This is a genomic window from Sphingobium sp. TA15, assembly GCF_037101235.1.
GTDB lineage: Bacteria > Pseudomonadota > Alphaproteobacteria > Sphingomonadales > Sphingomonadaceae > Sphingobium > Sphingobium indicum.
Map to the genome: position 1 here is coordinate 3,209,692 of NZ_AP025355.1, position 56,833 is coordinate 3,266,524.

Sequence of the window (56,833 nt, forward strand, 5' to 3'; positions counted from 1 at the left end):
CCTCCGCGCCATAGGCGTCCTGATAGGCATTCAACGACACCTTGGCGTCAATCACCAGCGCCCGCCCGCCCGGCACGCGCAGGATCGCGTCGGGGCGCAGCCGGCCGTCCTCGCCCTCCACGCTCACCTCGGTCTGGAAATCCACATGTTCGGAAAGGCCGCATGTCTCCAGCACGTTTCGCAACTGCTGCTCGCCCCAGCGGCCGCGCGCCTTGGGCGCATGGCGCAGCGAATCGACCAGCCGCTGCGCCTCGGCGCGCACGGCTTCCTGCCCGGTCTTCATCGATTCGATCTCGCCGCGCAGGATGCCGTAGGCCTCCGTCCGCTGCTGCTCTATCTGGGTGATCTTCTGGTCGTAACGCTGGATCGTCTCGTTGACGGGATGCAGCAATTGCCTGAGCTGCGCCTCGCTTTTCTCATGCGCCTGCATCATGCGCTGGTCGGCGCGTTCCAGGAAATGGCTCTGCGCCTGGTGCAGCAGCTTGCCGCCGATCTCGCTGAACTGGGCCGAAAGCTGCTCCTTGGCGTCCTTGAGCGCGGCGATCTGCGCTTCGAAGGCTTCCGCCCGCGCCTGCGCGTCGGACCGCAAAGCCGCCAGTTCCCGCGCCGCCGCTTCCCGCCCGGCGCGCTCCGCCTCCAGCTTCCGCGCCAGGTCCGCCGCCTGCGCCGCGCGCTCCTGCGCCACCACCAGTTCCTGGATCGCCGCGTTGCGCTGCGTCGCCGCCATGTCGAGCTTGCCCGCCAGATCGGCCTTTTCCGCCAGCAGCGGCGCCATGGACCGGCCCTTCGCCAGCCAGCCGATCCCCAACCCCGCGACCAGGGCGACAATGACGAGAATGGCGGCCAGGCTGTCCATATATGCCCCTTTACAGAACGAAAGGTGAACCTAGCCGCATGACGTCACCGCCGCAAGCCGCATCAGTCGGTCGCTAGCCGCGCTTCAGATCAGGGAAGCGCGGAAAGCCGCCAGCCGCGCCGCCGCCTCGTCCAATATCCCGTCCGCCTTGGAAAAGCAGAGGCGGACCAGGTGCGTCACGGGTTCAGCGGGATAGAAGGCGGAAATCGGGATCGCCGCCACGCCCGCTTCCTCGATGATCCGCTCGCAAAAGGCGACATCGTCCATGTCGATGCCGGAAGCGGGCAGGTCGACGGTCACGAACCATGTCGCCGCGCAGGCATTGACGACATAGCCCGCTCCCCGCAGCCCCGCGACGAGACGGTCGCGGGAAGCCTGATAGGCGCCCCGCATGGCGTCGAACCAGCTTTCCGGCCTGGCCAGCCCCTCGGCCACAGCCCATTGCAGGTGGGGCGGGGTGGTGAAGGTGATGAACTGGTGAGCGCGGGCAAGCAGCGTCGCAAGGGCCGGGGCTGCGCACATCCAGCCGACCTTCCAGCCGGTGAGGGAAAATATCTTGCCCGCCGAACCGATCTTCACCGTCCGATCCCGCATGCCGGGAAAGCCGATCAGCGGCCTGTGCGCGACGCCGTCATAGATGACATGCTCCCACACCTCGTCGCAAATGGCGATCAGGTCGTTTTCCACGCACAATTCCGCCAACAGCGCCAGTTCCTGTTCGCGCAGGGCGATGCCGGTCGGGTTCACCGGATTGTTCATCAGCAGCAGGCGCGTGTTTGGCGTGACCGCCGCCGCCAGCGCCTCTCGCCCGATCCGCCAGTCGGGCGGGGTGAGCCGCAGCACCCGCGCCACGCCGCCCGCCCGCTCGATCAGCGGCAGATAGGCGTCATAGAGCGGCGCCAGCACCAGCACTTCATCGCCGGGCCGGACCAGCGCCAGCAGGCTGGCCGCGATCGCCTCCGTCGCGCCGGATGTGACGATCACCTCCTGCGGCGACAGGTCGATCCCCTGATGCCGCGCATAATGCGCCGCCACCGCCCCGCGCAGTTCGGCAAGGCCGGCCATGGGCGGATATTGATTGGACCGGGTCATCAGCGCGTCGGCGGCGGCGCGCAATATCTCCTCCGGCCCCTGCGCGTCGGGAAAGCCCTGCCCCAGGTTGATCGCGCCCGTCTCCCGCGCCCGGCCGGACATTTTTTCGAAGATGGTGGTCGGCATGTCCCGATAGACGGGATGGCCCAGGGGGTCGCGTTCGCTCATGCCGGCCGACATGCCGGTTTTCGGGGCGAGGGGTCAAGTTCCGCGCAATCGGCCCTCTGCCGCCGCCCGCTTATGCCTTAGGGTGCGGCTTTGCCACGATCACGATTTGAGCAGACATGATCGACCGCCTGTTCCTGAAACATCCCAGAGACGTCCATGAAAGCTATGGCGAGCATTTCGAGGTGGCGACGCGCTTCGGCTTCCTGATGGTGCGCGCGGGGCTGGCCTGCATGGTCCACGGGTTGGTCCCGGCTTTCTTCACCCGCACCGGCAGCGCGACGGTGAAGCGGCTGTACGCCGAGTAAATCGGATGACCGTCCCCCGGACGGTCATTTAATCCTGCCCGCGGCCGTTTACCCGGCCGAGTAAAGCCGGCGAATGTCCCCGGACATTCGCTATTTCGGCTTTACTCCCACTCGATTATTTCCTACCCGCATAACGCCCTGAAATTGCAGCACAAAATATTTTTCATGACTCGCCATACCGTCAGCCAACCCGTCAAAAACTCGCGCTGCTGAAATCACTGGCTTTTTCGGCCGTCCTTGCGAAACCCACCTTCCACCATCTATCGCCGGACACGGTTTAGAAGCCTCACCGAACGACCCTCAGACCAGCTCCACCGTCTGTACGCTACGCTACGAAGTGCGAGCGACGGCTCGTCTGTGGTTATACCGTCATGGCGGCTCGATCATCCCCCAAGATTCAGGTCCCGCACAGCGACGAACGCCCGGTTCGTCTCGGCCGCACGCCGCTCCTTGGCTTCCAAAACGGTGATGAGTGAAACCTTGCGCGAGAGCACCTCATAGAGGTCGAGCCCGTCAGCGCATATGAGGTTGGTCTGGCGTCCGCGCGAGAACGCCTCCAGCCCCTCGGCCGTGAAGCCGGAATTGCTGACGAACAGCCCGCGCGACCAAGATGCCTTTCCACCGACCTTGCCCGAAAAGGTCATCAGGTCGGCAAAGCCGATCTGAGGCCCATGCCATTTTGCTTCAACCAGGTAGGTCTGACCGTGCAGCTTGAAGCTCCCGTCGATCTGCTCGCCGACGAGCCGAAAAGAGCCGCGCGGCGCCAGCCCGAACCCGGCGAACAGCTCGTTCAGAAAGCCCTCGAAACGCAGACCACGCGCCTGGGGATCGAGCTTGGTGATCTCGATGAGGAGCGCAGCGAGCTCCTGCTCCTTCTCCGCGCCCAGCGTCGACGACGCCTGCGGCGCTCGCTCTGCGGCCTTTGGCGAGCCGAAGCTGCTTAGGAAGCTCGGATCGAGCAGCTCAGGGATCTTGAATTGCACCCCGGGAAGAAGGCTGTTGAGTCGATCAATCTCTTCACGACTGAGCGGATTTCCCTTCCCCCGCCGGTAGGTCATCGCTTGGCGAACGATCGCCACGATCAATTTCGTAAAGCACGACCTGCGCTGTTCCAGCGTCGCGGTCAGGAGTTGAACCATGGCAGGTCGCTTGCTGCCCGGGACCCATAGATCGCCGACGCCAGCCTGTGCGGCGGCAAGCGGAAATGCGGTCCTGTTGTTTCCGCTCCCGGGAAGGAAATCGTAGAGGAGGTCTGCGAGGTCCTCGATCGCCTGAGCTTCACGAAATGACATCATAGGTTACTCGTCCTCCGCCTCCTCCATGCGCGCTTCGAGCTCGTCGAGGAATGGAGAGCGCCCCCAACGCATCCTCCCGCGGGCCGTATCGACGTAGCCTGAATAAAGCATATGGATCTCGTCGCGAGCGCGCGTGAGACCGACGTAGAAGAGCCGGCGGCTCTCGCGGCGAGCAGCGGGCAATTCATTGCGCCACGGCAGACTGCCAAGGTCGAGACCGACCATAATCACGACGTCATATTCGCACCCCTTCGCGGAGTGAAGCGTCAGGAGATTCAGGTGCAATGGAGAGCCGTCCCGCCCACCGAGACTTGCCAAATCGAGGTCGGCAAGCGCGCCTCCAACAGCCAGAGCTGCCGTCATCCGATTCACCTGCTCGCCCTGGTCGGCGAGGCTGGGCTCGCCAGCCATAAGTGCGTCAAGCATCCCGGCTCGTAGCGCCGCCACAAAATCCCGAGCGATCCCCTCCTCGACGCGAAGCGACCAGAGAAGCTGGGTTAGACGTTGCGCTTCATCGCGCGCCTCGGCTTCGGGGATGCGCGCGCGATGAAATCCCAACCAACGATCTAGCAGCCCGCGCAACTGCGGCCGGGCCTCGCGCCAGCCGCCCGCGCACCATGCGGCGCAATCTTCGATCCAACTCGTGAGCGCGACCTTCCGGTAAGGAGCGGCGGTGTCGACACGAACGAAGTCGAGGCCCGCGGCGGCCACCGCTTCCGCCACCACGTCGCCAGCCCGGTAGTCGCGATAGAGGATGGCGATATCGCCGAGCGCTCGCCCTGGCTTTCCCGCAAGCGCCGCGGGGATGATCTCTTCGATTGCATGGGCGGCCTGCCCTTCGAGACCGTCAGCGCACTGCGTGAACTCGATGACGGCCTGCCGGTCCGGGTCGTTGGACCGATAGCCGCGCGCTTCGCCTAGCGCCATCTCGGAGGCGCTGACGATCCGGGCCGCCGAACGATAGTTGAGCCGGAGCTGCACCCGCTCGACGTCGTCCCGCTCCGCAAGGTCCTGCAGGAGCGCTCCATCGGCGCCGGTGAAGCCGTAGATCGACTGGTCGGGATCGCCCACTGCAAACAGCCGAACGCCGCCGTCAAAGGCCACGCGCTTCACGATGCGATGCAAGGCCACACCGAGGTCCTGATATTCGTCAACGGCGAGGACGGGGAACTTCGCCTGCAGCAGCGGGAGCACCCAATCGTGCTCCGAGACGAGCCGCTGCCCGAAAACGACAAGGTCATCGAAGTCGATAAGACCCGTCCTCCGCAGCTCGGCCTCGTATCCTTCCGCCCACGCGGCGAGCTCTGCCTCGCTGGTCCAAAAAATCGAGGTTCGGTCGAGAACCGATCGCCTGTGCCTTCCAAGGTCCATTGTCTTGTTCGGATGACCGACACCGAACAGCCTGTCGCCCACGCGCTTCATTGCCTGGTCGCTCTGCCGAGTCGTGGCGACGGTAAGCGGGAAAGGCACCGGCAAATCGGCAAGCCGGCCATACGGCATGAGGAGATGCCGCAAGCAGAAACCGTGAACGGTGCCGATGAAGAGATTGGAGGCCTCACGCAGGCCTAATCGCTCGAGCCGGCGGGTCAGCTCGCGAGCGCATTCCTGACTATAGGTAATGCACGCCGCACCACGCGGCGCGCGCACGTCCTCGGCCATGATCCTTGCCAGCTTGAGCACCAGCGTCTTGGTCTTGCCGCTGCCAGGACCGGCCAGCACGACACAGTTGCCGGTCGAGTCATAGGCCGCCTGCTGGCCCGGGTTGCCAGCAAGATCGGCCGCTTGGGCGAGATAGGCAGCACTGACGCTACGCAACGGCATCGCGGATGTGCTCCAGCGCCTGCCGGATGTAGTCCGGACATGTATCCACGTCGACGTGGCGGGCGAGCGCCTGGGCAAAACGACCCTTGCCGACCCGTTCGATGAGCGCAATCAGCGCATCCTCGTCGAGCGTATCGGGGTCATCCACCCACCCTTGCAGCTCCTCGCGGGTGCCGTCGCCGATGCTCAATTCTTCTTCGATCACCTCCTGCATGCCCTCGGCAAGGCCGCCGGTAAACAGCTCCGGTTCCAGCGTGTTGCTGTTGACGAAGTAACCGAACGGCTCGGCGCGGGCGATTACAGCGTCCGCGTCGAGACGCCTGTAGCTGACGCCTTCTTCCCGCAATTGCAGCACACTGATCAGGCGACGCCGAACCCGCGGATGGCTGGCGCCATTGGGGTCGCGGTCCGTCAGGATCACGTGCGGAATGTTCAGGCCGTGCGGGCCTAGCAGCTTCACGTAGGGCGTGAAATTCGTGCCGCTGACCGAACAGACCGTGATGCCGAGCATGTCGAGCGGGATATCTAGCGCGTCGGCAAAGGCCGGCACCAGGAACCGCTCCGCGTCGCCCTCGACCAGGATGACACCGCGGGCGAAGAAGATCTCGCCGCGGCTCACATCAATGTAGCGCTGAAGGTCCGCCTCATCGCGCTCGGTAAACGGCGCAGTGGCCGTCGAGACGGCGATCGTCGCATTCGTCTCCGCGTCATGGCGGAGCAAGACGATCGAGCGGATCGGCGTGACGCTGGCGATGTGAGGTGAATGCGTCGTGAGGATCGTCGTCAGCGGCGGCGTATCCTCCTCTCCGTCTGCGCCCGTGCCGAGGAAGTAGCGATAGACAAGGCGCTGAACGTGCGGATGCAGGTGCGCCTCCGGCTCTTCGACGACGAAGAAGGTGTGGTCGCGTTCACCGTCCGTTACGAGCCGATCGAGCTCGAGACTCTTCAGCGCCATGAAAATCAGATTGGCCGTGCCAAGACTGGCGTCGGCAATGCCGCGGGCTCCATTGTCGATCAGCAGGCGCAGGCTGCGCAGCAAGGCGTCGACCCGTGTCGGCGAAAGACCGAGCGTCAGCGGGACCGCATGCTGCTCGCCCGCGATGGCGATCAGCCGCTCGCTGATCCGCTCTGCCGTGGCGACCACTTCGGCATGGCCCTCCAACTCCGCCTGCGCCTCGTTCACCTGCTCCTGAATTTCCGCGCGAGCATCCGCGTCCAGGGAGGTTGCAAGCTCCTCAATCAATGGCCTTAGCGGCGAGTTGCGCCAGCTCGCCAGATCCTTCTCGGCATCGCGCAGCGCAACCTGCACGTCGAGCGGCAGCATTCGCCGTAGCGACGGCCCGATGGACATCTCGGGGTCGTCACCGCCAAAGATGATGTACTCATAGTCGGCTAGGCTCTCCGGATCCCGATCGAGATTGGCCTTCGGCTGAAAGCGGTAGGTAAGCCGCGCGACCATCGGCGGCCCTGGATCGACCACGCAGTCATTCAGATGCGCCATCAATCGCGGATCGTCGGTGAAGTCGGTCAGCTCGACGGCGATCTCAACCGTTTCCCCGAGCTTGTCCTCGCCTAACCCATCCCAGAAGTGCTCCAGGCCGAGCTGGCGATCACGCTCGGACAGGCCCGGGTCGAGAATCAGTTGCAGCGCGCGGATGAAATTGCTTTTGCCGACTTTGTTCTCACCGACGATGACGATGTTCTCGCCCGTCTCGAGGTTGATCTCCGAGAAGTTCGCGAAGTTGCTTATCTTTACGCGCGAAATCCGCACGGTCATTCCCCCCGTTTTTATTCTGAATTGACGCGCTAGCCGAGTAGCACCTCGATCTCCTTGTTCTCAACAAGCGTATTGATCTCACTGTAGAGATCGACATCCTGACCGGGCGCAGAGATTGAAATGACTAGAGCGTACCGCGCTTTGTCAGCCACACGCTTTTGGCCGACGTGCGACTTCCACCATCCGCCGACCGGATAGACCGCGATGGCGTCGTGACCCGCCAGTTCGATCGCCCTGCCGCGCCACAGGTCGCAATGCAGCGACCCCGCCTGGATGGCTTTCGGCCCCAAGAGCCAGCAACTGGCCTCGCCATCGGCTTCGGTGCCGTCCTTGGCCTGGCTCGCGGAAATACGGCTGCGAAACCGGGCCGCCGTCTCCGTGCGCTTCTTCATGTCAAACCGCAGCCCGAAGGAGCGATATGTGTCGGGTCGGGTAGCCGCCTTGCCGGCCAGGTTAGGCTCGATGAAGTACGACAGGGTCACCTTCATCGTGACAATCTCGTTTTCGAGTTTCTCCAACGCTGCTTTCGGCCAAGGCAGATCGTAGAAATGCATCTCATTGAACACGCCGGTCCGGCCGTCCGCACCGATCGCGAAGGGCTGGATCTCCGCCTGCGCGACCAGCGTGGCATCGTTGCGCGCCGAGAGGATGGCTCGATCAATGTCCGGCACGCCATATCCGAACTCGCGGAGCATCTCCTGCTTCTTGCCCTTGGTGGCCGCTTTCCCGGTCTTCCAGTGGGCTCCGGTGCCGATAAACCTTTTCCGGATCGGTTCGGGCCAACGGGCCGAATCCACGGTTAGCGCGCGATGCGTTTCTGCCCATAGGTCCGGCCGAGCCGCTTGCAGGCGGCCGATGAAGTTTCCGGCCATTCCAGCGGCCGCGCTCGTTGCCCAGAACGGCACGAGCGGTTCGGTCGCGACATCGGAGCCGGCCGAGAGAAGAGAAACGGCCGGGTCCCAGCCGCAAAAGCCGGTCGCGTCCGACATCATGTTGCCGGCCTCAAACAACACCTCCGGCTTGATCGGCGTCAGGTCGTCAGGCAGCGACTGCGAGCCACGACTAAACGGACTGCGGTGATTGGCCGGGACGGCGGCCTGCAACACGGGCGGCGGCGCTGGCGGCTGCTCCTTCCGCGTGAAGCCGCCGATGGTAAGGGCGTTCCAGCTCTGTGATGGGTCTTCCAGAGGCTGCGAGGGCAGGACGTCTACCGCCATGCCGCCGGAGACGTTTCCAGTCGCAACGACGATCAGCCTCTTGGATCGCTCCGCGGCCGGCACGGCGTCGTCAGCCTCACCGGGCATGGCACCGGCCGAGATCTGGTCGATCGCTCCGCTCCAAGTCGAAGGCCGGCTGGGTGGGAAATCGGTGGCAGACGTTGCAATGCAGAAGCTCCGCACCGCTTCCGGGCGCTCGATCTCCACTAAGCTGACAGCGCCTTGCGTCACCACTCCATAGCTGGGCGGTTTGGTCGGTGGAAATCCACCAGGCGGCAGCAGCTTCATGGATTCGGCGCCATGCGTCAGATCGACGGGGCGCGCGTCGTTCATCAATGGTTCGAGGTCGCCGTAAAGGACGAGTCCCGCAAGTGGTGTGCCGTGACCGCCGTACGGCTCGTGATCGTCCGCGCCCCAATCAGCATCGTAAGCCCAAGCCCCACGCAAGCCGGGCGCAATCAACGGATGGGCCGCCGTGACACCCGTGTCGAGCGTGCAGACCACTGGAGCGTCCGGAGACGGCGGGCTGACGCGCTGCGCCAGCTCGTCCACCCAATCATGCTGTCCAAAGCCGGTGTCGCCACGATCGAGAAATGGCTCGATCGTTCCTGTTGCCCGGCGTATCTCGGTGATGGCGCCTGGCACGCGCGCCGCGAACGCGGCCACTGCCGCGGCGGCTGCGTGAAGGAAGACGACCGTCGTATCCGGGAAGATCAGGCGATCGTCATGCACATCGATGTTCGCGTTGCGAGCCGCAGCGGCCAGGCGGTCCGCCAGCGCGACCGGCTGGCGAACCCACAACTCCCACCAGAGGATGTCCGGCGCAGCCAGATCCACCACGCCGGTGAACAGTGATCCGACTTCCACCGCCCTGACTTCTTCGATGACCTCGAACCGCTCGACATCGGGACGTCGCTGATTACCGGGATCGCGACCATAGTCAGTGATGCGATTCCGCAGGAAGGCGCGTGCGTCGTCGGGCACGAACAGCAAGGCGCTTTCGGTGCGGTCCTCGTTACGCTCCGATCGCAGGATCACAACGTCCTGCGTTGGAAACTCCAGGGTCGCCGGCACCTTGACGGCCTTGGTCCGCGAGCCTTCCGCCGGCGGCAACGTCGTGACCTCCACGACAGTGCCGGATTTCAGCCCCTGCACGGGCAGGCGCGGATCGGCAGCCGCAACTGGAACGGTCCCCAGCGCCGCAGCGAGCTGGTCGAGGAGCTGCGTGGCGTGCGCCGCATAGTCTCCCCGAAGGGGTTTGCGTTCCTGATTGCGCGAGGGAAAAGTGTAGGCTGCTGTTTCACGAAAGACGTCGATCGCGATATGCGGACGGTCTCTCGCGTCGAAATTATCGGGCTCCGCCATAGGCTCCTACTTCTTCATTCGCGTTCCATTCAATCCGTTCGGCGGAGCCTGCCTAACGGCCGGGTTGGCGACGGAACTTGCCCTTCAACGTCTGTCGATTTTCGAGCGCGTCGCGCAAGGCGTCGGGCGACACCTTCGATGCGCCTTCCAGAATGGCGTCCTTCACGACGGTATCGGCCGCGCGGACCAGCTCGCCCTGGCTGAGCCCTTCAAGCGCGCTTTCAATGCCGGGCCATACCTTCGAAGCGAACTTGAACTTGCCGAGACGGCGTTCAAGAATGCCCCGCGCAGACGCCGCATCCGGCAGCGTATATTCGACCACTTCGTCGAAACGGCGCGCGAGGGCTTCGTCCAGAATCTCGACATGATTGGTCGCCGCCAGCACGAGACTGTCGGTCGAATTCGGTTCCTCCATGAAGGCCAGCACGGAATTGAGAACCCGACGGATTTCGCCGACATCGTTCGGGTCGCCCCGGCGCGCGCCGATCGCATCGAATTCATCGAGCAGATAGACGCCGCGCGTCTGCGCGATCTGATCGAAGAGCAGGCGCAGCTTGCCCGCGGTCTCGCCGAAGAACCGGCTGAACAGCGCTTCAAGCCGTACCGTGAACAGCGGAAGCCGCAACTCGCCGGCCAAGGCCGAAGCCGTCATCGTCTTGCCCGTTCCGGGCGGCCCAACCAGAAGCATGTGCGTGGCCGGTATCTGACCGTGCTCGCGCAGGGTCACGCGCTCCTGCTGCTGGCGTACAACGCGGCCGAGCCGCTTGGCGATCTCGTCGGAGAGCACCATGCTTGAGAGTGCAACCTTGGGATAGGCGCTCTCGACGAGACCCTGCAATTCGCCGCGCGGTCGAGCGAGCGGGATCGGGGTCTGGCCACCGGCCGGCTTGCCAGTCCGGCGCTGATCACGCGCCTTCTGGACAAGCCGTTTCAGCTTCTCAGCATCGTCCGAACGACCCTGGCGAGCTTCCTGAGCGGCGATCTGCAAGGCGATCGACAGGAGCTGGTCTTCGTCCCCGTCGATATGCGAGTTCAGGAGCGCGAGAATTTGTTTAGTCGACATACTCGCCTCCTTTCTTTGGTCTGGCCTCGCTATACTGTTGCTTGCTCAGATGCTTGTGGCTGTCGCTCGCTCCGCGCACGCTATCGGAATCCGTCCAAAAGCGCCACCTTTTCCTCTCTACCACAGAGCTTCCTAACCATTCTTTCGCCCCATGGGGCGTAAAGCCCACCCTGATCAGCGGCTGCCCAACCGGCCGGACCATCGACGGGCATTTCCAGCGCGGGGGAGATTCGGTGCTCGACATGGCGACGGGCCTTGACTCTCTCGACCAAAGATTAGAACAAATGGAGAACATGATGCTGAACCCATTCCCGGAGGTCAACAGGAAGCTTGCGGTCCGAGCCCGCTATAGAGTCTTTGCGCGCGCAGATCGAAAAGATCGAAGGCCGCGGCCGGCGCGCCAAATCGGTTCTCCCCTTCGGGATTGCCGCGATGGACTCGCGTCTGCCAGGCGAAGGGCTCGCCCTCGGCGCGCTGCATGAAGTAGCCGGCGGCGGCAATGGCGCAATCGACGGAGCCGCCGCTGCGCTTTTCAGTGCGGGGGTCGCCGCCCGCACCAAGGGTAAGGTTCTGTGGTGTATCACCAGGCCCGATCTGTTCGCTCCAGCGATCGCGCAGGCCGGGCTGGCGGCCGACCGCGTGATCTATGTCGAAGCGGGCGACGACAAGACCGTGCTCGCCTGCATGGAGGAAGGGTTGCGACATGGCGGCCTCGGCGCTGTCGTCGGAGAGGTCGCTCGTCTCTCCATGACCGCCTCCCGCCGCCTGCAACTCGCCGCTGAAGGTGGCGGCGCCATCGCCATTGCATTGCGACGATGGCGACGTCAGACGGAGGCGGCCGATTTCGGGCAACCGACCGCAGCCATGACTCGCTGGCGGATCTCCGTTCTGCCGTCGACGCCGCTGCCCGTCCCGGGCGTCGGGCGCCCTCGATCGCTTGTCGAGCTGATCCGCGCTCGCGCGGGCGAAAGTGCAGATTTCGAATTGGAGGCGTGCGATGACACGGGTCGTCTCGCTCTTCCTGCCGAGCTGGTCCACCGACCGGCTGCGGCGGAAGGCTGGCGACGCGGCGCATCCGGCTGAGGCGCCGCTCGTCCTGATTGGCCGCGATGGGAACAGGCGGGTGGTGCTGGCGGCAGACGCCGCCGCGCAGGGCGCGGGCCTGCGCGCCGGCATGCCCGTCACCAAGGCGCAGGTTTTGGTGCCGGGCCTCATCGTACAGGACGCCGATCCGGACGGGGACGCCGAGGCGCTCGACCGGCTCGCCGCCTGGCTCCTGCGTTATGCGCCCATCGTGGCACCCGATCCACCGGACGGCATCATCATCGACTCGACTGGCGCCGATCATCTCCACGGCGGCGAAGGCGCGATGCTGAAGGGCCTCATCGGTCGCCTTGCCATGTCCGGGCTCACCGCCCGCGCGGCGATCGCCGACACCTGGGGCGCCGCGCACGCGCTGGCTCGATACGCGGCGCGGCCGACGAGGATTGCGCCACCGGGCCACGGCCGGTCGATTCTCGACCCCTTGCCGCTGACCGCTTTGCGGATCGCCCCATCGACCGTCGAGGGCCTGCGAACACTCGGCTTCCAGTGCATCGGCGATCTGCTGGCGCAGCCGCGCGCGCCTCTCACGCTGCGCTTCGGGCCAGAGATCGACCGCCGCATCGACCATGCGCTCGGAGATCTGGCGGAGCCGATCGAACCGGTCCGACCGTCCGAACTCGTGCAGGTGCGCCGCGCCTTCGCTGAGCCGATCGGCACGGCCGAGACTATCGCGCGCTACATCGGCAAGCTCGTCGTCCAGCTCTGCGCGCTGCTGGAAGAGCGCGGCCTCGGCGCGCGCCGTCTCGATCTCCTCTGCCACCGTGTCGACAATCGGGCTCAGGCGGTTCGCGTCGGAATGGCCACGCCGGTCCGCGACGTCAGGCGGCTGACCCGCCTTCTCTGCGACAAGATCGAGACCATTTCCCCCGGCTTCGGCATCGAGGTGATGACGCTCCGCGCCAGCGACGCCGAACCGCTCGAGCGCAAGCAGGCCGTCAGTTCACTCGTCGAGGAAGCGGCGCCGGACGTCTCGGACCTGATCGACACGCTCATGAACCGTGTCGGCGAGCGCGCGATATACCGCCTTGCGCCGGTTGCGAGCGATGTGCCCGAGCGATCGGTCTGCCGCATCCCGGCGATGGCGGCCGATACGGGGACGAGCTGGCCCGGCCATTGGCCGCGGCCGTCGCGCCTCCTGACCCAGCCGGAGCCGGTCGAGACGGTCGCGCTCTTGCCCGATCACCCGCCGGTATCCTTCACCTGGCGGGGTGTGCACCGGCGCGTGAAGCGCGCCGACGGACCCGAGCGCGTGTTCGGCGAATGGTGGAAGCGCGATGCCGAACTGGCGGCGGTTCGCGACTACTTTCGCGTCGAGGACGAAGCCGGCGAGCGTTACTGGCTGTATCGGGCGGGCGACGGCGAGGACGCCACCACCGGCTCCCATCACTGGTTCCTCCACGGGGTGTTCGGATGACCGCGCCCCGCTACGCCGAGCTTCAGGTCACCTCCCATTTCAGCTTCCTGCGGGGCGCGTCGTCCTGCGAGGAGCTGTTCTCCCAGGCCGCGCTGGCCGGCATCGAAGCGCTCGCGGTCGTGGATCGGAACTCGCTGGCCGGGATCGTCCGCGCCCATCAGGCCGCGAAGACGACGGGCGTTCGCCTCATCGTCGGCTGCCGCCTCGACCTTGTCGATGGCGCCTCAATGCTCGTCTACCCCACCGACCGGTCGGCCTATTCGCGCCTGTGCCGGTTGCTGTCGCTCGGCAAACAGCGCGCTGGCAAGGCCAAGTGCCATCTCGAATGGCCGGATCTCATGGCCTATGGCGAGGGTCTCATCGTCGTCCTCGTCCCCGACCAGGCCGATGCAGAATGTGCGTTGCGCCTGCGCCGCCTGCGCGACGCCTTCGGCGACCGCGCCTATCTGGCGTTGACGCTGCGCCGCCGGCCGAACGACCAGCTCAGGATCCACGAGCTGTCAAACCTCGCCACGCAGATGCGCGTGCCGACCGTGGTGACGAACGATGTGCTCTTCCACGAGCCCGCGCGCCGCGTCCTGCAGGACGTCGTGACCTGCATTCGCCACAACGTCACCATCGACGCCCTGGGCGACCGCCGCGAGCGCCATGCCGATCGGTACATCAAACCGCCCGAGGAGATGCATCGGCTGTTCGCCCGCTATCCCGAAGCGCTCGCCAGGACCTTGCAGATCGCGGATCGTTGCCGTTTCAACCTCGATGAACTGGCCTACCAATATCCGGAGGAGCGCGACGATCCGGCGCTCACGCCGCAGGAAACGCTGGCAAAACTGACTTGGGAAGGAGCCGCTCAACGCTATCCTGAAGGCGTGCCGGACAGCGTGATCGCCGCGCTGCGGCACGAGCTGCGGCTGATCGAGAAGCTCGGCTATGCGCCATACTTCCTGACGGTCAATGCGATCGTTCGCTTTGCCCGATCGAAGGATATCCTTTGCCAGGGGCGCGGCTCGGCCGCCAACTCGGCGGTCTGCTACGTCCTGGGCATCACCTCGATCGACCCGGGACGTAACGACCTGCTGTTCGAACGGTTCGTCTCCGAGGAGCGGCGCGAGCCGCCCGACATTGACGTCGATTTCGAGCATGAGCGGCGCGAGATCGTCATGCAGTGGGTGTTCGACACCTACGGCCGCGACCATGCCGCGCTCTGCTCGACGGTCATCCGCTATCGCACCAAGGGCGCGCTGCGCGACGTCGGCAAGGCGCTCGGCCTCCCCGAAGATCTTATCGGCACGCTGTCCTCGCAGGTCTGGGCCTGGTCGGAGGAAGGCGTCGAACAGCGCCACGTCGAGGCGCTGAACCTCAACCTCGCCGACCGCAGGCTCCGCCTGACGCTCGATCTCGCGCGCCAGCTCATGGGCGCGCCGCGGCATCTCAGTCAGCACCCCGGCGGCTTCGTCCTGACCCATGATCGGCTCGACGACCTCGTGCCGATCGAGCCGGCCGCAATGAAGGACCGGCAGGTCATCGAATGGGACAAGGACGACATCGACGCCCTGAAGTTCATGAAAGTCGACGTCCTGGCGCTCGGGATGCTGACCTGCATGAAGAAGGGGCTGGATCTCCTGGCCGAGCACAAGGGCGTCAATCTCGATCTCGCCTCCATCCCGGCCGAGGACCCGCGCACCTACGCGATGATCCGCAAGGCGGACACGCTCGGCACATTCCAGATCGAGAGCCGGGCGCAAATGTCGATGCTGCCACGTCTAAAGCCGCGCACCTATTACGATCTCGTGGTCCAGGTCGCGATCGTCAGGCCCGGTCCGATCCAGGGCGATATGGTCCATCCCTATCTTCGCCGCCGGGAGGGCCTTGAGCCCGTCCACTACCCGAAGCCCGAGCTGGAGAAAGTGCTCGGCAAGACGCTCGGCGTGCCGCTCTTTCAGGAGCAGGCGATGCGGGTCGCGATTGAATGCGCCGGCTTCACACCGGGCGAAGCCGACATGCTGCGCAAATCGATGGCCACCTTTAAGTTCACCGGCGGCGTCTCGCATTTCCGGGACAAGCTGATCGCCGGCATGGTGGCCAACGGCTACGAGCAGGCGTTCGCCGAGCAGACCTTCAAACAGCTTGAGGGCTTTGGCAGTTACGGATTTCCGGAAAGCCACGCAGCCTCTTTTGCACTGATCGCCTATGCCAGCGCCTGGCTCAAATGCTGGCATCCCGATGTCTTCTGCGCGGCCTTGCTCAATTCGCAGCCCATGGGCTTCTACGCACCCGCCCAGATCGTCAGGGACGCGATCGAGCACGGCGTCGATGTTCGGCCGGTCTGCGCCAACGCTTCGCGCTGGGACTGCACCCTCGAGCCCACCTCGGACGAAAGCCGCTACGCCGTCCGTCTCGGCCTGCGGATGGTCAAGGGTCTCGCGAACACCCACGGCGCCGCAATCGTCTCGGCGCGCGCCGATCAGCCCTACACATCGATCGACGATCTCTGGCGCCGCGCCGGCGCGCCGTCCGCCGCGCTCGTCCAGCTCGCCGAGGCGGATGCGTTCCGTCCGGCGCTGGGACTGGCGCGTCGGGAGGCCCTTTGGGCGATCAAGGCCCTCCGCGACGAACCCTTGCCGCTGTTCGCAGCCGCCTCCGCCCGCGAGGCCGGCGCCATCCCCGAGATCGACGAGCCCGCGGTGGCGCTGCGGCCGATGACGGCGGGCGGCGAAGTCGTCGAAGACTACGGCCATGTCGGACTGACGCTGCGCACGCATCCGCTCAGCTTCTTGCGGGAAGATCTCCAGCGCCGCCGCATCGTCACCTGCGCCGAGGCGATGGCCGCGCGCGATGGTCGATGGGTGGAGGCGGCCGGCATCGTCCTCGTCCGGCAACGCCCGGGCAGCGCCAAAGGCGTCATGTTCATCACGCTCGAGGACGAGACCGGCATCGCCAATCTCGTGGTGTGGACGAAGGTGTTCGAGGCGAACAGGCGCGCCATTCTGTCGGCCAGCATGATCGCCGTGCGCGGCCGCGTGCAGCGGGAGGGCGAGGTCGTTCACCTCGTCGCCCAGCGCATCACCGACCTGTCGGGCGAGCTGGCCAGCGTGGGCGATCGCGACATGGCGTTTCCGCTGTCCCACGGCCGAGGGGATCAGGTTCGGCACGGCGGCTCCGGTCCCGATCCCCGCGAGCTGCCCCCGAAAGGCCTGCGCACCCGGGATATCTACATTCCCGATCTCCACATCGATACGATCAAGGTGAAGACGCGGGATTTTCGATGACCGCCCTTCACGGCGCCCACTGCGACCGCCACGCGCCGCATCAGCCGACCTGTTCGACCAACAACGACCCCGCCGGCAGCGGGCGGATGAGCGACTGCGCCGGCACGGAAGGGTTCAGCCAGCCGGTCCAGGCATCGCGCTCGAGGATGACGATCTGCCGGTCGTGATAGGGCGCGATGTCGGGCCCGGGCTCCATCGTCAGCATGGTGAAGGCCTCACCAACCTCCTTCGTCTCGCGCCAGATGCCCCCAATGCAGAAGATCGGCTCGTCGCGCTTGGTGAAGAGCCACTTGTCCTTCCGCTTCTTACCCTTCTCGGCCGCGTCGGTGAACTCGTAGAAACCATCGGCCACGATGAGGCAGCGGTTCGACCCGAAAGCGCGCCCCTCCGACCGAAAATTATACACCGGGCGCTTGTTCTGCCCGGGCCAGCTCCATCGCCGTTGCACGAGGTCGCCTTCGCCGCGCACGCCCTCGATGGTGCGGACGATCGCCCCGACATCGGTGATCTTGATGTCGTCGCGCGCCGCGATGTTCGGCGCGCCTTCGCCGAAGCGGATCTTGATCTTCAGATCGGCGAAGTCCTCTACGATCGAGGCGACGTCCACCGTCAGACGGTAATCATTGCACATCGCTCCTCCGTCCCGATCGCCATTGTCTCGCGACCCCGTTCTTGTTATGTTCGAAGACTATGAGCGCGACGGCCTTCGACTCCGACGCATCGCTCGACGAACGCCGCGTGATCATAAGGCGCGGCGGCGGCGATGTTGAGATGGTGAAGCTGCCGTGGGGTCTTCAGCCCCGCGAGATCGGCGGCCGTCCATTCACCGTCCTGCGCGCCGAGGACCGGACCTTCCCGAGCCATCGTTGCCTGGTGCCGGCGTCGGAATTCTGCCATCGCAGCGGCGGCAAGCACTACAGCTTCGCACTCGCGAACGGCGAATGGTTCTATTTCGCCGGCATATGGCGTCCGGCAACGCGCGACTGGCCGGACGCTTATGCGATCCTGACGATCGGCGCGAATGCGGACGTCGAGCCCTATCACGATCGGCAGATGGCAGTGCTCCGACGAGATCAGCGCATGGCATGGCTCGATCTGACCTGCCCGGAAGCGGAGCTGCTCCGTCCCTTGCCGGCGGGGAGCTTCCGCGTTTCCCGCCTGCGCGAGGCCCGGGCCGCGCTTGCGTTCTGAAACCCTGAAAGCCGTTTGACCGAATGTCCGGTTTTGCGCAGCGCCGGCCGCCCGCCCGGCCTGGTCAGCCCGCGGCTGTCCGACGCCGGGCGGGCGCCGCCGCGTCCGGCTCGCGAAGCATGCCCTTCCGGCCGGCGTAAAGCGGAGTGACGCCCGCAATCCCGGCGGCGTGCCGGCGCAGCAATGCGGCGGTCGCGTCGCGGTCTGTCGCCCGGGCGAACGCAAATCCCTGGCCGAGCATGCAGCCCATCGACCAAAGCTGGCTCGCCTGCACCTCGGTCTCGATCCCCTCGGCGATCACCATGATCTCCAACCGGCGGGCGATTTTGATCAGCCCCTCGACGATGACGATGCTCGGATCGTCCGGCCAGAGCCGCTCGACGAAGCTGCGGTCGATCTTGATGATATCGACCGGAACATTCAGCACATGCGTCAGCGACGCGTGTCCCGTCCCGAAGTCATCGAGGGCGACCCGGACGCCCGTGGCGCGCAGACGCTCGATCTCGCGCGCCACGACGCCGTCACGCCGGCCGATATAGACGTCCTCGCTCACCTCCACCACGAGCTGGTCGAGCGGGACGCCAACAGGGCCGAACGCACGTTCGAGCTTCTTCGAAATGCTTCCGGTGTAGAAGTCCGCCGAGGAGACGTTCAAGCCGACGTGCCCGACCCGCAGGCCCTGGTCCCGCCACCGGACCATGTCGCCGGCGATCATCGCGGCCATATGCTCGGTCAGCTCGGCCGCGATGTGAGCGTCCGCCGTTGCCTCATGAAATTCGTGCGCCGCAATCAGCGTCCCGTCCCGCCCTCGCATGCGGCACAGGGCTTCGAGGCCGACAATCTCCCCCGTGTCCAGCCCGACGATCGGCTGGTAGTGGGCCTCGATACGACCGTCACCAAGCGCCGCGGCCACATCGCGGATCGCATCGCGGCGGTGCGTGATCCGCGTCCCGATGCCGGGCCAGTACCGCACAAATCCGCCCCTGCCAGTCTCCTTGGCATGATAGAGCGCGAAGTCCGCCGCCTCGCTCACCGCCGCGGCCGTCGACTCCGAGGGACCGAACACTGCGCCGCCAATCGTCGCCTGGGGCACCACCATATGGCCCTCGCAAGGCGCGGCGAGCTCGAGCCCGCGGAAGATCCGACGCGCCGCCGCGTCGAGGTCCGACAGCAAGGCGGGCGCCTGGACCAGAACGGCGAACTCGTCGCCGCCGATCCGGAACGTCACGTCCGGCGCGACGGCGCGGGCAATGCGAGCCGCAGCGACCTGAATCAGCCTGTCGCCTGCAAGGTGCCCGAAGGTGTCGTTCACGATCTTCAGATTGTCCAGATCGATCATGAACAGGGCCCAGATGCCGGGCTCGTCGCAGGGCATGCACTCCAGCGCAGCGTTGAACGCCGCCCGGTTGGGAAGACCGGTCAGAACATCGACATTCGCCCGTCGCTCCCGGTCGACCACACGTTCATGGCGCCGTAGCGCCATGCCGCAGAGATCCAGGGCCGTGCTGATGACCCCCATCTCCGCCTCGCGCGGACCGCGGTGCTCGCGGAAATAAAGGGCGAGCACGCCGATCGGATCGCCGCTCTCGGAGATGATCGGGTAGGACCAACAGGCCTTCAGGCCGGCGACGAGCGCGTGATCCTTGTATCTGGCCCATCGGGGATCCGCGGCGATATCGGCGATGCCGACCGTCTTGCGCATATAGGCGGCCGTGCCGCAGGACCCAACCTCCGGCCCGATCATCACGCCATCGATCGCAAGCGCATAGGCGTCGGGCAAACTCGGTGTCGCCAGCGGATGAAGCAGCCCGGCGGGGTCCACCGTCATCAGCGTACAGACCACGTCCGGCAGAAGCGCCTCGATCTCCAGGCATAGCTGACGGGCCGTCTCCTCGAGCGAGACGCCATTGGCGATCAGACGCAATATTCGGTTTTCAACCTGCAGCAATGGCAACTCGACCGCCCATCGGTGACGGTGTCCGATTGGGGAAACACGTCTCTGCCGGCCATTCTAGTCCTTCAAACTGAAGGCCATCTTTTCATAATTGCTAAATTTGGAATTAAGCATGCTTGAGAGGGGAACGCGTTCCCCTGCGTCCGAGCCCCGGGTCTCGGCCGACCCCTTCTGCGGGGAGACCCCGCAACGCCCCCGAGAGGGAGAGTGCGGACCGGCTTTGCCGTGACGGGTTGGAGGTCGAGAGAGAGGCTCTCGGTCGCCCGTCGCGGAGATCCGCGATGTCCAGAAAGACCGCACCCGCTCGCGCCGGCCAGGACCGGACGAGCCTTTACGACGAAATCACCGGCAAGATCATCGCCGAGCTGGAGGCGGGGCGCGTCCCCTGGGTCCAGCCATGGGGAACGGCGGCGGCGAAGGCGCCGCTCGCCATGCCGCGGAACGCCGCGACGGACCGGCACTATTCAGGGATCAATGTGCTGATCCTGTGGGGCGCCGTCATCGAGCACGGCTTCCCTGGTCAGAGTTGGCTGACGTTCCGCCAAGCCCTCGCGCTCGGCGGCAATGTTCGCAAGGGCGAGCGCGGCACGACCGTCGTCTATGCGGACCGCTTCGTGCCGGACGACGAAAAGCGCCGGGCCCGCGAGACGGGTGAGGAAGCCCAGGCCATTCCGTTCCTCAAGCGCTTCACCGTCTTCAACGCCGCACAATGTGAGAACCTGCCGGAGGATGTCGCGTTCGTCGCGCCGCCGCCGCCCGGCCTCATCGAGCCGCGGGTCGAAGCGCTGATCCGCGCGACCGGCATCGACTTCCGCATCGGCGGCAACCGCGCCTTCTATGTGCCGGCGCTCGACTATGTGCAGGTTCCGCCGCCGCAGGCCTATTTCGAGCCCATCAACTGGCACCGCACGGCGCTCCACGAGCTGGGCCACGCCAGCGGCCACCCCTCGCGGCTCAACCGCGACTTCTCCGGCTCCTTCGGCACCAAGAAATACGCGTTCGAGGAACTGGTCGCCTTATCTGGACAGTCTGCACCGTGCCTGACGCACCATTGAACGGTATGCTTTGGCGCGACGCAGGGGGGCATCAGGCCGGATGAAGCGCTATCCATAAGCTGGCGTAATCCGGCCTGATGACCACCGTCCCGCAGGCGCGCAACGTGTGCGATCTGGAGTCGGGAGGGGGTCCGGGGGAGGGACTGACAAGCTGTGGATAATTCAGGTGCGTCGATCGTCATTCAGGAGCGCCGGACGGCGGATGGCCTGGACTCCTACATCCCGGTAATTCTGCGTGATGGTGCGATCTATGATCTCCACCTTGAGCGCTACTTCCTCGATTTGCCGCTGAACGGTTCGCGTTCGCGACACTCGTTGCGCGCCCATGGTTATGATGTTCTGGTCTGGGTTCGCTTTCTCGCTTCGGCCCGCGGCAAGTCTGTCTGGCAAGCCGATGCCGATGATGTCGGTGCCTATCATCGTGCCCGGCGGCGCAGCGATGCTGAGTTCCGGATTTCTGCATCGACGTGGAACCGGGCGATTGCCTCGCTCGACAAGCTTTATCGATGGGCCGAACGGGAGGGGCTGATCGAGCGTACACCTTTTACGCATCGTCAGGTCTGGCGACGATCGCACGATGGGCGCCGTGCGGCGGTCACGGGCCGCAATAACGCCTATGAGCGCGCAGCCCGTCGTTCCGACGTCCGTTTCATCGATCTCACCGATTACCGCGCCTTCCGGGAAGTTGGTTTGCGCGGCCTGACCGTTGAAGGGACCGAGCGTCCTGGAGCGCGTGACCGCAATGGCGCGCGCAACGCGCTGTTCGCCGATCTGCTGGTCACCACCGGCCTGCGCCTGGAAGAGGCATCCCACTTGCTCGCAGCTGAGATTCCGGTTTGCGACGCCCGCTCGGAACGTCAGCGGCGGGTCGAGCTTCCGGCGGCACTCACCAAGGGTGACAGGGGGCGAAGCATGCTGCTGCCGCGCCGCTTGTTGCCGGTGTTTGACGCCTACATCGCCGTTGAGCGAGCCGCAGCCGTCGCCAAGTTCGCACAGCGCCGTGGCTGGGAAGCCATCGACCGCCCGATCTTCATCCACAGCCCCTCATTCGGGCAGCGTGCATTGCATCTCGTTGGCGGTGGCACGATGGACATAGAGGTCGTCACACCGGATGAACGCGCAAGGCTTGTTATTTGCGCTGACGATGGAACGCCGCGCGAAGCCGCGGTCCTCTGGCTGACCGAGGTGGGCCATCCTGTGTTGCCCAACTCGTGGGAAGCGATCTTCGCACGGGCGAGCCGCCGCTGCACGGACGCCGGCATCCCGGTCCGGCTTAGCCCCCATCAACTCCGGCATTCCTTTGCAGTCCACATGCTTGCCATGCTGATCCAGCGCCGCCTCGCCGACGCAGCGGCACCAGTGGGCGCCATGGAAGGTTATCGCCAGCTGGTCGGCGATCCGCTTCAACAGGTCCAGCGATTGCTTGGCCATTCGAGCCTCGCGACGACCTCTATTTATCTCGATCACCTCGCCACGCGTGCCGATACCGTTGATGCGGCAGTCGAAGAACTGCTGGCACTCGTACCAGGCTATCTTCGATCATGACCGCTGCTCCACGCAAAGGACGCAAGGTCAGCTTCGCGGCAGATACGGCTGCGCCCCAAGCCGATCCATGGTCGCAGATCAGCACGCTGCGCTTCATGATTCATCCCTTATATGGCGGCGAGCTGCTCGTCGATTTCACGGGCTTGCGGCCACGCGGCCTGGCGCTCGCATTTGCCCGGAGCCTGTTCATGCTGGCTGCTCCGCGCGGCCCCATCATGGTACGTTCGTCGCTCAAGACATACGCCAACCAGCTGCCAAGCTTCTTTTCCTACCTGGCCGGGACAGGCGACGGGATCAACGGCCCTGCTGACCTTCGTGCCCATCACATTGATGGATTTGAGACATGGCTCAGCGCGCAGGGCAAGTCTTGCGTGCATGGACCAACCTATGTCGCCAAGGTCGTTTCCGTCCTTCGTCGCATCGCGGACGACAGCCCCGAGCTTGTCGATTGCGGCTTGCGGGAACGACTGCGCTACGTCAGCTCACACGCACACGTTCGTTCCCGTCCACGCGATGCCTACAGTCCGTATGTAGCCCGCCAGCTGCGCGATGCGGCACGCGCGGATATCGCTGCGATCGAGGCGCGCTTGCGGTCGGGGCCGCAGTTCGATGAGGTGCCGCAGATCGATGGCGCATATTGCAAAGCCCATGCTGCCATCGAGACATACGGTGTTCTGGGCTACCGTGATCCCACGTTTCAGAGCCTGTACAAGCTGCGCAAAAAGCGCGATCTCACCAGTGACAGGCTTAACCTGAGCCTCCACGCAGCCCACTATCTTACTGCCGACGATATCGTCCCGCTTCTTGTTCTGCTCTTAATCGAGACAGGGCTTGAGCTGGAGTGCTGCAAGTCGCTCACCCTCGATTGTCTGCGCAATGCCGCAGGGGGTACCGTCGATATCGCCTACACCAAGCTGCGGGCACACGGTGCCGAGCACAAGACAATCCGGGTGCGTGATCGCGGCTCATCCACCGCTGGCGGTCTGATCCGACGCATCATCGCCCTATCGTCCAAGGCCAGGGTCCATAACTCCAGCGATAACCTTTGGGTCTATTTTCAGCCGGGCGAGATCACCGCAGGTATTCGTCAACTGCGCTTGAAGGTCAGTGCCTGGACGCAGCGCCATTGTATTACCGATGATCAGGGTAAACCGCTCCACCTGTGTCTTTCGTATCTGCGCAAGACGCACAAGGCCTTGTGGTATCTCAAGACCGAAGGCCACATGGCCCGCTTCGCCGTAGGTCATACCGTCGATATCGCGGCACGGCACTACGCCGATATTCCCTCCCTCAGACCGCTGCACGAGCAAACCGTGGCAGATGCCCTCGAAGAGGTGCTCGCTGGTCCAATGATCCTGCCTCCTCAAGACGAGGACCGGCTGCGCGGCGAGTTGGCAAGCCCTGATCCCGATGATGGGGGCATTTCAACCGCACTGCTCAATGGCGAACAAGACGTCTGGCTTGCAAGCTGTGGCAACTTCTATTCCAGTCCCTTCGCATCCGCCGGCACGCCATGCCCTACACCGTTCTGGGCCTGCCTCGATTGCCGCAACGCGGTCATTACCGCGCGCAAGCTGCCTGCCATTCTCACCTTTCTCTCCTTCGTCGACGCTCAGCGGATCGGCCTGAGTGCTGCTGATTGGACCGCCAAGTTTGGTCATGCCCATGATCGCATCGTTCAGCAGATTCTGCCTGCCTTCGCCGAAGACGTCGTGACAAGGGCCCGTGCGCAAGTCGCGAACGACCCTCCCACGGTCTATCTGCCGCCAGAGGCACGGGCATGACCGTTGTCCAGCTTCTGGCGGAGAGCGACGATGAGCGCGATGCCCTCCCTGTGCTTATGTCCGCGCCTTTGCGCCCCGGCTGCGATCGCGCGCATATTTCACGATACGGCGATCCAGTGTGGGATCTGGCTCCCGGCGTATTTCGCGACAACGCGCGGCGCTGCCATGTCACGGTACATTTCGGCGGTATCAAAGACCCATCCATTGCTGATGCCCTGCGCCAGATTCTCCATGCGCGGCTCAATGTCGATCTCCCCGGTCACCGTTCGCGGCTTGAGCCGGCCGGGGTGCGCGGCGAGGCCAACCGGACCTTGCGCTTTTTCGACTTCGTCAAGGCTCAGCTGGGGCGTTTCGATCTCGCCCGGGTCGATCAGGCTCTGGTCGATCGCTACGCCGGAGCCTTGCGCCTAGCCGGGCTGCGCCCAGTTGCAGCGGCAGCGCTGCTGCGGATCGTCTTTGACCTGCACGAGTTGCAGCATCATCTGCCGACTGCGCGCCTGTCCTTCGAACCGTGGCCGGGACGAAGTCCGTTTTCCGTGGCGGGCGCAAAGCATATTGCAGGGGAGAACCGGACGCCGCGCATTCCTGAAGCGATCATGACGCCGCTGCTCTCCTGGTCGTTGCGCTACGTGACCTGCTACGCAGGCGATATCCTTGCCGCACGGGCAGAACTCGATTGCCTTGAAGCAACGCGCAACCGTCTGATTGCCGCTGAGGAAGGTCTGGATCCCGCTGTTCGTCGGTTACGGCAACGCCAACGCCTCCTCGACTATGTTGCATCCTTGCGGCAGCATGGGCGCGGCATTCCGATCTGGACCACGGCACATAACGGCGCAACGCGAACAGATCCGCAAACCGGCGCCGTCACGCCGCCGATCAACTACCACCTGATCCACCTCCATGCCGGTATCAACGCGCAGGCCGAACCTGCCATGCACCTTGGCCTGGCCACGGGTGCACCAGACCTCATCGCCGCTGCCATCGCAGAACTCGGCACCGAGATTGGCGGCATGGATACGCCCAATTCTGCCGATCCCGATACGGGCATGCCTTGGCGCACCCGCTTCGATGCCAAGGTTTTGCCCCTCGAGGAAGTCATGCTGCAGTCCGCAGCCTATATCGTATGTGCCTTTCTCTCAGGCATGCGGGACAGCGAGATCCAAGCCATGAGGCGGGGATGCCTGTCTATTACCAAAGCCGAAGACGGTACGATCTTGCGGCATCGTATCAAGTCCACTGCTTACAAGGGCAAGCGCGGCGGCGGCGAGGAGACCGAGTGGGTTACCATCGCGCCGGTCGCTGAAGCCATCGATGTCCTCGAACGCCTTTCCGCGCGGGCGGGACAAGCGCGCGGAACAACGACCCTGTGGCCAGTCCTCACGCTTCGGGCCAATACCAAGACGCACGTCTCTGCAGAGATAGTCCGGCAACTCAACCGGTTCCGCGATCACCTCAATGACCACTTCGGATCCGCGCAGGCACCCGTCATTCCTGCCGGACCCGACGGCCGACCATGGCGTCTGACAACGCGTCAGTTTCGCCGCACAATCGCCTGGCACATCGCCAACCGGCCCTTCGGAACAATTGCCGGCATGATCCAGTACAAGCATGCGAGCGTTGCGGCTTTCGAAGGCTATGCTGGCAGCAGCCGGTCCGGATTTCGGGGAGAGATCGAAGCCCAGCGTGCGCTTGGCCAGATTGACGATATCCTTGTCTACTTCGACGAGCGGCAAAGTGGCGCACGCCTTGGCGGACCTGCCGCGAACAGGGTCGGAGTTGTGCTTGATACTGCCGCCCACGAGTTGGCGCCGCTACCTGCCATGATTGCCGACCGTCCACGTCTGCGCACCATGCTGGGCAGTCTCGCGCGGACATTGCATGTCGGCCCGCTGGCCGATTGCTTCTTTGATCCGGCAACCGCCCTGTGCCTGAACCGGAGTTCGGAGCCAGGCGCAAGCGGGCCAATGATCTCCATGTGCGAACCGGTCCGCTGCCCCAATGCCTGCATCGCCGAACGGCATCGCCCGGCATGGCAGCGCGGTGCTGATGAGGCACGGTTGTTGTTGCGCGAGAAGCGGCTTCCAGAGCCGCAGCGGGTGACGCTTCAGGCCGAGGTGGCCAGAATCCAGCGTGTTCTTGAACAGATCGCACCGGGTACCGCCACACCGCATAACGGTATGGCGGGAGAGGAAGAGGAGGCGGGTTTGCGGGTGACGGATTGAAGGAGCGGAAGACAGTTTCCCTCCGCCCGTCGTGGAGACCTGCCATGTCCCGATCCTACCCTGCGACGCCGCGAGCCGACGTTTATTCGCGCATCACCACCGAGATTGTATCTGCCATCGAAGCCGGGGCCGGCGATTGGCGCATGCCCTGGCACCATGATGGCGCTGCCACCACCAGGCCGCAGAACGTCACCTCTCGCCGCCGCTATCGCGGCGTCAACGTGCTCGCGCTCTGGATCGCAGCCGAAGCGGCTGCCTATTCCAGCGGTCTTTGGGGGACCTATCGCCAGTGGGCATCGCTTGGCGCACAGGTCCGCAAAGGTGAACGCGGAACGACGGTTGTGTTCTGGAAACAGGCCGCATCGCGCGCCGATGATGATCATGACGATGGCGAAGCCGGACCCGGCCGCATGTTCGCGCGGGCCTTCACCGTGTTCAACCTCGCCCAGGTCGAGGGCTATGAACCCCCACCTGTCGCAGTTCTACCCGAGGGCGAGCGGTTCGGGCACGCCGAAGCTTTCGTCGCGGCCCTCAAGATCCCGATCACCGAGGGCGCCTACGATGCGCACTACCGGATCGACCTCGATCACATCTTCATGCCGACCTTTGCCTCGTTTCGGGATGCATCAGCACAGATGGGCACGCTTTTGCATGAGGCGGCCCACGCCACAGGGGCAAAGCACCGGCTCGACCGCAACTTTGCCGAACGTTTCAAGCGCGACAGCTTGGCGATCGAGGAAATTTGCGCTGAACTGACCGCATCGTTCGTACTCGCCGACCTCAGGATCGCTCACCATCCGCGGGCCGATCATGCCGCCTACGTAGCATCGTGGTTGCGCGCACTCAAAGACGACCCTCGCGCCATCTTCACCGCCGCCAGCAAGGCGCAGGCGGCCGCCGATTGGATGCACGCCCAGCAGCCCCAGCCTGAGGAGATCGCCGCATGATAAGCGCCCCGAAAATTTGCGGTAGAAGTCACATTAGGGCTGGACTGTCAGGATATGTGGCTGAAATGAACGCCGCCTTCTGCTGCGCCTCGATCGGCATCGTGCCGACCGTCAGGCATGCCGACTATATCGGCTCCTGGCTGGAGGTGCTGCGCGAGGACAATCGCGCCATTGTCCGCGCCGCCAGCCAGGCGAGCAAGGCGGCCGACTGGCTGCTCGCCTTCCTGCCCGCGGACGACCAGGCCGCACCTTCGACCGACAGGAGGGCGGCATGATCCTCCTCACTTCCGAGCTGCGCCAGCGCCTGCTGGCGAACGGCCGGCAGGCGGACGCCGACCCTATGCCCGTGGTCAAGTTCTTCAACCCGCTGGGCGAAGGCGTCTGGCTCGCCACCGAACTCGACGCCGACGGCGACACCCTGTTCGGTCTCGCCGATCTTGGCGAGCCTGAGCTCGGGTCGTTCAGCCTGTCGGAACTCGCGGCGGTGCGCCTGCCGTTCGGCCTCGGCATCGAGCGCGACATCCTGTTCGAGGGCCTGTTCCCGATCTCGGCCTGGGCCGAGGCGGCGCGCAGGACCGGGAGCATTCGAGCCGCCGAGCGCGTGCTTCATGCGGTTCATCACGCCAGCCGGGAGGACGTATGATGCGCTTCCGTCGCTGGCCGCGCCCAACCGCCTATCGGGAGACGCCGCGCAAACGCGCGGCGCTCCTCCGCAAGCAGCGCCGCGAGCGCGACGCCCTGCCGCTCTTCGCCGACGCGATCGCCGCCGGCCAGCGCGATGTCGACGAGGAGATGGCCCGCCGTCATGTCTGGTGGATCGACCGCGAGCATGAACAGCGCCGTCAACGCGCGGCTCGCTGGCGCGAGGCCCGGGCCAGGCTCTTCGCGCTGCCCGCTCCGCTCCGGCGCAAGGTTCGCGCCCTGTGGCGTACCTGCCCGTACCCCGCCGACCCCGCGAGTTTCGCGGACTTTCTCCATCAGATCGCCATCGGCCGTCTCGATCCCGATCGCCCGCCATGGCTCTTTCATCAACAGACCCAGGCGCGGATCACCGCCAATCCCGCCACTTTCGAGGAGGCTTTTCGCCAGATCGGACGAAAGTCGGTCGGCGGCGGGCCGAAGACGACCCCGGCCGACGAGCTGCTCTTCTGCGGCAATCTCGGCTCCGGCATCCTCTTCCTGACGTCGCGGGTACGCCTGATCGATCCGAACGAGAGCTTCTACACCTCGTCCAATCATCGCCTGCGCGACTCCCATGTCGGTCGGGCCGGCCACTGGGTCGACATCGAGGTGCGCGGGGATTGCTCCGAAGCGGATCTTTCTTTGATCCGGCGGCTCGCGCAGGCGGCCGACACGCGTCCCGTCATCGTCCGACGCGTCAATCCGCTCTGCGGACGGGTTTGAATAGCGGCAGGACCCGGGAGGCCGGAGAGACGCAATGACGTCTTTCCGGCTTAGCGCCTGCGCGCCAGTCCCTACAGGCTCTCCTTCCTGATTGCCGCCCAGACCGCCAGGATATCGCCTTCGAGATCGTCGTCCTTTCCGACGACGACGCTGAACACGCCGAGCATATCGGCGAACTCGCCGACCTGAAGATGGCCGCGCGCCTGGAGCGCGGTGAGCAGCAGCGTCAACGCCTTGCCCTGGGCGCAAATGAGCGCGCGATCGGCGCTCGATACGCGATGCCGTCGTGGCCGCCATCCCGCGAAGTTCCTGATCCAACCCCAGGGCGCTGAGCGCCGCTCCTCGGCAATGGCCGTCTTCATGACATCTCCCGCGACCCGCCTGCGCTACGGCCCGGCCGGCCTGTGGTGACGCGACGACCATCCTGCTCGATACGTCCCACCACCCTCGTGCTGAAAGGCGCCCGCCCAATGCCGGCGCCCACGGCGACTATTATAGTCGCCCTTGCCCTATGCCACAGGACGTCCGGCGGCGATATCTTCTGCCGGATCACGGTCGCCGCGCCGGCAGAAGAGAGGCAGAGGAGGGCCGGGATTTCGTGACGGGTTGGAGGTTGAGAGAGAGTCTCTCGACCGCCCGTCGCGGAGTAAATCCCGATGGCTACTACTGTTCAGAAGATCATCCTGTCGCCGGCGCGCGACATTCCCTTCAACAAGCTGGTGCTGAGCCAGAGGAACGTCCGGCGCGTGAAGGCCGGCGTTTCGATCGACGACCTGGCGGTCTCGATCGCCCGTCGCGGCCTCATCCAGAGCCTCAGCGTCCGCCCCGTGGTGGATCAGGAGGGCAAGGAGACCGGCTTGTTCGAGGTGCCGGCCGGCGGTCGCCGGTTTCGGGCTCTCGAGCTGCTGGTGAAGCAGAAGCGGCTCGCCAAGACGGCCCTCGTGCCGTGCGTCGTCCGCCCCGCCGGCGATCCCATCCTCGATGAGGAAGTGTCCCTCATCGAGAACACCGATCGCGAGCCGCTGCATCCGCTAGACGAATTCCGCGCCTTTCAGGACATGCGCCTCAAGGGCACGCCCGAGGAGGACATCGCGGCCGCCCATCGCGTGACCGTGCAGGTCGTCAAGCAGCGCCTGCGCCTGGCCGCGGTCTCGCCGACTCTGCTCGACGTCTATGCCGACGACGGCATGACGCTGGAGCAGCTCATGGCGTTCACCGTCACCGACAATCACGCCCGCCAGGAACAGGTCTGGGAGGCGATCAGCAAGAGCTGGTCGAAGGAGCCCTATCAGATCCGGCGCATGCTGAACGAGACCACCGTGCGGGCCTCGGACAAGCGCGCCCTGTTCGTCGGCGTCGCCGCCTATGAGGCCGCAGGCGGATGCATCGTCCGCGACCTGTTCCAGGCCGATGACGGCGGCTGGCTGCAGGACGCGGCGCTTCTCGATCGCCTGGTGGCCGAAAAGCTCAAGGCCGAGGCCGAGACGATCGCGGCCGAGGGCTGGAAGTGGATCGAGGTGGCCGTCAGCTTCCCCTATGGCCACGACCACGGGCTGCGCGAGCTGGCCGGCGAGACGATCGATCTGACCGACGAGGAGCGCGCGTCGCGCGAGGCTCTGCGCGACGAATATGATCGGCTCGAATCCGAATATGCGGAAGCCGACGAACTGCCGGACGAGATCGATCAGCGGCTCGGCGAGATCGAACAGGCGCTCGACGCCTTCGAGCAGCGTCCGGTGATCTACGATCCCGCCGAGATCGCCCGCGCGGGCGTCTTCATCAGCATCGACGCCGACGGATCGCTCGCGGTGGACTGCGGCTATGTCCGTCCCGAGGACGAGGCTCCGGCGGAGCCCGAAGGCGACGATGCCCCGGCCGCGTCCGGCGCGGCCAACGACCCGGCGTCGCCGGCCGTGCAGCGCGCCGTCATCACCATCGGCGGACAGTCGGCCGAGCCCGACGACGACGAGGAGGACGCGATCAAGCCGCTCCACGAGCGCCTGATCGTCGAGCTGACGGCGTCTCGGACGCTCGCGTTGCGCAACGCGGTGGCGGACAATCCGCACATCGCCATGACGGCGCTGCTCCACAAGCTCGTCTCCGACAGGTTCATGACGCGCATGTATAACGGCGCCCTGGAGGCGTCGGTGAGGGATATCTACTTCCCCGTTCAGGATACCGACCTGAAGGACAGCCCCTCCGCGCGCGCGGTGCAAGACCGTCACGATGCCTGGGCCGCCGACGTTCCGAAGGACGACGAAGCCCTCTGGGACTGGCTCGCCAGCCTCGACGACGCCAGCCGCATGGCGCTCCTGGCGCATTGCGTCAGCTTTGGCGTGAATGCGCTCTACGAGCGGCCGAACCCGCACAGCTCCAGCGGCGTCTCGCAGCACACGCTCGACATGCGGCTCGCGCAGGCCGACCGTCTGGCGCGCGCGACCGGGCTCGACATGGTGGACGTCGGCTGGCGCCCTACGGTCGACAACTATCTCGGGCGCGTCACCAAGCCCCGCATCCTGCAGGCGGTGCGCGAGGGCGCCGGCGAGCAGGCCGCGCAGCTCATCGATCACCTCAAGAAGGGCGACATGGCCAAGGAGGCCGAGCGGTTGCTGGCGGATGCCGGCTGGCTGCCCGAGCCGCTCCGCCTGCTCGACGCCGAACTCGCCGCCGATAGCGAGGCTGGGCACGACGAGGGCGCCGCGTTGCCGGCATTCCTCAACGGCGACGACGAGGACGAGGTCTCGACCGACGCGGACGACGAGGAACGCCACCTCGCCGCCGCCGAGTGACGGACCAGCGGGGCGGCTTCGGCCGCTCCGCATCTCCCTGGCCGAAGGACCGAACCATGGATCAGCCCGATTCCACGACGCCCCGCCGCGTCGTCTTCCAGTATCTCGTACCCGTCCACGTCGAAGTCGAAGACGGCCTCGTCTGCCGGGTGACTGTCATCGACGAAACGCCTGTCCGCGATCCGATCGCGGTCGACGGCGACGCCGTCTATCTCGCCGAGGCCGTTCGCGCCGCCGATGACGGTCAAGCTTGGCCGTCCTGGCGGTTCGGCTACTAGCCGTCGCCACCGCCATGCGACCCACGAGCCCGGCCCCGTGCCGGGCTCCTTTCGTTTCAGGAGATCAGCATGCCCAGCTTCACCATCGAAACCAGCTACCGGATTCCCGTCTATCGGCAGCGTCGCTACGCCGCGAACAGCCTCGCCGAAGCCTGCCGCCTTGCCATCGAGGACGACGACTGGGAGGGTTCCAGGGAAGACTTTGAATGCGCCGGCGAGACCCATGTCACCGGCGCCTGGCCCGGCGCGGTCGATCCCTACAGCGTGCCGTTGCTGCCTATTCCGAGCCAGTTCGATGAAACCGTCCAGCGCAAGGCCGACCACTTCGCCGAGCTGCTCGCGCAGCTTTCCTCGGTCGCTCAGCCTACGGGCCTCTCCGCCCATGACTTCGGGCGCTGGCTGCCGGCGGCGCAGTCCGCCGTCCGCAAGGCCAATGCGATCGTCGCTGGTGCGCGCGATCCCGACGCGGGAGGCCCGTCATGAGCGACTACATCGTCAAGATCGGCTTCTGGCTTCGCGCCTATGACACGCTGACCGTCCAGGCCGCGAGCGACGCGGAAGCGATCGAGAAGGCCAAGACGGCGGCCGCCGTCGTCGTGGAGTCGACGGCCTCTCCAGACCACATCGATACCGACGAGCGCCGGGAAGGCGTCATCGCCTTCATCGACCGCTGCACGGGCGACGGCCGAGAAACCGTGATCGAGGACATCGAGTTCGACGACGACCGGATCCACAGGCCGCCCGCCGCCTGATCCTCACCCATCGACCCGCAACTCCGAAGCCCGGCCATCGCGCCGGGCACTTGCGTTTCAAGGAGCCTGACATGGCCGATTACTTCACTCATTTCTCGTGCCTGCTCGACGTCGGCACGCCCGACAACGCCGCCCGTGCGCTTGACCTCTACAACGCGCTCTCCGAGGAGGGAGCATCGGAGGAGCCGCCCTCCGACGGCTTCCTCCTTTCCATCGAACCGGAGCATGGGGGCACCCAGCTCTGGATGCGCGACGACATGACGGGGGACCCCGAGCGGCTGATCCAGTTCGTCAGGCGCTGCGCCGCCGCCTTCGGCCTCACGGGGCTATGGGGCTTTCAATACGCCAACACCTGCTCGCGCCCGCGCGTCAACGCCTTCGGCGGTGGCGCGCACGTCCTCGATCTCGCGACCGGCGCCACGTTCGCATGGACCTATACCAATGGCTGGCTCGCCGAAGTGCTCGACGGAGGCGATCCCGATGCCTGAAATCGTCGAAACCACCGTCTATCGCCTCGACGAGCTTTCGGACGCGGCGAAGGAAAGGGCCCGCGCCTGGTATCGCGAGGCCGGCATCGACCACGACTGGTTCGAGTTCGTGTTCGACGATTTCGAGCGCATCTGCGCCATCCTCGGCGTCGAGCTGCGCACGGTGCCGGTGCGCCTCTACGGCGGCGGCACGCGGCAGCAGCCGTGCATCTACTTCTCCGGCTTCTGGAACCAGGGCGACGGCGCCTGCTTCGAGGGCCGCTACCATCACGCCAGAGGCGCCGCGCGCCGCATCCGCGACCACGCGCCCGACGACGCGGACCTTCACCGCATCGCCGATGCGCTTCAGGCGGTTCAGCGCCGCAACTTCTATCAGCTCCGCGTGAGCATCACGCACCGAGACCGCTACTATCACGAATATTGCATGGCGATCGCGGTCGAGCGCGACAGCCCGACCTGGCAGGACATGACGGCGGACGCCGAGGACCTCGTGATCGAGCCGCTGCGCGATCTCGCGCGCTGGCTCTATCGCCAGCTCGAACGCGAATATAACTATCTGACCTCGGATGAGGTGATCGATGAAGCGATCCTCGCCAATGGCTACACCTTCACCGGCAGCGGGCGCCGGTTCGGATAGCCGGCCCTACCAGACCGCCACCTCCCACTGACCGTTCACGCGGGCGAAGCCGATCGGCCGATTCTGCGGCGTCGCGTTGGGACGGGTCGGGTCCATCACGAGCTGCGTCATGCAGGTCACCCCGGGGCCGACACCGCCCGGAGAACAGTCCCCCAGCTTCAGCGTCGCGTTCGCCAGCGAGGTACCCGTGAAGAGGCGATGACGCCGCACGGCGGCGGTCGCCTCTTCCTCGGTCGGCTGCGCCACGCCGGCCGCCGCTGCCGGCGATGCCGCGACGGGTGACAGCACCGGCCGGAGCGCGAAGCCCGCGCCGAATCCGATCACCAGGCACACCGCCCCCGTGATGCCGATTGCGCTGCCTTTCATATCGCCTCCCGATCTCCAGCCTGCGGGACCAGCTCGCATGCGGCGAGCCGCCCCCGTTTCTTTTCCTGGCGAAGTCTAGCGTTCCCACCTCGCCGCCGAAAGGCTGCGCGGCGAGCCGGGCTCCGCGAACGCCAGAGCGAGAGGATCGGCGGGGAGGCGTTGAGCCCGCCCGTCGAGAGAGCGAGGAGCCGGCTCGCCCTCCCACCGCTCTCCCTTCCGGAGCCGCACATGCCACTTATGCTCGACCAACGCCGTCGGCTGCGCGCTGCGCTCGCCGACCGCCTGCTTGCCGTCTGTTATGGCGCCGGCGTCGACTCAACCGCCATGCTCATCGCGTTGAAGCTCGCCGGGCTGCGCCCGCACATCATCACCTTCGCCGACACCTCCGCGGAAAAGCCCCCGACGCTCGATCATCTCGATCGGATGGACGCCGTGCTCGCGCGCTGGTCCTGGCCGGCCATCGTTCGTTGCCGGAAGCAAACTCTTCCTGGCACCGCCTATGGCGATCTCTATGGCAATTGCCTGGCCAATGAGACCCTCCCATCGCTGGCCTTCGGGCTGAAGTCCTGCTCGATCAAGTGGAAGCAGAAGCCTCAGGACCAGGCCATCAAAGGCGCCGCATCGGGCCCGAACGCGGCCGAGCCGCACTCGATCTGGCTGGAAGCCGCTCGCCGCGGCGCGCGGATCGTAAAGCTCATCGGTTATGATTGCGGGCGCGCCGATCTGCGGCGGTCACGACGCCTGTCAGCCGCGGATGCGGATTTCGACTACGCCTATCCGCTCCAGATGCTCGGATGGGATCGCCCAGACTGCATCCGCGTCATTGCCGAGACGCTTGGCGCGCACATGGTGCCGATCAAGTCGGCCTGCTTCTTCTGCCCAGCATCGAAGATTTGGGAGCTCTACTGGCTGGCCGCCCATTATCCCGATCTTCTCGAGCGTGCCCTCGTCCTGGAGCGCAACGCGCTGACAGGACGGCATAGCCGCTTCAGCGAGGTGCAGTTCGGGGCCTCCTGGGAAGATCTCGTCCGCTCGGCCGATCGCTTCCCCAGCACCGCGACCACGGTCGGCCTCGGCCGGAGTTTCGCCTGGAACCAATGGGTGCGCGTCAACGATGTCGTGGACGCCTCATTTCGCGTCAAACGCGGCGCTGAGGATCGACGTCGGTTCCTCGCGATGGCCGATCACCTTCAAGACCACGGCAACGCTCTCGACGCCCGCGCGGCATGACGCGGTCCGCCGGCATCGAGCCCCATCCGTCAGGGCAAGGCCGCGCCGGAGGGCACCAAGTCAGAGTGAGAGGATGGCCGGGACGGGTTTGAGCCCGTCCGGTCCAGAGAGAGCGCCGACGCGGCTCATCCGTGTCCCGCTCTCCTGAAAGTGACCTCCATGCTCCAAGCTCCGCTTGTCGCGGCCGAACCGGCCGCCACGCCTCTGTCTGTCTCCGGTTGCGCTCCTGCTGCGGCCGTTTTCGCCACCGCCCGGCATCTCCTCCCGCATCTTGAACAAGGCCGATCGGTCGACGCGGCGACGCTGCGCACCGCCATGCAGGCGGCGTTCGGCGCGTCCGACGCAGCCGGCGCCTGGGACTGGAAGACCGCCTACGACGCGTGCGAGGCCGCCACGGTCCTGTTCCTGCGCAAATACGGAAAGGCGATCTTCCGCAAATCCGCATCGCCGGCTACGCGGCTCGCCGCGCTCGCCAAGATCGCCGGACTGCTCCCGACCCATACCCGCCGATCCGAGGAGGCCCAGGCCTTCCAGCAATTCTCGACGCCGGTCCCGCTCGGCTTCGCTGCGATGACGGCCGCTGCACTCATGCCGGCCGACCGTGTGCTCGAGCCCTCCGCCGGCACCGGGCTGCTCGCCGTCCTCGCCGAGACTGCGGGTGCATCGCTCATCCTCAACGAGTTGGCTGAGACCCGCGCCGATCTTCTCGCCTCTCTCTTTCCGGCCGTGTCCGTCACGCGCTTCGACGCGGCCCAGATCGACGACCATCTCGATCCGGCCGCCGCGCCGAGCATCGTCATCATGAACCCGCCATTCTCCGTGATGGCGAACGTCTCCGGCCGCGTCGCCGACGCCGCCTACCGGCATATCGCCTCCGCGCTCGCCCGGCTGGCCGATGGCGGGCGCCTGGTCGCCATCACCGGCGCGAACTTCTCGCCCGAGCTTCCGGCCTGGCGGGACGCCTTCGTCCGTCTGCAGGGGCGTGGGCGCGTCGTGTTCACCGCCGCGGTCGCCGGTTCGGTCTATGCCAAGCACGGCACGACCATCGAGACCCGCCTGACCGTCATCGACAAGGCGCCGGCCGACGACCCCGAGCGGTTCCCAGCCTCCGCCGGCACCGCGCCCGATGTCGCGACGCTGCTCGGCTGGATCGGCGCGCAGATCCCCGCGCGCCTGCCGGTCTCGATCGCGCGTCCCGCCGCGACGGCGGCCCCCACCCCGCGCACGGTGCGGGGCTATCTCGCCCGCACGGCGACGGCCCAACCCGCCCGCCGCATCGCTGAGGTTCAAGGCGTGCCGCTCGCCTATGAGACCATCGACTGGACGCCCCCGGAAAGCGGCCGCCTGTCGGACTCGATCTACGAGGCCTATGCGCTCCAGTCGATCCGCATCGCCGGCGCGCAGCCGCATCCGACCAAGCTGGTCCAGTCCGCCGCCATGGCCTCGGTCGCGCCGCCAAAGCCGAGCTACCGACCGACGCTGCCGGCGCCGATCGTCACCGACGGCATCCTCTCCGACGCCCAGCTCGAGACGGTGATTTACGCTGGCGATGCCCATAGCGAATATCTCGCCGGTGCCTGGACCGTGGACGAGACCGGCGATCTCGTCACCGCCGCGCCGGACGACGCGCCGAAGGCGGTCCGCTTCCGTCGTGGTTTCATGCTCGGCGACGGCACCGGCGCCGGCAAGGGCCGCCAGTCGGCCGGCATCATTCTCGACAACTGGCTTCAGGGCCGCCGCAAGGCGGTCTGGATCTCCAAATCCGACAAGCTGCTCGAAGACGCGCAGCGCGACTGGTCGGCCCTCGGCATGGAGCGCCTGCTGGTCACCCCGCTGTCGCGTTTCCCCCAGGGCTCGGCGATCCGGCTTGAGGAAGGCGTCCTTTTCACCACCTACGCCACGCTACGATCCGACGACCGCGGCGAAAAGCTTTCGCGCGTCAAGCAGATCGTCGAATGGTTGGGCTCCGATTTCGACGGAGTGATCATTTTCGACGAGAGCCACGCGATGCAGAACGCCGGCGGCGGCAAGGGAGAACGGGGCGACGTCGCCCCATCGCAGCAAGGCCGTGCGGGGCTGAGGCTCCAGCACATGCTGCCGAATGCCCGCGTCGTCTATGTCTCGGCGACCGGCGCCACCACCGTCCACAATCTCGCCTACGCCCAGCGGCTCGGCCTGTGGGGCGGCGAAGATTTCCCCTTCGCCAACCGCGCCGAATTCGTCGAAGCGGTCGAGAATGGCGGCGTCGCGGCCATGGAGGTGCTCGCCCGCGACCTGCGCTCACTCGGCCTCTACACGGCCCGCTCGCTCTCCTACGACGGCGTCGAATACGAGCTGGTCGAGCACCAGCTCACGCCCGAGCAGACCCGCATCTACGATGCCTATGCCGGCGCCTTCGCCATCATCCATAATCATCTCGACGCCGCGATGCAGGCCGCCAACATCACCGGGGACAGCGGTACGCTGAACCGGCAGGCCAAGTCGGCTGCGCGCTCAGCCTTCGAGAGCGCCAAGCAGCGCTTCTTCGGCCACCTCCTGACCAGCATGAAAACGCCGACGCTGATCCGCTCGATCGAGCAGGACCTGACGGACGGCCACTCCGCCGTCATCCAGATCGTCTCTACGGGCGAAGCCCTTATGGAACGTCGCCTGGCCGAGATCCCGACCGAGGAATGGAACGACGTGCGCGTCGACATCACCCCTCGCGAATATGTGCTGGACTATCTCGCCCAATCCTTCCCGGTCCTGCTCTACGAGCCGTTCTCGGACAGCGAGGGCAATCTGTCGTCGCGGCCGGTCTATCGCGACGGCCAGCCCGTCGAGAGCCGAGAGGCCGTGGCCCGGCGCGACGAACTGATCGAACGGCTCGCCTCGCTGCCCCCCGTCCCAGGGGCGCTCGACCAGATCGTCCAGCGCTTCGGCACGGACGTTGTCGCCGAGGTGACAGGGCGGTCGCGCCGCGTCGTCCGACGCGGCGAGCGCCTTGCCGTCGAGAACAGGGCGGCGTCCGCCAATCTCGCGGAGGCGGCCGCGTTCATGGACGATGACAAGCGCGTCCTCGTCTTCTCCGACGCCGGCGGCACCGGCCGCAGCTACCACGCCGACCTTGCCGCCAGGAACCAGCGCCTGCGCATCCACTATCTGCTTGAGCCTGGCTGGAAGGCCGACGCGGCGATCCAGGGCCTCGGTCGCACCAACCGCACCAATCAGGCGCAGCCGCCGCTCTTCCGACCGATCGCCACCGACGTGAAGGCCGAGAAGCGGTTCCTCTCGACCATCGCCCGGCGGCTCGACACCCTCGGCGCGATCACGCGCGGCCAACGCCAGACCGGGGGCCAGGGCCTGTTCCGGCCCGAGGACAATCTGGAGAGCCCATATGCCCGCGATGCGCTGCGCCAGCTCTATCTTCTGCTCGTGCGCGGCAAGGTCGACGGCTGCTCGCTCGACCGCTTCGAGTCCGCCACCGGCCTCAAGCTGACGGACGACAACGGCATCAAGGACGAGCTGCCGCCGATCACCACCTTCCTCAATCGCCTGCTGGCGCTCACCATCGACCTACAAGGTGTTCTCTTCACGGCCTTTGAGCAGCTCCTGACGGCGAAGATCGAGGGCGCGATCCACAGCGGCCACTATGACGTCGGACTGGAGACGCTCCAGGCGGAGAGCTTCGTGGTCACCGACAGCCAGGTGATCCATACCCATCCCGGCACCTCCGCAGAGACGCGCCTGCTGACCATCATGCGGCGCGAACGCAACCGTCCGACCCCGTTGGCCGATGCACTCCATCATCTCGCTGACCCCCGCGCGCGGCTCCTCGTCAACGGCCGTTCCGGCCGCGCCGCCGTGCAGATACCCGCGCCGTCGATGATGCTCGACGACGGCGAGATCGAACGGCGCGTCTGCCTCATCCGACCGATGGAGCAGCACTATGCGCCGCTCCGCATGATGGACGAGAGTCATTGGGAGGAAGTCGCCGATGCTGCTTTCGCCGCCGCCTGGGAGGCCGAGCTCGCCGAGCTGCCTGAATTCTCCGACAGCACGATCCATATCGTCGCTGGCCTGCTCCTGCCGATCTGGAAGCGGCTCCCCAACGAGTCGACCCGGGTCTACCGGCTCCAGACGGACGCCGGCGAGCGTATCATCGGCCGCCGGGTCTCCCCGGCCTGGGCCGCGAACGCCGCGAACGCCGCGACGACAGGCGCGGCATCGCTGTCGCCCGCGCACGCCTTCACGGCTCTGATGGACGGGACGACGATCCTCGACCTTGCGGAAGGTCTCCAGCTTCGACGCGCAAGGGTCATGAGCGCGCATCGCCTGGAGCTCACCGGCTTCTCCGAGGCGATGCGCGATCGGCTGCGGGCCTATGGCCTGTTCAGCGAGATCATCTCATGGAAGCTACGCTTCTTCGTCCCCGCCGACGCCAACGGTCCGGCTGTGCTGGCGAAGCTGCTGGACACCTATCCGGTGGCGCGCATCTCCGAGCGGGAGGCGGCGTGATGGCTCGCCAGGACGCATCCGATCTCGCACAGCGTCTCGGCCGTCAGGCCGAGGCGGTGTGCCGCCACTACCTGTCCAGAGGCCGGCGCGAGGGCCGCTACTGGCTCGTCGGCGACGTACGCAACACGCCGGGCCGCTCGATGTATGTGCGGCTGAAGGATTCGCCCAAGGGTCCCGCGGGCAAGTGGACCGACGCCGCCACGGGCGAACATGGCGATCTGCTCGACGTGATACGCGAAAGCTGCGGCCTTGTAGATTTCAAGGACGTCGCCGACGAGGCCCGGACCTTCCTCAGCATGCCGCAGCCAGAGCCGAGACCGGCGCTCCTGCGTCAGGGCCCGGCGCCGCACGGTTCGCCGGAAGCGGCACGCCGTCTTGTCGCAATGTCCCAGCCAATCGCCGGGACGCTCGTGCAGTCGTATTTGCGCGAACGCGCGATCACGGACTTGCGCGGAACCGGAAATCTCCATTTCCATCCGCGCTGCTACTACCGGCCCGACGACTATTCACCGACCGAGACCTGGCCCGCCATGATCGCGGCCGTCACCGACCTGCGTGGCAGGATCACCGGGGCGCATCGCACCTGGCTCGATCCGCGACGCCGCGACAAGGCGCCTCTGGACACCCCGCGCCGGGCGATGGGTGACCTTCTTGGGCATGCAGTCCGCTTCGGTCTCGGCAGCGAGGTGATGGCGGCCGGCGAGGGCATCGAGACCGTTCTGTCGATCCGGCAAGTCCTGCCCGACATGCCGATGATGGCGGCGCTCTCGGCAGCCCATCTCGCCGCCATCCTGTTCCCCGACACACTGCGCCGGCTCTATATCCTGCGCGACAATGATCCGGCCGGCGATGGTGCGCGGGACAGCCTGGTCGAACGGGCGAACGCGGCCGGGATCGAGGCGATGGTCATCTCGCCCCAGCTCGGCGACTTCAACGAGGATCTCCGCACCCTCGGCCGCGCTGCCCTCCGCAGTCAGACTCGGGTTCAGATCGGGCCGCAGGACGTCGCACGCTTCCTGGCGTTGGCGGCATAGCCGGCAAGGAACGGGCGTGACGGCTGCGCCGCCGTGCGCGCCCGGATGCATCGATCCGTCTAAGGGACCGCGCCTCGGCCTTCGAGAGGGCGATCGGCCCACAAGCCGGCCAGCCCGGCAATGGCGGCGGCCGACTATTTTCCGGCGGCCCTGCGGGCCTTTCCATCGCGAGACAAAATAGCCGGCCTTAGCCATCGAGCCCTGCGCTGCGCTCCGGGTGCCGAGCCGTCCGGCCCGTGGGCTTCGTCGCCATGAAGGCCGCGACGGTCGCGGTCCAATCGACGGAGCATCCCATGGACGCGCATGACGACTTCGAACCGCACCACGAATCCTCTCAAACCGACCATGTCCTCAACGAACTTCAGCTTCATGGCTATCGGCCCTTTGCCGATGAACCCGATCAACGGCTCCTGCCCGACGGCAACGCGGTGGCGGGCGCCGTCGCCGACATCTTCGACGCGCTGATCGTCACGCTGGAAGACACGCGCCTCGAACCCGACCTCGACGATCTCCTCTGGTCGACCGTGAACCTCTTCCACCGCGCTACCGAGCGGGTCGCACGCGAGCTCGACGACAACGAGCAGGCGCAGAAGCGCGCGCAGCGGGAACAGGACGGCAGCGAAGTGAAGTCGGTCGAGCTGGAGCGCCTGATCGCCGAGGGCAAGACGCTCATCGAACGCCAGAACGCCTTCGAGCTGATGCGCGACCAGGCGGCCGAGCATTACGAACGCCAGGTCGGCAAGGCATGGCTGCCGCGCAGCGGGTCGAAGGTCAACCACCGCAATCTCACCTCGGCGATGATCGACAGCCGCGACTTCCTCATGGCGAAGAAGCGCGCCGATCAGGAGGTGCTGCTACCCCCCGGCCCGAAGATCGTCGTGACCGGCGGTCTCGATTTCAACGATCACCGGCTGATCTGGGCCAAGCTCGACCAGGTGCATGAGAAGCATCCGGACATGGTGCTGGTCCATGGCAAGTCGCCGAAGGGCGCCGACAAGATTGCGTCGCTGTGGGCCAAGAACCGCAACGTGCCGCAGATCGGCTTCGCGCCCGACTGGACGAAGCACGGTCGCGCGGCGCCGTTCAAGCGCAACGACCAGATGCTGGAGATCGTGCCAAAGGGCGTGATGCATTTCCCGGGAACGGGCATCCACGACAACCTTGCCGACAAGGCCAAGAAGCTCGGCATCCCGGTCTGGAAGTTCGGCGGCGCGTGAGCGCCGCCTTCGCTTTTCTCTCACTGTCGCCATTACGCAGATGCGTATCGGCGTATTTCCGCAAACGCGCTTTTCAATCCGGCTCGCCCGTCACGGCGATCCGGGCGGATCGCGCATAGTGCGCGAGCTCGGTGTCGTTCTCGATCAGCGCATCGAGCAGCACCTTCATGTCCGCCTGGTCGGAGGCCGACTGAAATGGACCCGGCTGACGTTCGATGGCCAGCACGGCGATCGCGAGGGCCTTCTTCACGAGATGCAGGTCTCTGCCTGTGAACTCCGCCATTGTTCGTTCCTCGCGACTCCAAGCCTGCCGCCAGCAGCATAGCCAATAGCCGCGCCGAGTGGGACATGGTGCAGGCAAAGCAGAGCAGAGCATCGAGGCGAGTGATGTGGGTTCCTGACGCGAGAACCACCTCCGCCTGTCAGCGCTGATCCTTGGTCCGACCGCGGACTTGTCGCCATCAACCCGTAAAGGGTCGGCTATGCGAGCATGCCGCCGCTGCGGCTGCGCCTGCGCGGTGATTGCAGTCCACGGCCGGACACGTCGGGCGCCTGTCGGCGGGGGATGGTCCCCCGCTCCAGCAGGAGCCCAGCAAATGTCCCTCAACGACGCTCACGCCTACGCTTTCAGCCTCGCCACCACCCTGATGGCGGCCATCGTCATCTTCCAGGCCGGCGACGGGACGCTCTCGGTCATGCCCGCCAGCGAATACGACGGCGACGCCTCGGAGATCGTTCATGAAATCGACCCCTTCGCCCCCTGACCGGGCGCAGCAGGCCGCGCCGAGCGGGAGTCGCTTGCGATTTCCGCTCCCGGCTGGGGCCATATTCCGCTATAGTCCGGGTGCGCCGTGGTGGTGGTGGCAGGCGCGACCGTCAGACCTATCGTCATGGAGGCCACCACCATGATCATTCTCGCAATCCTCGCCTCACTCGCCGCCATCGGCGTGCTGTGCTGGCTGCTGTTCACCCTGGCCGTCTTCGCCCTTCCGGCCTTCGTTGGCGCGACCGTGGGCGCTTGGGCCCACGGGACCGGCGCCGGCCTGCCAGGCGCCATTCTCGCCGGCCTCGTCGCGGCTGCCGTCACGCTCGCGGTCGGCCAGCTCGCGATCCTGTTCGTGCGGCCCCTATGGCTGAAGCTGATCGTGGCCATCGCCTTCGTCGCCCCGGCGGCGATCGCCGGGTTCCACGCAACGCACGGCATCGTCAAGCATCTCATGCCGTCCGACGCGTGGCAGATCACCTTCTCCGTCATCGGCGCAATTGCGGTCGGCGTCACCGCCTTGGTGCGGGTCGCGGGGATGGCGACGGCGCCAGCCCCGTCCGGCCAGAGCCTCGCACAGGCCTGATCGCTCAGCCTCATGCGGCGGACCGGAAAGCGGTTCGCACGAGACATCCACATCGTATGAGGGCGGATGCGGTGGAGCGTGCCGCGCGGTTCGACGCTGGGCCGGGGTCACGACCGGGGCTGGAGCGCTACCGGCGGCTGCACGGTCTCGGGGCAGACCTATGATCGGGCGCGGCGCTCTCTGCGGTGGCGTCTAAGCCGAGGATGCAGCAAGCAGCCTGGACGAGGGAGCGAAGGCCGGCAAGTCCTTTGTCCGCGCCGGATTGCCGATCCAGGGTGGCCGCCATCATCTCCGTTATCTGACCCGTGCCTCGACCGCTCCAAACGGCCTCTTCAATGGCCTGATCTGGCCGAAGGGCGGCTAAAGCCTCGATCGCCTATGGCGCAACAGCGGCGTCAAACTTTCTTCCCCTGCCGGCTGCGCCGTCATTCCTCGCGAGGCAAGAAAGCCCTCCTTTGCTGTCCAGCCCCTGCGGGGTGCGCCGTCGATCGCCTCCGACCCGTCGATCGCCATCGAGGCCGCAATGGTGCGGGCTCGAATACGGAAAACGGAGACTTACAATGGCGACCATCGGAACCTTCAAGAAGACCGGCTCGAACGAGTTCACCGGCGAAATCGTCACCCTCAGCGTCCAGGCCAAGGGCGTGCGCATTGTTCCCGACACCCGCGCCACCGGCGAGAACGCCCCCAGCCACCGGGTTCTGGTCGGCCGCGCCGAGATCGGCGCCGCCTGGTCCAAGCGCTCCAACGAGGGTCGCGACTATCTGGGCCTCAAGCTCGACGACCCGAGCTTCACCGCTCCGATCTACGCCAACCTCTTCGACGACGAGGACGGCGATACCTTCTCGCTGATCTGGTCCCGCCCCAACGGGCGGCGCGGCGACTAAGGCCCCCGCGCAAGGCCCCGGCCGAAAGGCCGGGGCCTTTGACGTCCAAGGCGACCGAATCAGTCGGCGGCGAATTCGCCGAACGCGCACCCGCAGAACGGCAAATGGGTGGCCAGGCGAAGAAGGAGCGACTATTATAGTCGTAGTTCTGGCGTGCGCGTAGGTCCGAGTGGGAGGTGATCATGCATGATCACCGCCCGACAATCGCGGGCCGCACGCGCGTTGCTGGGTTGGACACAGGAGACGCTCGCTGACAGGGCCCGAGTATCACTGACCGCGCTGAAGCGCCTCGAATCGCCGAGCGGTCTCGAGGTCTACGAGAGCACGCGCGACGAGGTCAGACGAGCCTTCGAACGAGCCGGCATCGTTTTCCTGAGTTCCGACCAGGGCATGGGAGTGATGCTGGTTCATGCGAAGACGGAGAGCTGACAGCTCGCGGCACTGTCAGGGCGCTCGGTCTTGCTGGAGTCGCCGGGCCGCTGGGCTATGGTCAAATCAGCGTTAACAATCTCCTCCAGAATGGATAGAACCTGTGCCCCGGGGGATGAAGGTGACCAAGCACAATTTTCTCGATCAGCCACCCGGTGACGCCGAGCTGACGGCCTACGACAAGGCTCACGCAACCGTATATCTCCGCCTGCTCGACGCCGAAACCCAGGGAGCGCCTTGGCAGGACGTGGTGGAAGTGCTGTTCGGTCTCAGTGCCGAAGACGATCCGGAGCGGGCGTCGCTCGTCTATTCCACCCACTTGGCGAGAGCGCGCTGGATGACTGAGAACGGCTTCGAACAGCTCCTGAGACCTCAGCTCCACTAGCCCCGTGATGCGGATCATGCATCACGCTGATCCCAGTCCGTTCTTCCCCACCGCCTCTCAACTTGGAATCGTACCGTCCGCAACGCTCGCGTCAAAGATAAGGCGGGAAGGCGGTAGGAAATGCCCGACGAAGAAAGCTGGCGGTCTGAATCCGCCTATACCTATATCGATCAGTTGAATGCGGAGGAGCTCGCTTGGGAGTTCCTCCGTCGAAATCCCGAGTACCGCGCTGGCTATCATGAATTACTGTCAGCCGGTCATATGACCTGGGAAGCGGCGACGAATTTCGCTTCTCGTTGGGGGTTGCGATTTCGCCGCCGACCCCGAAATCCCCGCCACTTCCCAACCGGTCTCCTGGTCGGCCCAGATAGATCCGGCCGTGATTCTCTTCCGCAGCGGCCCGACACCGAGATCCGGCGAACCGCTCACTGTTGAGGAAATCCGGGCGCACGCCAGTTTCGCGCACGAAGCGGTCCCATCGCAGCTCCGCCTGGGCGGTGAGCGCTACAGCGTCGACCTGGCCGCGATTGGCGATGGGAAGCCGCTCGCCGCGCTCATCACGCTCGACGAACTGACGCCCGATCGCTTGACGGCGCTCGGCCGATTCTGGGCAGCCCTCACCGGCAAGACGGTCGCGCCTGATCCGCGTATCACGCCGCAGCGGCGGCGTCGCGCGCAGCAGATGCTGCGCGTCGTCGACGCGCGCGCCACCGGCGCCACCTACCGCGCGATCGCCGACCAAATCTTCCCACAGCATGACCAGGATGCGGCGACGTGGGTCGGTAGCGCGATCCGCGAAACCACAATCCGCATGGCCCGCGACGGGATGAAGCTCGTACGCGGCGGCTATCTCGCGCTGCTCCGGCGACCACGCCGGGATCGCTGACGCCGCGCAAGGTGTCGAATTTAGAATCCTTACTTCGACATCGTCCGAGGCGCCGTCCTCGCGCCACCGTGCTCGCAATGCGCCGCTCGTTCGCAGCGGCCGCCCGCGAGACCACGGAGGTGCGATCATGGCCGAGACAGCCGCCAATCTACCGACACGCTACCTGAGAACGCAGGAGGCGGCGCGCTTCCTCGGCCTTTCTGAACGCACGCTCGAGAAGCACCGCACCTACGGAACCGGTCCGACCTATCGAAAGCTCGGCGGACGCGTCGTCTATTCCGTCGATGACCTTCAAGCCTGGGCGGATCGGGGTCTCGTCACCTCGACCTCGGATCCGCGCAGCGGCACGGTACTGCCCGCCAAACGTCAGCCCGCGTCGGCCAACGGCGGCCTTCTGCGCTGACCCCGGTCCCCATGTCGTCCCGCCCCCAGCAACGCGACGAGCGCGCCCAGCTCGATCTGTTCCGGGCATTGCCCGGCGATCTCGCGCCGCGCGACGCGCAGGACCTCATGGCCTATCCGTTCTTCTCGCTTGGGAAGTCGAAACGCCTCGCGCCGATCGACTTCAAATCGGGCTCCGTCAAAATCCGCGTCGAGGCGGTGCCGGAGCACGGCATGGCGACCATCTGGGACGCCGACGTCCTCATCTGGGCCGCATCGCAGATCGTCGAAGCGCGCGACGTCGGCCTGCGCCCGTCGCGCCTCATGGCGACGACGCCTTATGAGATTCTGAACTTCATCGGTCGCGGCGTATCCCTACGCGACTACGACCGCCTGAAGGCGGCGCTGGACCGGCTGCAGTCGACCACCGTGGCGACGTCCATCCGCCAGCCGACCGAGCGGCGGATGCATCGCTTCTCCTGGATCAACGAGTGGAAGGAGCGCGCGGATGATCGCGGCCGGCCGCTCGGCCTCGAGCTGATCGTGCCCGACTGGTTCTACGGCGCGGTGCTGGACGACGCGCTCGTGCTCACCATCGATCGCACCTACTTCAGGCTGACCGGCGGGCTCGAGCGGTGGCTGTACCGCCTGGTGCGCAAGCACGGCGGCAAACAGGAGTTCGGCTGGAGCTTCGACTTCCCGCACCTCCACGCCAAATCCGGCAGCCTCTCGCCGCTCAAGCACTTCGCCTACGACCTGCGCGACATCGTCAAGCGCCAGCCGCTGCCGGGCTATCGCCTGACCATCGAGCAATGCGTCGGCGGGCCCGAAATCCTGTCCTTCGTACCGACCGAGCCCGACGCGCTCGGCATCCCGCGCCGACGTCGGCGGTCGACCACTCGCTCTGGGGAAAAGCTGTGAATCGTCTCGTGCTATCAGGGACCGGCGCTATCGTGCCATCGAGGACCCGATCCTCGTGCTATCGGGGACCAGAATCGTCGATTCTGCTCGCCAAATCAGTAGCTTGCGCGCCCCCTAACTTCTCTAACCTAGATTCCTTCGGAATCTTTCTAACGGACCGGCGCTTTTCGGCCGCTGTGGACGAGTCCCCTTGTCCCGCGAGACCGTCATGATCGTCGCGCTGCTCAACCAGAAGGGCGGCGTGGGCAAGACGACGCTCGCGCTGCACCTGGCCGGCGAGTGGGCGCGCCATGGCAAGCGCGTCACGCTCATCGACGCCGATCCGCAGGGATCGGCCCTCGACTGGTCGCAGCAGCGCAGCCGGGAGGGGCTGGGGCGGCTGTTCGGTGTCGTCGGCCTGGCGCGCGACACCCTGCACCGCGAGGCGCCGGAACTGGCCCGCGACGCCGACCATGTCGTCATCGACGGGCCGCCGCGCGTCGCCGGCCTCATGCGCTCGGCGCTCCTTGCGGCCGACCTCGTGCTGATTCCGGTGCAACCGTCGCCGCTCGACGGCTGGGCCTCGGCCGAGATGCTCTCCTTGCTCGGCGAGGCGCGCATCTACCGCCCGGAGCTCGCCGCGCGCTTCGTGCTGAACCGCTGCGCAGCCCGCACGGTGCTCGCTCGCGAGACGGCGGAGACCCTCGCCGATCACGATCCGCCGCTGCTCGCGACGACCATCGGCCAGCGCATCGTCTTCGCCGATGTCGTTCAGACCGGTCGGCTGGCCGCCGAGCAGGACGAGGATTGCCCTGGCGCGCGCGAGATCGCCGCGTTCGCCGCGGAAGTCGCGGGGATCGGCGCATGAGCGAGCGGTCCCCGAAGCGCAGCTTTGCGGCGCGTCCCGCCGATCCCGAAGGCTGGATCAAGGCGCCCGACCGCCACGCCCCCCTTGGCCAGCCCGCCGAGGACTTCTCGGCCCGGCTGACGATCGACGTCACCTCCGACATGCGCGGCCGTATAAAGATCGCGGCGTTCCAGCGCGGCCTGACCGTCGCCGACATGCTGCGCGCCCTGTTCGAGCGTGAGTTCCCGCCCCGGTCAGGAGAGGGCCAATGACCGGCCTCGTCGCCGCGCCCCCATGCGTCGGCCGCGCTTGCGCCGAGCCGTCCGAGCACCTCACCCAGGTCGAACTCGTCTGGATCGAGAAGCAGACCGAGCACTGGATCCGCTTCGGTCGCGAGCTGCGCGAACAGATCCTCGATCGCCGCAGACGGCTCCTCTTTTTCCCTCCTGGTGCGACCTTCGCGCTGGTCCGCTGGGCGGCGAACGAGCACGGCACCGTGCTCTCGCGGCTCGACATCATGCGCGCCGTTGCGCGTGGCGCGGCGTGCCAGACGGTGCCGACCGTCACGCCCGGCGGCGACTTTCTGCTTCGTGTCGACGGTTGGCCGAAGGTGGAGCGCGTGCTCCAGCTCGTCGACGCGATCGAGGCGGCCGGGATCGATCCCGGCGATGTTTCGCCCGATCACTGGCGCCACGTCCACAACCGCCTCGCAGCCGGGGAGACGCCACGGACCTACACGCCGGCGCACCACCGCGCCTTCCTCCTGCGCCGGGAGATCGGCGCATGACCCGGCTCGGCTACGCCATCACCACGACGGGCGCGGTGTCATTGCTCGGCATCCTGTCGATCGTCTCGTTCGCGCCGAAGCTGATCTGGAACGCTTCGGCGAGCACGCCGATCGGTCTCTACCGCGTCGAGCCGGACCGGTCACCCGAAGTGACCGACCTAGTCGCCGTGCGCCCGCCCGAACCGCTGGCCAGCTTCCTTGCCGATGGCGGTTATCTGCCGCGCGGCGTGCCGCTCCTGAAGCGGGTCGCCGCGCTTCCCGGGCAGCGGGTCTGTCGAACCGGCCTCGCCATTACGGTCGACGCCGTGCCGATGGGCGACGCGCTGGATCACGATCGCCGCGGCAATCCTTTACCGGTCTGGAAGGGCTGCCGCGTCGTCGCGCCCGGCGAGCTGTTCCTGATGAACTGGCAGGTCCGCGACAGCCTGGACGGCCGGTACTTCGGGCCGCTTCCCGCGTCCGCCGTGATCGGGCGGGCCATCCCTCTCTACACCGACGAGGACCGCGACGGCCGCTTCGTCTGGCGCGCACCGACGCGGTGACGGTGCGTCCCATGTCCAACCTCACCGCACATCCACGGAGGCAATCATGTCCCTGATCGGTCAATTCACGCGCGACGGTTCCGGCTTCATCGGCAATTTGCAGACGCTCGCGCTGCATCAGGACATCATCATCGTTCCCGCCGAACCGTCCGACGCCGACAACGCGCCGGATTACCGCGTCCATGTCTTCGACGGCATGAACAACGAAACCGGCGCCGAGATCGGCGCGGGCTGGAAGCGCACCGGAGAGAAGGCCGGTGACTACGTCTCGCTTCACCTCGACGATCCCACCTTCGGACATCCGATCCGTGCGAACCTCTTCCAGTCGGCCGACGACAAGTCCGCCTGGGGCCTGCACTGGAACCGGCCGCCGAAGCGCGGCGAGCGGGACTGAGCGGTGCCGTCCCGCCGCTATCACGCTGTCGCCGGGCGGTCCGCCGCCGTCCGGCTGACGGCCCTCCTTTTCCTTCCCGGCCTGCCCGCCGCAGCGCTTCCGGCGTTGCCTGCCAGCGCGCAGACTATGCCCCCGGCGCGCATCGACGCGGCCGACCCTCATGCCGGCTTCGTCACCGAAGCCGCCCGCCGGTTCGCTATCCCGGAGCTCTGGATTCGCGCCGTCATGCGCGTCGAAAGCCGCGGCGACGCGCGCGCCATCTCCCCCAAGGGTGCAATCGGCCTCATGCAAGTCATGCCGGCCACCTGGACGGAAATGCGCACCCGCTATGCGCTTGGACCGGACCCCTACGATCCGCGCGACAACATTCTGGCGGGCGCCGCCTATCTGCGCGAGATGCACGACCGCTACGGCTCGCCGGGCTTCCTGGCGGCCTATAACGCCGGTCCCGGCCGCTATGAGGACTATCGCGATCGCGGCCGCACCCTGCCGGCGGAAACGCGCGCCTACCTCGCCATGCTTGTGCCGGTCATCGATGGGGCCGGCCTGCCATCCCCTGTCATCGTCGCAGTCGCCGATCCGCTGGCCTGGACACGCGCGCCGCTGTTCATCGCACAGGCCGAGGCGCCGCCGCGCGCAGAGGTTCGGCACGATGACGGCGATCCGGCTGCAGCATCATCGCAGCGTCGAGAACGGGATTTTGCGCCCGCCGATCCGCAAACCGGCGGCCTCTTCGTCGTCCAAACCGCCAGTGCGGGGCCGCGATGAGCACGGTGGCACTCCAGGCGGCGTTGTCGGGCTCCGGGATAGGATTGGCGGGAGCGGAGGGAAGCACAGGCACCACAACCGCACGATGGCAGGATAAAGGGCCGCGATGTGCGGCCTTGGGCGGTTGTGGTTTTTCAAGGGGTTATGGCGCGTTTGCGCGATGTGCGCCTGATCGGCGCAAGGTGCGCGACGCGCATTTCATCAAGGATTTCCGCGCCGTTGCGCGATGTGCGGGGCTTCGACCATGAGCGTCGAGGACGACTTCCGCATCCGGCCCGGCCGCATCCGCTCGACCAAGGCGCAGCAGGCCCGGCCTTTCATCGCGCAGGCGCTCGCCGCTGCCCAGAAGGCGGGCGGCTCGGTCTCTCGGAAAGGCAAGATCGGCCCCGGCAACCGCTCGCGCTTCGGGCGCGGTCAGCGCGCCGCGGTGCAAGCCAATCGCTTCCTCACCGCCCGCTCGCGCGGGGCGGTCATCAAGGCGCGTGTCGTCCGCAGCGGCGGCCGCTCCGCCCCGCTCGCGACCCATCTCGGCTATCTGCGCCGCGAGGGCGTTACCCGGGATGGGGAGAAGGCCCGGCTGTTCGGCCCGGGCGGCGATGACCTCGACCCGAAGGAATTTGCCGAGCGCTGCGAAGATGATCGCCACCATTTTCGGTTCATCGTCTCGCCGGACGACGCGCTGGAGATGTCGGACCTGCGCTCCTTCACCCGCGGTCTCGTCGGCCAGATGGAGAAGGATCTCGGCACCAAGCTCGACTGGACGGCCGTCGACCATTGGAACACCGAGCATCCCCACGTCCATCTGATCGTGCGCGGCGTGCGCGACGACAGCGAGAACCTCGTCATCTCCCGCGACTACATCAGGGAGGGCATGCGCGATCGCGCCCGTGATCTCATCACCCAAGAGCTGGGCCCGCGCACCGATCACGACATCCGCCGTAGCCTCGAGCGCCAGATCGAAGCCGAGCGCTGGACCAGCCTCGATCGGCAGCTCGCCCGTGATGGCTACCGGACCGGCGTCGTCGATCTCGCGCCGCGCCCGGATCGACAACCCGACGAGTTTCACGCGCTGAAGGTCGGCCGCCTGCGCAAGCTCGAAACGCTCGGCCTCGCCAACGAGATTGGCCCAGGCCAATGGGTCATCGCCGAGCGGGCGGAGACGACGCTGCGCGAGCTCGGCGAGCGCGGCGACATCATCAAGCGCATCCATCGCGGGCTGACCGAGCGCGGCATCGACCGTGGCGCGGCAAGTTACGTGCTTGCCGCGGAGAACATCGACGATCCAATCGTCGGCCGGCTGGTCGCGCGCGGCCTCGACAACGAATTGAAGGGGACGGCCTTTGCTGTTGTTGACGGCGTCGACGGCCGAACCCATCACATGAAGCTGCCCGACCTCGACGCCGCCGGCGACAGCGCGCCGGGATCGATCGTTGAGCTACGCCGCTTCGACGATGCACGCGGTCAACGCCGCGTCGCGCTCGCCGTCCGCTCCGATCTCGACATCTCCCGGCAAGTCACCGCCACGGGCGCCACCTGGCTTGACCGGCAGGCGATCGCGCGCGAGCCGGCCGCCTTGGGAGGCGGCGGCTTCGGCGTCGAAGTTCGCGACGCCATGGATCGGCGCGCTGAGCATCTGATCGACCAGCGGCTCGCCGAACGGCACGGCCAGAGCGTCATCTTCTCGCGCAATCTCATCGAGACGCTGCGCCGACGCGAGCTTGACGCGCTGGCGGACAAGCTCGCCGCGGAGACCGGCCGGACATTCGCCAAGGCTGGGAGCGGCGAATACGTCGCCGGCACCTATCGGCAGCGGCTCACGCTCGCATCGGGCCGCTTCGCCATGATCGACGATGGCCTCGGCTTTCAACTCGTGCCCTGGACGCCGTCCCTCGACCGCCAGCTCGGGCAGCATGTCTCCGGCGTCGCCCGCAATGACGGCGGCGTCGACTGGAGCTTCGGGCGCAAGCGGGGCCTCGGCCTCTAGCGCAGATCAAGAAGGGAACGCCGCCATGTCCGCGACGAAAATCCTCTGGGGCCAGATACTCACCGTGTTCATGATCGTGCTCTTCACGACTTGGACGGCCACGCAGTGGACGGCCTACCGGCTCGGCTTTCAACCGCAGCTCGGCCATCCGTGGTTCGAGGTCGCCGGCTGGCCGGTCTACTATCCCCCGGCCTTCTTCTGGTGGTGGTATTTCTATGACGCCTACGCGCCGCCGATCTTCGTCGAGGGCGCCTATATCGCCGCCTCGGGCGGATTCATCTCGATCGCCGTCGCGATCGGGATGTCCGTGTGGCGCGCCCGCGAGGCGAAGAACGTCGAGACCTACGGGTCGGCGCGCTGGGCCAGGCCCGACGAGGTGAAGGCCGCAGGGCTGCTCGGCGCCGACGGCGTGGTGCTCGGAAAGCTCGATCGCGACTATCTCCGTCATGATGGGCCCGAGCATGTGCTGTGCTTCGCTCCGACCCGATCCGGCAAGGGCGTAGGGCTGGTCGTGCCCTCGCTGCTCACCTGGCCGGGCTCGGCGATCGTTCACGACATCAAAGGGGAAAACTGGACGTTGACGGCCGGCTTCCGGGCCCGGCACGGCCGCGTGCTGCTCTTCGACCCGACCAACCCGAAGTCCGCCGCCTACAATCCGCTGCTCGAGGTCCGCAGGGGCGAATGGGAGGTCCGCGACGTCCAGAATATCGCCGACATCCTGGTCGACCCGGAAGGATCGCTCGAGAAGCGAAACCACTGGGAAAAGACCAGCCACGCCCTGTTGGTCGGCGCCATCCTCCATGTCCTCTACGCCGAAAAGGACAAGACCCTCGCCGGCGTCGCTGCCTTCCTATCCGATCCCAGACGCCCGATCGAGTCGACACTCGCGGCGATGATGAAGACCGCTCATCTGGGCGAGGCCGGCCCGCACCCCGTCATCGCCAGCGCCGCACGCGAGCTGCTCAACAAGTCGGACAACGAGCGATCGGGCGTGCTCTCGACCGCCATGTCGTTCCTCGGCCTCTATCGCGATCCCGTGGTGGCGCAGGTGACCGGCCGGTCCGATTGGCGCATCGCCGACCTTGTGGCGGAGGGCAATCCGACGACCCTCTACCTCGTCGTGCCCCCGTCCGACATCAGCCGGACCACGCCGTTGATCCGCCTGATCCTCAATCAGATCGGACGACGCTTGACCGAGGACCTTCACGCCAATCCCAGGCGCCCCCGGGTGCTGATGATGCTCGACGAGTTCGCCGCGCTTCGGCGCCTCGACTTCTTCGAAAGCGCGCTCGCGTTCATGGCCGGGTACGGGATCAAGGCATTCCTGATCGCGCAGTCGCTGAACCAAATCGAGAAGGCCTACGGGCCAAACAACTCCATCCTCGACAACTGCCACGTCCGCGTCAGCTTCGCGACCAACGACGAACGGACGGCCAAGCGGGTCTCCGACGCCCTCGGCACCGCGACCGAGATGAGGGCGATGAAGAACTATGCCGGCCATCGGCTATCTCCTTGGCTCGGCCACATGATGGTCTCGCGCTCGGAGACGGCGCGGCCACTGCTGACCCCCGGCGAAGTCATGCAGCTCCCGCCAGCCGACGAGATCGTCATGGTCGCGGGGACGCCGCCGATCCGGGCCAAGAAGGCGCGCTACTACGAGGACCGCCGATACCAGGAGCGGATCCTGCCGCCGCCCCCACTGAGCAAACCTGGCAAGCCGCCGGCGAACGACTGGAGCGGTCTCGACCTTCCGCCAGTTCCCGAGATCGGCGGCGCGCTCGCCAGAGCCGCGGCCGATGCGCCTTCGACCGAGGACGAGGAAGACACGACCGAGTCCGAGCGCCGACGCCAGCCTGAACTACGCCGCCTGAAGCCGGTCGAGAAGACGGTTCCGATCGAAAACGAGTTCGAGTTCGAACCGATTGAGGATGCTGACGAAGACGCTGCCCGCAATAGCCGGCTGAGGGACACGATGCGCCAGGTCGCGCGACAGGCTTCCCTCGACCCCGGCGATGGCATCGAGCTGTAGGAGGCGATCATGGCGAAGCCTCCGAAGAAGCAGCGGCTTTCCGTCTATCTCGAACCGGAGGTCATGAAGGCGCTATCGGCGCATGCGGCGCGGCGCGGCCACTCGCTATCCCTTGTCGCCGAGGCCGGCATTGCGTCGTTCCTTTCGCCCGACGCCGCAGAGCGCCAGGAAGCGGCGATCACGAAGCGACTGGATCAGCTTGACCGACGCCTGACGCGCGTCGAGCGGGACGTCGGCATCGCGGTCGAGACCCTCGCGATCTTCGTGCGCTTCTGGTTCAACACGACGCCCGCCCTGCCGGAGCATGCGGCCCAGGCGGCACGCGCCAAGTCCGCCGAGCGCTACGAGGCCTTCATCAACACCCTGGGCCGCAGGCTCGCGAACGGTCCGAAGCTCAGGCAGGAGATCTCGGAGGATCTCAATCACACCGGCGAGGCTGATTGACGACCGCACCGCCCGCGCGGTGACGATGCGGCAAGTCGACTCGGCGCTTCCGCGCGATCGCGCCGCAGCATCGTGCGCGCGCGAGATAGTCATGCTGCCATTGCCTTGAAGTATAGCGGCGTTCCGCCGTTTCCCTGTCTTTGTACGCCACAGTACGACGACCACATTTCGGTTGTTGTCAGGCCCTGATTTCTGCCTCTTCTACTCGTCCCCGATCCAGGGCCGCGCGTGGGCGCGCCCGCAAGAGAACGGGGACGACGTGGCAAACCCCCAGCAGAGATCCGAAGCAGTCCTCCGCGGCGCGCGCATGCTGCGCACCGCGCTCGGACCTGCGATCGCCGGGTTTCTGGAAGACCCCACGATCGTCGAGGTGATGCTCAACCCTGACGGGCGGCTCTGGATCGACCGCCTTTCCGACGGCCTCTCGGAAACCGACGAGCGCCTTTCTCCCGCAGACGGCGAGCGGATCATCCGCTTGGTGGCGCACCATGTCGGCGCCGAGGTCCATGCCGGCGCTCCGCGTGTCTCGGCCGAGCTTCCGGAAACGGGAGAGCGGTTTGAAGGCTTGCTCCCTCCCGTCGTGGCCGCGCCTGCCTTCGCCATCCGCAAACCGGCCGTCGCCGTCTTCACGCTCGAGGATTATGTCGCCGCCGGCATCATGCGTGCCGGACAGGCCGCGCTGCTCCGCGCCGCCGTCGCCGAGCGGCGCAATATTCTCGTGGCCGGGGGCACATCCACCGGCAAGACGACGCTCACCAATGCGCTCCTGGCGGAGATCGCCAAGACCTCCGACCGCGTCATTGTCATTGAAGACACGCGCGAACTCCAATGCATGGCGCCCAACCTCGTCGCCATGCGGACGAAGGATGGCGTGATCACGCTGTCCGAACTGGTGCGCTCATCGCTCCGCCTGCGGCCCGACCGCATCCCGATCGGCGAGGTACGCGGAAGCGAGGCGCTGGACCTGCTCAAAGCGTGGGGAACGGGGCACCCGGGCGGGATCGGCACGATCCACGCCGGCACAGCGATCGGCGCGCTGCGCCGGCTTGAGCAGCTCATCCAGGAAGCCGTCGTCACGGTGCCGCGGGCGCTCATCGCGGAGACCATCGACCTTGTTGCCATCCTCTCCGGCCGCGGCGCCTCGCGCCGGCTCGCCGAACTCGCCCGCATCGAGGGGCTCGGCCCTGACGGCGATTACCGCGTCACCCCCGCAACCCAGCCCCCCGAAGGAGAGATCCCGTGATCCAGCACGCGCTTCGAATCCGCCGCCATATCGCGACGGCCGTTTCCGTCACCTTTCTCAGTCTGGCGCTCGCACCGGCGGCCCACGCCTCCGGCTCCTCGATGCCGTGGGAAGCGCCGCTTCAGTCGATCCTCGAGTCGATCGAGGGGCCGGTCGCCAAGATCGTCGCCGTGATCATCATCATCATCACCGGCCTGACCCTGGCCTTCGGCGACACGTCCGGCGGCTTCCGGCGGCTCATCCAGATCGTTTTCGGCCTGTCGATCGCGTTCGCGGCGTCGAGCTTCTTCCTGTCCTTCTTCTCGTTCGGCGGCGGAGCGCTCGTCTGATGGCAGGCGGCGCGGATTACGTCGGCGAAATCCCAGGCTTCTCAGTGCCGGTGCATCGCGCGCTGACCGAGCACATCCTGCTCGGCGGCGCGCCCCGATCCATCGCCATCCTC

54 protein-coding genes and 1 pseudogene (2 of these 55 running past the window's edge) are annotated in these 56,833 nt (G+C 66.3%); 43 read left to right on the forward strand and 12 right to left on the reverse strand.

The window, feature by feature from the left end:
* Positions 1-856, reverse strand: the 5' portion of a protein-coding gene (gene rmuC / locus Sj15T_RS15745; protein WP_007686697.1) for a DNA recombination protein RmuC. 578 nt of this gene lie to the left of the window's left edge; the window shows 856 of its 1,434 coding nt (coding positions 1-856); it begins with the start codon at positions 854-856; the stop codon falls past the left edge of the window.
* Between the two features lie 84 nt (positions 857-940).
* Positions 941-2,128, reverse strand: coding sequence for an aminotransferase (locus Sj15T_RS15750; RefSeq protein ID WP_013039017.1), 1,188 nt, complete (start codon positions 2,126-2,128; stop codon positions 941-943).
* A gap of 104 nt (positions 2,129-2,232) precedes the next feature.
* Here Sj15T_RS15750 and Sj15T_RS15755 point away from each other — a divergent pair, with 104 nt between their 5' ends.
* The gene (locus Sj15T_RS15755; protein ID WP_013039018.1) at positions 2,233-2,421 is read left to right on the forward strand and encodes a DUF6356 family protein; all 189 of its coding nucleotides are present in this window, start codon (positions 2,233-2,235) and stop codon (positions 2,419-2,421) included.
* A gap of 383 nt (positions 2,422-2,804) precedes the next feature.
* Here the strand turns inward: Sj15T_RS15755 and Sj15T_RS15760 are convergent, their stop codons facing one another.
* From Sj15T_RS15760 to Sj15T_RS15780, 5 genes are read right to left on the reverse strand one after another with little or no spacing between them, the layout of a single operon-like run.
* Complete coding sequence (locus Sj15T_RS15760; RefSeq protein WP_021223368.1) at positions 2,805-3,716, reverse strand: restriction endonuclease; 912 nt, start codon at positions 3,714-3,716, stop codon at positions 2,805-2,807.
* 3 nt (positions 3,717-3,719) lie between these two features.
* A complete protein-coding gene (locus Sj15T_RS15765) occupies positions 3,720-5,537 on the reverse strand; it encodes an ATP-dependent helicase (RefSeq protein ID WP_013039020.1) in 1,818 nt (605 codons plus the stop codon).
* A complete protein-coding gene (locus Sj15T_RS15770) occupies positions 5,524-7,314 on the reverse strand; it encodes an AAA family ATPase (protein ID WP_013039021.1) in 1,791 nt (596 codons plus the stop codon). Before Sj15T_RS15770 ends, Sj15T_RS15765 begins: the two co-directional genes overlap by 14 nt.
* 29 nt (positions 7,315-7,343) lie before the next feature.
* On the reverse strand, positions 7,344-9,896 hold the full coding sequence (locus tag Sj15T_RS15775; RefSeq protein ID WP_013039022.1) for a S8 family peptidase: 2,553 nt from the start codon (positions 9,894-9,896) through the stop codon (positions 7,344-7,346).
* A 52-nt stretch (positions 9,897-9,948) separates the two neighbouring features.
* The gene (locus Sj15T_RS15780; RefSeq protein ID WP_013039023.1) at positions 9,949-10,959 is read right to left on the reverse strand and encodes an ATP-binding protein; all 1,011 of its coding nucleotides are present in this window, start codon (positions 10,957-10,959) and stop codon (positions 9,949-9,951) included.
* A 357-nt stretch (positions 10,960-11,316) separates the two neighbouring features.
* On the opposite strand from Sj15T_RS15780, the gene Sj15T_RS15785 reads away from it, so the two are divergent.
* From Sj15T_RS15785 to Sj15T_RS15795, 3 genes are read left to right on the forward strand one after another with little or no spacing between them, the layout of a single operon-like run.
* On the forward strand, positions 11,317-12,042 hold the full coding sequence (locus Sj15T_RS15785; protein ID WP_013039025.1) for an ImuA family protein: 726 nt from the start codon (positions 11,317-11,319) through the stop codon (positions 12,040-12,042).
* Positions 11,957-13,477: a DUF6504 family protein gene (locus tag Sj15T_RS15790; protein ID WP_013039026.1), complete on the forward strand. Its 1,521-nt coding sequence runs from the start codon at positions 11,957-11,959 to the stop codon at positions 13,475-13,477. Before Sj15T_RS15785 ends, Sj15T_RS15790 begins: the two co-directional genes overlap by 86 nt.
* Positions 13,474-16,746 carry an error-prone DNA polymerase gene (locus Sj15T_RS15795; protein WP_013039027.1) on the forward strand — a complete coding sequence of 1,091 codons (3,273 nt, stop codon included), beginning with the start codon at positions 13,474-13,476 and terminating at the stop codon, positions 16,744-16,746. The genes Sj15T_RS15790 and Sj15T_RS15795 overlap by 4 nt, the downstream gene beginning before the upstream one ends.
* A gap of 40 nt (positions 16,747-16,786) precedes the next feature.
* Here the strand turns inward: Sj15T_RS15795 and Sj15T_RS15800 are convergent, their stop codons facing one another.
* On the reverse strand, positions 16,787-17,353 hold the full coding sequence (locus Sj15T_RS15800) for an SOS response-associated peptidase (RefSeq protein ID WP_338010813.1): 567 nt from the start codon (positions 17,351-17,353) through the stop codon (positions 16,787-16,789).
* Positions 17,354-17,436: 83 nt separating this feature from the next.
* Here Sj15T_RS15800 and Sj15T_RS15805 point away from each other — a divergent pair, with 83 nt between their 5' ends.
* On the forward strand, positions 17,437-17,937 hold the full coding sequence (locus Sj15T_RS15805; RefSeq protein WP_013039029.1) for an SOS response-associated peptidase: 501 nt from the start codon (positions 17,437-17,439) through the stop codon (positions 17,935-17,937).
* A gap of 64 nt (positions 17,938-18,001) precedes the next feature.
* On the opposite strand, the gene Sj15T_RS15810 is transcribed toward Sj15T_RS15805, so the two are convergent.
* Positions 18,002-19,861: an EAL domain-containing protein gene (locus Sj15T_RS15810; protein WP_021223369.1), complete on the reverse strand. Its 1,860-nt coding sequence runs from the start codon at positions 19,859-19,861 to the stop codon at positions 18,002-18,004.
* 311 nt (positions 19,862-20,172) lie between these two features.
* Between Sj15T_RS15810 and Sj15T_RS15815 the strand changes: the two genes are divergently transcribed.
* The 8 genes and pseudogenes from Sj15T_RS15815 (at position 20,173) to Sj15T_RS15850 (ending at position 28,848) form a co-directional block, all read left to right on the forward strand.
* Positions 20,173-20,946: an ArdC-like ssDNA-binding domain-containing protein gene (locus Sj15T_RS15815; protein WP_013039031.1), complete on the forward strand. Its 774-nt coding sequence runs from the start codon at positions 20,173-20,175 to the stop codon at positions 20,944-20,946.
* A gap of 153 nt (positions 20,947-21,099) precedes the next feature.
* Entirely contained in the window at positions 21,100-22,491 is a 1,392-nt protein-coding gene (locus tag Sj15T_RS15820; protein ID WP_013039032.1) for a site-specific integrase, read from the forward strand.
* Positions 22,488-24,275: a hypothetical protein gene (locus tag Sj15T_RS15825; RefSeq protein WP_013039033.1), complete on the forward strand. Its 1,788-nt coding sequence runs from the start codon at positions 22,488-22,490 to the stop codon at positions 24,273-24,275. Before Sj15T_RS15820 ends, Sj15T_RS15825 begins: the two co-directional genes overlap by 4 nt.
* Positions 24,272-26,497, forward strand: a complete 2,226-nt coding sequence (locus tag Sj15T_RS15830) for an integrase (protein WP_013039034.1) — start codon at positions 24,272-24,274, stop codon at positions 26,495-26,497. Before Sj15T_RS15825 ends, Sj15T_RS15830 begins: the two co-directional genes overlap by 4 nt.
* A 44-nt stretch (positions 26,498-26,541) precedes the next feature.
* Positions 26,542-27,444: a zincin-like metallopeptidase domain-containing protein gene (locus tag Sj15T_RS15835; protein WP_013039035.1), complete on the forward strand. Its 903-nt coding sequence runs from the start codon at positions 26,542-26,544 to the stop codon at positions 27,442-27,444.
* Positions 27,445-27,500: 56 nt separating this feature from the next.
* Positions 27,501-27,719 (forward strand): annotated as a pseudogene (locus tag Sj15T_RS15840) (zincin-like metallopeptidase domain-containing protein); the annotation flags it as partial.
* Entirely contained in the window at positions 27,716-28,087 is a 372-nt protein-coding gene (locus Sj15T_RS15845) for a DUF2958 domain-containing protein (protein ID WP_013041750.1), read from the forward strand. The pseudogene Sj15T_RS15840 and the gene Sj15T_RS15845, both read left to right, overlap by 4 nt.
* The gene (locus Sj15T_RS15850; protein ID WP_021316399.1) at positions 28,087-28,848 is read left to right on the forward strand and encodes a hypothetical protein; all 762 of its coding nucleotides are present in this window, start codon (positions 28,087-28,089) and stop codon (positions 28,846-28,848) included. The genes Sj15T_RS15845 and Sj15T_RS15850 overlap by 1 nt, the downstream gene beginning before the upstream one ends.
* A 71-nt stretch (positions 28,849-28,919) precedes the next feature.
* Here the strand turns inward: Sj15T_RS15850 and Sj15T_RS15855 are convergent, their stop codons facing one another.
* On the reverse strand, positions 28,920-29,210 hold the full coding sequence (locus Sj15T_RS15855; RefSeq protein ID WP_013041748.1) for a hypothetical protein: 291 nt from the start codon (positions 29,208-29,210) through the stop codon (positions 28,920-28,922).
* Positions 29,211-29,504: 294 nt separating this feature from the next.
* Here Sj15T_RS15855 and Sj15T_RS15860 point away from each other — a divergent pair, with 294 nt between their 5' ends.
* The 6 genes from Sj15T_RS15860 (at position 29,505) to Sj15T_RS15885 (ending at position 33,792) form a co-directional block, all read left to right on the forward strand.
* On the forward strand, positions 29,505-31,637 hold the full coding sequence (locus tag Sj15T_RS15860; RefSeq protein ID WP_013041746.1) for a ParB/RepB/Spo0J family partition protein: 2,133 nt from the start codon (positions 29,505-29,507) through the stop codon (positions 31,635-31,637).
* A gap of 56 nt (positions 31,638-31,693) precedes the next feature.
* The gene (locus Sj15T_RS15865) at positions 31,694-31,915 is read left to right on the forward strand and encodes a hypothetical protein (protein WP_013041745.1); all 222 of its coding nucleotides are present in this window, start codon (positions 31,694-31,696) and stop codon (positions 31,913-31,915) included.
* 69 nt (positions 31,916-31,984) lie between these two features.
* Positions 31,985-32,398 carry a hypothetical protein gene (locus Sj15T_RS15870; protein ID WP_013041744.1) on the forward strand — a complete coding sequence of 138 codons (414 nt, stop codon included), beginning with the start codon at positions 31,985-31,987 and terminating at the stop codon, positions 32,396-32,398.
* Positions 32,395-32,667 (forward strand): hypothetical protein, encoded by a 273-nt coding sequence (locus Sj15T_RS15875; protein WP_013041743.1) that lies wholly within the window; start codon positions 32,395-32,397, stop codon positions 32,665-32,667. Before Sj15T_RS15870 ends, Sj15T_RS15875 begins: the two co-directional genes overlap by 4 nt.
* 71 nt (positions 32,668-32,738) lie before the next feature.
* Entirely contained in the window at positions 32,739-33,155 is a 417-nt protein-coding gene (locus tag Sj15T_RS15880; RefSeq protein ID WP_013041742.1) for a hypothetical protein, read from the forward strand.
* Positions 33,148-33,792, forward strand: coding sequence for a hypothetical protein (locus Sj15T_RS15885; RefSeq protein ID WP_013041741.1), 645 nt, complete (start codon positions 33,148-33,150; stop codon positions 33,790-33,792). Before Sj15T_RS15880 ends, Sj15T_RS15885 begins: the two co-directional genes overlap by 8 nt.
* 6 nt (positions 33,793-33,798) lie before the next feature.
* On the opposite strand, the gene Sj15T_RS15890 is transcribed toward Sj15T_RS15885, so the two are convergent.
* A complete protein-coding gene (locus Sj15T_RS15890; protein WP_013041740.1) occupies positions 33,799-34,158 on the reverse strand; it encodes a hypothetical protein in 360 nt (119 codons plus the stop codon).
* A gap of 228 nt (positions 34,159-34,386) precedes the next feature.
* Here Sj15T_RS15890 and Sj15T_RS15895 point away from each other — a divergent pair, with 228 nt between their 5' ends.
* From Sj15T_RS15895 to Sj15T_RS15910, 4 genes are all read left to right on the forward strand, one after another.
* Complete coding sequence (locus tag Sj15T_RS15895; protein ID WP_013041739.1) at positions 34,387-35,388, forward strand: hypothetical protein; 1,002 nt, start codon at positions 34,387-34,389, stop codon at positions 35,386-35,388.
* Positions 35,389-35,547: 159 nt separating this feature from the next.
* On the forward strand, positions 35,548-39,885 hold the full coding sequence (locus Sj15T_RS15900) for a strawberry notch family protein (protein ID WP_013041738.1): 4,338 nt from the start codon (positions 35,548-35,550) through the stop codon (positions 39,883-39,885).
* The gene (locus Sj15T_RS15905) at positions 39,885-40,919 is read left to right on the forward strand and encodes a toprim domain-containing protein (protein ID WP_013041737.1); all 1,035 of its coding nucleotides are present in this window, start codon (positions 39,885-39,887) and stop codon (positions 40,917-40,919) included. Before Sj15T_RS15900 ends, Sj15T_RS15905 begins: the two co-directional genes overlap by 1 nt.
* A gap of 293 nt (positions 40,920-41,212) precedes the next feature.
* A complete protein-coding gene (locus tag Sj15T_RS15910) occupies positions 41,213-42,136 on the forward strand; it encodes a DUF2493 domain-containing protein (RefSeq protein ID WP_013041736.1) in 924 nt (307 codons plus the stop codon).
* Positions 42,137-42,209: 73 nt separating this feature from the next.
* Here the strand turns inward: Sj15T_RS15910 and Sj15T_RS15915 are convergent, their stop codons facing one another.
* Entirely contained in the window at positions 42,210-42,419 is a 210-nt protein-coding gene (locus Sj15T_RS15915; protein ID WP_013041735.1) for a hypothetical protein, read from the reverse strand.
* Positions 42,420-42,732: 313 nt separating this feature from the next.
* On the opposite strand from Sj15T_RS15915, the gene Sj15T_RS15920 reads away from it, so the two are divergent.
* The 20 genes from Sj15T_RS15920 to Sj15T_RS16015 form a co-directional block, all read left to right on the forward strand.
* Positions 42,733-42,900, forward strand: a complete 168-nt coding sequence (locus Sj15T_RS15920; protein ID WP_021223113.1) for a hypothetical protein — start codon at positions 42,733-42,735, stop codon at positions 42,898-42,900.
* A gap of 141 nt (positions 42,901-43,041) precedes the next feature.
* Positions 43,042-43,485 carry a hypothetical protein gene (locus Sj15T_RS15925; protein ID WP_013041732.1) on the forward strand — a complete coding sequence of 148 codons (444 nt, stop codon included), beginning with the start codon at positions 43,042-43,044 and terminating at the stop codon, positions 43,483-43,485.
* Between the two features lie 560 nt (positions 43,486-44,045).
* The gene (locus tag Sj15T_RS15930) at positions 44,046-44,372 is read left to right on the forward strand and encodes a DUF736 domain-containing protein (protein ID WP_013041730.1); all 327 of its coding nucleotides are present in this window, start codon (positions 44,046-44,048) and stop codon (positions 44,370-44,372) included.
* A 186-nt stretch (positions 44,373-44,558) separates the two neighbouring features.
* Complete coding sequence (locus Sj15T_RS15935) at positions 44,559-44,801, forward strand: helix-turn-helix transcriptional regulator (protein ID WP_013041729.1); 243 nt, start codon at positions 44,559-44,561, stop codon at positions 44,799-44,801.
* Between the two features lie 115 nt (positions 44,802-44,916).
* Positions 44,917-45,186: a DUF2285 domain-containing protein gene (locus Sj15T_RS15940; RefSeq protein WP_021223117.1), complete on the forward strand. Its 270-nt coding sequence runs from the start codon at positions 44,917-44,919 to the stop codon at positions 45,184-45,186.
* Positions 45,187-45,565: 379 nt separating this feature from the next.
* On the forward strand, positions 45,566-46,072 hold the full coding sequence (locus Sj15T_RS15945; RefSeq protein ID WP_013041727.1) for a DUF2285 domain-containing protein: 507 nt from the start codon (positions 45,566-45,568) through the stop codon (positions 46,070-46,072).
* Positions 46,073-46,199: 127 nt separating this feature from the next.
* Positions 46,200-46,475: a helix-turn-helix domain-containing protein gene (locus tag Sj15T_RS15950; protein ID WP_013041726.1), complete on the forward strand. Its 276-nt coding sequence runs from the start codon at positions 46,200-46,202 to the stop codon at positions 46,473-46,475.
* Positions 46,476-46,486: 11 nt separating this feature from the next.
* Positions 46,487-47,374, forward strand: coding sequence for a replication initiator protein A (locus Sj15T_RS15955; protein ID WP_013041725.1), 888 nt, complete (start codon positions 46,487-46,489; stop codon positions 47,372-47,374).
* 208 nt (positions 47,375-47,582) lie between these two features.
* A complete protein-coding gene (parA, locus tag Sj15T_RS15960; RefSeq protein WP_013041724.1) occupies positions 47,583-48,221 on the forward strand; it encodes a ParA family partition ATPase in 639 nt (212 codons plus the stop codon).
* Positions 48,218-48,472, forward strand: a complete 255-nt coding sequence (locus Sj15T_RS15965) for a hypothetical protein (RefSeq protein WP_013041723.1) — start codon at positions 48,218-48,220, stop codon at positions 48,470-48,472. The genes parA and Sj15T_RS15965 overlap by 4 nt, the downstream gene beginning before the upstream one ends.
* A complete protein-coding gene (locus Sj15T_RS15970; protein WP_013041722.1) occupies positions 48,469-48,987 on the forward strand; it encodes a DUF2840 domain-containing protein in 519 nt (172 codons plus the stop codon). The genes Sj15T_RS15965 and Sj15T_RS15970 overlap by 4 nt, the downstream gene beginning before the upstream one ends.
* Positions 48,984-49,529: a S26 family signal peptidase gene (locus Sj15T_RS15975; protein ID WP_013041721.1), complete on the forward strand. Its 546-nt coding sequence runs from the start codon at positions 48,984-48,986 to the stop codon at positions 49,527-49,529. Before Sj15T_RS15970 ends, Sj15T_RS15975 begins: the two co-directional genes overlap by 4 nt.
* 46 nt (positions 49,530-49,575) lie before the next feature.
* Positions 49,576-49,923, forward strand: a complete 348-nt coding sequence (locus Sj15T_RS15980; protein ID WP_013041720.1) for a DUF736 domain-containing protein — start codon at positions 49,576-49,578, stop codon at positions 49,921-49,923.
* 3 nt (positions 49,924-49,926) lie between these two features.
* Positions 49,927-50,691: a lytic transglycosylase domain-containing protein gene (locus Sj15T_RS15985; RefSeq protein WP_013041719.1), complete on the forward strand. Its 765-nt coding sequence runs from the start codon at positions 49,927-49,929 to the stop codon at positions 50,689-50,691.
* A 244-nt stretch (positions 50,692-50,935) separates the two neighbouring features.
* The gene (locus tag Sj15T_RS15990; RefSeq protein ID WP_013041718.1) at positions 50,936-52,675 is read left to right on the forward strand and encodes a VirD2 family relaxase/mobilization nuclease; all 1,740 of its coding nucleotides are present in this window, start codon (positions 50,936-50,938) and stop codon (positions 52,673-52,675) included.
* Between the two features lie 25 nt (positions 52,676-52,700).
* Positions 52,701-54,704 carry a conjugal transfer protein TraG gene (locus Sj15T_RS15995; protein ID WP_013041717.1) on the forward strand — a complete coding sequence of 668 codons (2,004 nt, stop codon included), beginning with the start codon at positions 52,701-52,703 and terminating at the stop codon, positions 54,702-54,704.
* A 9-nt stretch (positions 54,705-54,713) separates the two neighbouring features.
* Entirely contained in the window at positions 54,714-55,148 is a 435-nt protein-coding gene (locus Sj15T_RS16000; RefSeq protein WP_013041716.1) for a hypothetical protein, read from the forward strand.
* 307 nt (positions 55,149-55,455) lie between these two features.
* Positions 55,456-56,391 (forward strand): P-type conjugative transfer ATPase TrbB, encoded by a 936-nt coding sequence (gene trbB, locus Sj15T_RS16005; protein ID WP_021223121.1) that lies wholly within the window; start codon positions 55,456-55,458, stop codon positions 56,389-56,391.
* Positions 56,388-56,720 carry a TrbC/VirB2 family protein gene (locus tag Sj15T_RS16010; RefSeq protein WP_013041714.1) on the forward strand — a complete coding sequence of 111 codons (333 nt, stop codon included), beginning with the start codon at positions 56,388-56,390 and terminating at the stop codon, positions 56,718-56,720. Before trbB ends, Sj15T_RS16010 begins: the two co-directional genes overlap by 4 nt.
* Positions 56,720-56,833, forward strand: the beginning of a protein-coding gene (locus Sj15T_RS16015) for a VirB3 family type IV secretion system protein (RefSeq protein ID WP_013041713.1). Its footprint extends 168 nt past the window's final position; only the first 114 of its 282 coding nucleotides appear in the window; the start codon lies at positions 56,720-56,722; its stop codon lies off the right edge, out of view. Before Sj15T_RS16010 ends, Sj15T_RS16015 begins: the two co-directional genes overlap by 1 nt.

Coding starts and splice junctions, on each gene's coding strand:
- Sj15T_RS15910 (WP_013041736.1), top strand. CDS start 41,213: ATGGACGCGCATGACGACTTCGAACCGCACCACGAATCCTCTCAAACC.
- Sj15T_RS15865 (WP_013041745.1), top strand. CDS start 31,694: ATGGATCAGCCCGATTCCACGACGCCCCGCCGCGTCGTCTTCCAGTAT.
- Sj15T_RS15870 (WP_013041744.1), top strand. CDS start 31,985: ATGCCCAGCTTCACCATCGAAACCAGCTACCGGATTCCCGTCTATCGG.
- Sj15T_RS15995 (WP_013041717.1), top strand. CDS start 52,701: ATGTCCGCGACGAAAATCCTCTGGGGCCAGATACTCACCGTGTTCATG.
- trbB (WP_021223121.1), top strand. CDS start 55,456: ATGCTGCGCACCGCGCTCGGACCTGCGATCGCCGGGTTTCTGGAAGAC.
- Sj15T_RS15950 (WP_013041726.1), top strand. CDS start 46,200: ATGGCCGAGACAGCCGCCAATCTACCGACACGCTACCTGAGAACGCAG.
- Sj15T_RS15935 (WP_013041729.1), top strand. CDS start 44,559: ATGATCACCGCCCGACAATCGCGGGCCGCACGCGCGTTGCTGGGTTGG.
- Sj15T_RS15765 (WP_013039020.1), bottom strand. CDS start 5,537: ATGCCGTTGCGTAGCGTCAGTGCTGCCTATCTCGCCCAAGCGGCCGAT.
- Sj15T_RS15805 (WP_013039029.1), top strand. CDS start 17,437: ATGAGCGCGACGGCCTTCGACTCCGACGCATCGCTCGACGAACGCCGC.
- Sj15T_RS15780 (WP_013039023.1), bottom strand. CDS start 10,959: ATGTCGACTAAACAAATTCTCGCGCTCCTGAACTCGCATATCGACGGG.
- Sj15T_RS15900 (WP_013041738.1), top strand. CDS start 35,548: ATGCTCCAAGCTCCGCTTGTCGCGGCCGAACCGGCCGCCACGCCTCTG.
- Sj15T_RS15825 (WP_013039033.1), top strand. CDS start 22,488: ATGACCGCTGCTCCACGCAAAGGACGCAAGGTCAGCTTCGCGGCAGAT.
- Sj15T_RS15880 (WP_013041742.1), top strand. CDS start 32,739: ATGGCCGATTACTTCACTCATTTCTCGTGCCTGCTCGACGTCGGCACG.
- Sj15T_RS15905 (WP_013041737.1), top strand. CDS start 39,885: ATGGCTCGCCAGGACGCATCCGATCTCGCACAGCGTCTCGGCCGTCAG.
- Sj15T_RS15790 (WP_013039026.1), top strand. CDS start 11,957: ATGACACGGGTCGTCTCGCTCTTCCTGCCGAGCTGGTCCACCGACCGG.
- Sj15T_RS15980 (WP_013041720.1), top strand. CDS start 49,576: ATGTCCCTGATCGGTCAATTCACGCGCGACGGTTCCGGCTTCATCGGC.
- parA (WP_013041724.1), top strand. CDS start 47,583: ATGATCGTCGCGCTGCTCAACCAGAAGGGCGGCGTGGGCAAGACGACG.
- Sj15T_RS15885 (WP_013041741.1), top strand. CDS start 33,148: ATGCCTGAAATCGTCGAAACCACCGTCTATCGCCTCGACGAGCTTTCG.
- Sj15T_RS15750 (WP_013039017.1), bottom strand. CDS start 2,128: ATGTCGGCCGGCATGAGCGAACGCGACCCCCTGGGCCATCCCGTCTAT.
- Sj15T_RS15850 (WP_021316399.1), top strand. CDS start 28,087: ATGCGCTTCCGTCGCTGGCCGCGCCCAACCGCCTATCGGGAGACGCCG.
- Sj15T_RS15815 (WP_013039031.1), top strand. CDS start 20,173: ATGTCCAGAAAGACCGCACCCGCTCGCGCCGGCCAGGACCGGACGAGC.
- Sj15T_RS15890 (WP_013041740.1), bottom strand. CDS start 34,158: ATGAAAGGCAGCGCAATCGGCATCACGGGGGCGGTGTGCCTGGTGATC.
- Sj15T_RS15955 (WP_013041725.1), top strand. CDS start 46,487: ATGTCGTCCCGCCCCCAGCAACGCGACGAGCGCGCCCAGCTCGATCTG.
- Sj15T_RS15970 (WP_013041722.1), top strand. CDS start 48,469: ATGACCGGCCTCGTCGCCGCGCCCCCATGCGTCGGCCGCGCTTGCGCC.
- Sj15T_RS15925 (WP_013041732.1), top strand. CDS start 43,042: ATGATCATTCTCGCAATCCTCGCCTCACTCGCCGCCATCGGCGTGCTG.
- Sj15T_RS15845 (WP_013041750.1), top strand. CDS start 27,716: ATGATCCTCCTCACTTCCGAGCTGCGCCAGCGCCTGCTGGCGAACGGC.
- Sj15T_RS15965 (WP_013041723.1), top strand. CDS start 48,218: ATGAGCGAGCGGTCCCCGAAGCGCAGCTTTGCGGCGCGTCCCGCCGAT.
- Sj15T_RS16000 (WP_013041716.1), top strand. CDS start 54,714: ATGGCGAAGCCTCCGAAGAAGCAGCGGCTTTCCGTCTATCTCGAACCG.
- Sj15T_RS15860 (WP_013041746.1), top strand. CDS start 29,505: ATGGCTACTACTGTTCAGAAGATCATCCTGTCGCCGGCGCGCGACATT.
- Sj15T_RS15975 (WP_013041721.1), top strand. CDS start 48,984: ATGACCCGGCTCGGCTACGCCATCACCACGACGGGCGCGGTGTCATTG.
- Sj15T_RS15930 (WP_013041730.1), top strand. CDS start 44,046: ATGGCGACCATCGGAACCTTCAAGAAGACCGGCTCGAACGAGTTCACC.
- Sj15T_RS15920 (WP_021223113.1), top strand. CDS start 42,733: ATGTCCCTCAACGACGCTCACGCCTACGCTTTCAGCCTCGCCACCACC.
- Sj15T_RS15875 (WP_013041743.1), top strand. CDS start 32,395: ATGAGCGACTACATCGTCAAGATCGGCTTCTGGCTTCGCGCCTATGAC.
- Sj15T_RS15830 (WP_013039034.1), top strand. CDS start 24,272: ATGACCGTTGTCCAGCTTCTGGCGGAGAGCGACGATGAGCGCGATGCC.
- Sj15T_RS15755 (WP_013039018.1), top strand. CDS start 2,233: ATGATCGACCGCCTGTTCCTGAAACATCCCAGAGACGTCCATGAAAGC.
- Sj15T_RS15915 (WP_013041735.1), bottom strand. CDS start 42,419: ATGGCGGAGTTCACAGGCAGAGACCTGCATCTCGTGAAGAAGGCCCTC.
- Sj15T_RS15770 (WP_013039021.1), bottom strand. CDS start 7,314: ATGACCGTGCGGATTTCGCGCGTAAAGATAAGCAACTTCGCGAACTTC.
- Sj15T_RS15895 (WP_013041739.1), top strand. CDS start 34,387: ATGCCACTTATGCTCGACCAACGCCGTCGGCTGCGCGCTGCGCTCGCC.
- Sj15T_RS15835 (WP_013039035.1), top strand. CDS start 26,542: ATGTCCCGATCCTACCCTGCGACGCCGCGAGCCGACGTTTATTCGCGC.
- Sj15T_RS15775 (WP_013039022.1), bottom strand. CDS start 9,896: ATGGCGGAGCCCGATAATTTCGACGCGAGAGACCGTCCGCATATCGCG.
- Sj15T_RS15990 (WP_013041718.1), top strand. CDS start 50,936: ATGAGCGTCGAGGACGACTTCCGCATCCGGCCCGGCCGCATCCGCTCG.
- Sj15T_RS15795 (WP_013039027.1), top strand. CDS start 13,474: ATGACCGCGCCCCGCTACGCCGAGCTTCAGGTCACCTCCCATTTCAGC.
- Sj15T_RS15855 (WP_013041748.1), bottom strand. CDS start 29,210: ATGAAGACGGCCATTGCCGAGGAGCGGCGCTCAGCGCCCTGGGGTTGG.
- Sj15T_RS15760 (WP_021223368.1), bottom strand. CDS start 3,716: ATGATGTCATTTCGTGAAGCTCAGGCGATCGAGGACCTCGCAGACCTC.
- Sj15T_RS15940 (WP_021223117.1), top strand. CDS start 44,917: ATGAAGGTGACCAAGCACAATTTTCTCGATCAGCCACCCGGTGACGCC.